This is a genomic window from Massilia eburnea (assembly GCF_050709955.1).
Lineage (GTDB): Bacteria > Pseudomonadota > Gammaproteobacteria > Burkholderiales > Burkholderiaceae_D > Rugamonas > Rugamonas eburnea_A.
The window spans coordinates 110265-153567 of the sequence record NZ_JBNZFX010000029.1 but is presented as its reverse complement, the minus strand read 5'-3'; the positions used below and the strand labels follow the sequence as shown (position 1 = coordinate 153567).

Sequence of the window (43303 nt, the reverse complement as noted above, 5' to 3'; positions counted from 1 at the left end):
TGCTGGTAGGACAATATGTCCAATTTCGCGCCTTGTCCAGAGCCCTCAGAATAGAAAGATTCTTGACTTAGGACATTGTTTCTTGCGCATGCCTATATTACTTCTCCTCCTCGCAGCCGTCTGCCTTACAGGCTGCAATACCATCGTTATGAACCCCGCCGGCGATGTTGCCTCGCAACAGGCGCACCTGGTGACCATTTCGACGCTGCTCATGTTGCTGATCATCGTACCGGTGATCGCGCTGACCGTACTGTTCGCCTGGCGTTACCGAAAAGGCAACACCAACGCCAAATATACCCCGGATTGGGACCATTCGACCCAACTCGAACTGGTGATCTGGGGCGCCCCGCTGATGATCATCATCGTGCTCGGCCTGCTGACCTGGATCAGCACCCACCTGCTGGACCCATACCGTCCGCTCAGCCGCATCGACGAAAAACGTCCGCTGGCAGCCGACCACAAGCCGCTGGTCGTGCAAGTCGTGGCCATGGACTGGAAATGGCTGTTCATCTACCCGGAACAGGGCATCGCCACCGTCAACGAACTGGTGACCCCGATCGACACCCCGATCCGCTTCAAGATCACCGCCTCGACCGTGATGAATTCGTTCTACATCCCTGCGCTGGCCGGCCAGATCTACGCCATGCCGGGCATGGACACCACCCTCAACGCGGTGCTGAACAAGCCGGGCACTTATGATGGCTTCTCGGCCAACTACAGCGGCGCGGGCTTCTCGCACATGCGCTTCAAGTACCACGGCATGTCGACCGCCGATTTCGACGCCTGGGTTGCCAAGACCAAGGCCGGCGGCGGCACCCTGAACCGCGCCGACTATATGGCCCTCGAAAAGCCAAGCGAACGCGAACCGGTGCGCCGTTATGGCGCGGTGGAGAACGCGCTGTACACCGCGATCATCAACCGCTGCGTCGAACCTGGTTCGACCTGCGCCAACCAGACCATGGCTGCCGATGCCGCCCGCCTGCGCGCCATCGCCGCCAAGAAAGAAATGGAAGCGCGCATCTGCACCCCAAGCGATACCTACGCTGAAGCCAAGCAGGACGTCGCCCTCGCATCTACTTCTCGCAAGAACTGATTATGGAAAACCAAACCCTCCACCCCTTGCTGGGCCGGCTGAGCTGGGACGCGATCCCGTATCATGAGCCGATCCTTGTCGCCACCTTCGCCATGGTGGTGCTGGGCGGCCTGGCCGTCATGGGCGCCATGACCAAATACCGCCTCTGGGGCCCGCTGTGGCGCGACTGGGTCACCAGTATCGACCACAAGAAAATCGGCATCATGTACATGGTGCTGGGCCTGGTCATGCTGCTGCGCGGCTTTGCCGACGCGCTGATGATGCGCCTGCAGCAAGCCGTCGCTTTCGGCGACAGCGTGGGCTACCTGCCTCCGCACCACTACGACCAGATCTTCACCGCCCACGGCGTGATCATGATCTTCTTCGTCGCGATGCCTTTCGTGACCGGCTTGATGAACTACGTGGTGCCGCTGCAGATCGGTGCGCGCGACGTGGCCTTCCCGTTCCTGAACAACTTCTCGTTCTGGATGACCGCATTCGGCGGCGGCCTGACCATGGTCTCGCTGTTCGTCGGCGAGTATGCGAAAACCGGCTGGCTGGCTTACCCGCCGCTGTCCGGCATCCTGGCCAGCCCTGACGTCGGGGTCGACTACTACATCTGGTCCTTGCAGGTGGCGGGGGTCGGGACATTGCTGTCAGGGGTCAACCTGATCGCGACCATCGTCAAGATGCGCGCGCCAGGCATGAAGCTGATGAAGATGCCGGTCTTCACCTGGACCTCGCTGTGCACCAACGTGCTGATCGTGGTGACCTTCCCTGTGCTGACCGCCGTGCTGGCCATGCTGTCGCTGGACCGTACCTTCGGCACCCACTTCTTCACCAGCGATTTCGGCGGCGATTCCATGCTGTACGTGAACCTGATCTGGATCTGGGGCCACCCTGAGGTGTACATCCTGGTGCTGCCGGTGTTCGGCGTGTTCTCGGAAATCGTGTCGACCTTCTCCGGCAAGCGCCTGTTCGGCTACACCTCGATGGTGTACGCGACCGTGGTGATCACCATCCTGTCCTACCTGGTATGGCTGCACCACTTCTTCACCATGGGCTCCGGCGCCAGCGTGAACTCCTTCTTCGGCATCACGACGATGATCATTTCGATCCCGACCGGCGCCAAGATCTTCAACTGGCTGTTCACCATGTACCGCGGCCGCATCCGCTTTGAACTGCCGATGATGTGGACCATCGCCTTCATGATCACGTTCGTGATCGGTGGCATGACCGGCGTGCTGCTGGCGGTTCCGCCGGCCGACTTCGTGCTGCACAACTCCCTCTTCCTGATCGCTCACTTCCACAACGTGATCATCGGCGGCGTGGTGTTCGGCGTGTTCGCTGCAATCAACTACTGGTTCCCGAAAGCCTTCGGCTACAAGCTGGACGTGTTCTGGGGCAAAGTCTCGTTCTGGTGCTGGGTGGTCGGCTTCTACCTCGCGTTCATGCCGCTGTACGTGCTGGGCCTGATGGGCGTGACCCGCCGCATGAGCCATTTCGACGATCCTTCGCTGCAGATCTGGTTCCAGGTCGCCGCTGTCGGCGCGGTCCTGATCGCCGGCGGTATCGGCTCGATGCTGGTGCAGTTCCATGTGTCCTACCGTCGCCGCGATGCGCTGCGCGACGTGACCGGCGACCCATGGGATGGCCGTACCCTGGAGTGGTCGACTTCGTCCCCTCCTCCGGACTACAACTTCGCGTTCACCCCACGCGTGTACGACAACGACAGCTGGACCGACATGAAGCGCCGCAACTACCTGCGCCCAGTGACCGACTTCGTGGCGATCCACATGCCGAAGAACACGGCTGCAGGCTTCGTCATCGCCGGCCTGAGCGCCGCGACCGGCTTCGCCCTGGTCTGGCAGATGTGGATCTTCGCCGTGCTCGGCCTGGCGGCCACCGTCGGCGCCGCGATCATCCATACCTTTAACTACAAGCGCGATTACTACATTCCGGCCGAAGAAGTCGTTGTGACCGAAGCCGAGCGCACCCGTACCCTGGAGGCAGCCAATGTCTGAACTCGTTCTTGATCCTGTAAAGGCAGGTGCGCACGGCGCGCAAGACGACATGCCGTTCCACGTCCGCGAGCATCATCCGGAGAACGGCACCCTGCTGGGCTTCTGGCTCTACCTGATGAGCGATTGCCTGATCTTCGCCGTCCTGTTCATCGCTTATGCAGTCCTGGGCCGCAACTTCGCGGGCGGCCCGTCCGGCGCCGAGCTGTTCGACCTGCCGCTGGTGGCCCTGAATACCGGTTTCCTGCTGCTGTCGTCGATCACCTACGGCTTCGCCATGCTGGCGTCGCAGCGCAAGAAGCTGGGCACCACCCTGGTCTGGCTGGCTGTCACCGGCCTGTTCGGCCTGGCCTTCCTGGGCCTGGAAATGTACGAATTCGTGCACCTGATCCACGAAGGCGCCGGCCCGCAGCGCAGCGCCTTCCTGACTTCGTTCTTCGCGCTGGTCGGTACCCACGGCCTGCACGTGAGCTTCGGCGTGATCTGGCTGGTGACCCTGATGGTCCAGTTGAACCGCCACGGCCTGACCGAAGCCAACACCCGCCGCCTGATGTGCCTGTCGATGTTCTGGCACTTCCTGGACGTGATCTGGATCGGCGTCTTCACCTTTGTCTACCTGATGGGAGTCCTGCCATGAGCGCACACCACGACCACGAACACGGCCACGGCGCGCACGGCGACGGCCATGACCACGGCAGCCTGAAAAGCTACGCCATCGGTTTCATCCTGTCCGTCATCCTGACCGCGATTCCATTCTGGCTGGTCATGGGCAACGTGATCAAGGACTCGAGCACCACCGCCTTCGTCATCCTCGGCTTTGCCGTAGTGCAGATCGTGGTTCACATGATCTACTTCCTGCACATGAACTCGCGTTCGGAAGGCGGCTGGACCTTGCTGGCACTGATCTTCACCATCGTACTGGTCGCGATCGTACTGATCGGCTCGATCTGGGTCATGTACCACCTGAACCACAATATGATGCCGTCCATGGGCCCGGCCGGCAGTTCCTCCGTGCAGCAGATGCACGACATGCCTTGAGTAAAGCGCGCACCGCCTCCCCGCGGGCGCGCCTTTTCTGGGCCGCCGGGATCTCGCTCGCCTGTGCCGTATTCCTGGCGCTCGGGACCTGGCAGCTGTTTCGCATGCACTGGAAACATCAGCTGATCGCCCGCGTCGACCAGCGGGCGCACGCGGCTGCTGTCGCGGCCCCCTCCGCTTCCGAATGGCCGTCCCTCACGGCCGACAATGCCGAATACCGGCATGTGCAGGTTTCCGGCGTGCTGCTGTCAGATCGCAGCACCCTGGTACAGGCTTCCACCCAGCTCGGCCCCGGCTTCTGGGTCATGACACCGCTGCAGACCGCTTCCGGTGACATCATCCTGGTCAATCGCGGCTACATCGCCGACCGCAAGGCTGATAGCGGCTCCGCTACTACGCCAGCCGAGGTGAGCGGTTTGCTGCGCATGAGCCAACCAGACGGTGACCTGCTGCGCAAGAACGACCCTGCCGGCCAGCGCTGGTATTCGCGCGACGTGCAAGCCATCGCCGCAGCGCACGGCCTGGCGCGGGTCGCCCCTTACTTCATCGATGCCGACGCCAGCCCCGCCCCACAGCCCGGCCAGCCAGTCGGCGGCCTCACCGTGATCGCTTTCCGTGATAATCACCTTGTATACGCTTTGACTTGGTATGCTCTAGCGTTGATGATCATCGGGCGCACATGGCAAATCACTCGGAAAACACGGCGGAACCTGGCGGAATGATGTCCTTGTCCCTTGCGGCAGGCGTCGGCGACACCACCGGCCACAAAAACATGTTGTACCTGATCCGGCTGCGCTGGATCGCGGTACTGGGCCAGATCACGACCATCGCCGGCGTCAGCCTCGGTCTCGGCCTGAACCTGCCGATGCCGCAGATGCTGACGGTGCTGGCCTGCCTGATCGCCTTTAACATCGGCAGCCATTTGCGCTGGCACGAAAACCCGATCGTTACCAATAACGAAATGCTGCTGGCGCTGCTGGTCGATGTGGCCAGCCTGACCGCGCAGCTGCATTTCAGCGGCGGCACCACCAACCCCTTTGCCTTCCTCTACCTGCTGCAGGTGATCCTGTCGGCGGTGCTGCTCGACGCCTGGGCCGCCTGGACCATCGTCGGCATTACCGGCGCTTGCCTGGGCGGCCTGGCCATGTTTTCCAAGCCCCTGCCCCAGCTGCTGGAGAATGAAAGCGCCTTCGCCGGCCTGTACGTGGTGGGCATGCTGCTCTGCTTCCTGCTGAATGCGGGCCTGCTGGTGATCCTGATCAAACGCATCACCGGCAACCTGCGCGACCGCGACGCTCACCTGGCCGACCTGCGCCAGCGTGCGGCCGAAGAAGACCATATCGTGCGTATGGGCCTGCTGGCATCCGGCGCCGCCCACGAACTGGGCACGCCGATGGCGACCATGGCGGTCCTGCTGGGCGACTGGCGCCGCATGCCCGAATTTACCGGGAACGCGATCCTGCAGGAGGAAATCGAGGAAATGCAGACCCAGCTCCAGCGCTGCAAGACCATTGTCACCGGCATCCTGCTGTCGGCGGGCGAGCTGCGCGGCGAATCGTCGGCCAAGACCACCCTGCGCTCCTTCCTCGACGAGATGCTGGATGAATGGCGCAGCAACCGCCCGGTCGTCGCTTTCGAATACGATGACAAGCTGCCCAGCGACCTGCCGGTGGTGTTCGAATCCGCGCTCAAGCAAACGATTTTCAACCTGCTCGACAATGCGCTGGAAGCCTCGCCGCAGTGGGTCAAGCTGGAAGCGTCGGCTGAAGGCGAAGTGCTGAAGCTGGCGGTCAGCGACCGCGGCCCCGGCTTTGCGCCGTCGATGCTGGCGCAATTCGGCAAGCCTTACCAGTCGAGCAAAGGCCGGCCCGGCAGCGGGCTTGGACTGTTCCTGGTCGTAAACGTGCTCCGCACACTGGGTGGCACGGTTGAAGCACGCAATCTGGACAAAGGCGCGCTGGTCGAGCTGCGCCTGCCACTGTCTGCGATTGCACTCGAATAGGAAAAGCACCATGACTACAGAGCGCTTATTGCTGATCGTGGAAGATGATCCCGCGTTCGCGCGCACCCTTTCGCGCTCGTTCGAACGCCGCGGCTACACCGTTGTCCGCGCAAGCAACCTGGAACAAGTGGGCGCGCTCCTGCTGAATCACAGCCCGACCCACGCGGTGGTCGACCTCAAGCTTGAAGGCAGCACTTCCGGCCTGGCCTGCGTGCAGGCCCTGCACACCCATTCGCCCGACATGCTGATCGTGGTGCTGACCGGCTTCGCCAGCATTGTCACTGCCGTCGAAGCGGTCAAGCTTGGCGCCTGCCAGTACCTGGCCAAGCCTTCCAATACGGACGATATCGAAGCCGCCTTCTTGCACGTGGCCGGCGTGGCCGAAGTCGAGCTGACCAACCGCTCGACCTCCATCAAGACGCTGGAGTGGGAGCACATTCACCAGGTGCTGGCGGAAACCGGCTTCAATATCTCGGAAGCAGCCCGCCGCCTGGGCATGCATCGCCGCACGCTGGCGCGCAAGCTCGAAAAACAGCGCGTCAAGTAAGCCATGGGCTTCCGTGACGCCTTGCGCTCTTTCTTCATCGGGGAAAACCTGCATGACGGCCCCTGTGCCCCGGTAACAAGGGTCGATATGATGCGACCGGAGGGGCCGCGACACTACCTGAAAGCGGTGCCGGGCTGCAGCACCGGAGCGAAGCGCCCGCTGGTCGTGGTCCTGCATGGCAGCGGTGCCTCTGCCGAACAAGTCCTGGGGCTGGCCTTCCCTTTTTCGCCACTGTCAGTCTGGCTGGAAATTGCCGAACGGGAGCAAGTGGTGGTCGTGGCGCCCGACGGCATCAAACGCCGCGGGCAACGCGCCTGGAACGACGGTTATGCAGATGTGGCGAGCAATCCCTCATGCAATGACGTGGCCTTCATCGGCGCGATTATCGAACACGCCATTGCCGAAGATGGCGTTGATCCGGACCGGGTCTACGTGATCGGGGTCTCCAAGGGCGGAATGATGACTTATCGGGTTGCCGCAGAACTGGCGCCACGGCTGGCCGCGTTCTCGACGGTATTGGCTGCGATGCCACTGCGCGCGTCCTATGCGGCGCCCAAAATTCCCCTCCCGGCCCTGATCGTCGCCGGCGACAAGGACCCGTTCATCCCCTACGCGGGCGGCAAGTCGTTCGTGACACTGTGGTTCACGGCGCCGGCACTGGCCATTGAGGCCACCGCTGCCGTTTGGCGCCAATTGGCCGGGTTGTCGGGCGCCCCTGCCGTCGACCACCTTCCGCCAACGAAGGACGGCTCAACGCAGGTGATTCGCTATACCTGGGGCGATGACCCGAATGCATTGCAGCTAGTCCTGCTGAAGATCGCCGGCGGCGGCCACGCCGAGCCAAGCCGCAAGAAACGCTATCCGGGACTATTCAGCCACTTCCCTGGGCGGCAAAACGCAGACGTCGAGATAGCGGAAGAGGCCTGGGCCTTTTTCAAGGACAAACGGCGCGCAGGGCACTCACAACGTAGTTTCGAGAGCGATGCGCTCTCCAAGGCGCTGCAATAGCAAGTGCACATGGTAGCCATCCACGAAGCCGTGATGCGCCTGGACGCAGAATGGCACCGTCATCATGTCGCCATCCAGATCGCTGTAACGTCCCCATGCGATTAATGGTATGTCGGCCGACTTATACTCGTAGATCGGGTGCTCGATTGCTCGCATGTCGAGCCACGGCATGCAGGTGGTGTAGACATTGTTTTTCTGCTCGCGCGGTGTCAGGTCGCGGCCGGTATTGATGAATTCGCGCGTCGCGCGCGCTTCAACGCCTGCAGCCAGGCTGCGGGAAATGAACTCGGCGCGATCGGTCGACATCTCGAACCTGGCGTAATTCAGGTTGTTGTCCAGGTTGATTACCGTGTAGCCACCGTAGAAGTCATCGATCTTGATCACCTCCCCCTCGAACTCGCGGTACAGGAAGTTGTCGACATCTTTCACACTCATGTACAGGCAGTACAAGAGAAAATGGAACGGCGGCAGTTGCCGCTCCTTGCAGTAGTGACGGAACTCCGGCAGCCGCGCGACGACACTCAGGTTCAGCAGCGGATTCGCATACTGGCGAAACGACTCGTAACGGTCGCGGCGAAATTCAAATTTATCCATTTTCAATGCTCACTCGGCGAGTCGGTAATCATACGGAGCGCTCATCGGATTGTCCTTAAGATTTGCCAAGCAAATCCGGGTCAGACTTGCGGGTTCAACTTTTCAATTTTGGAGTGCAGTTTGTTCAAGCCCGCCAGGTAGGCTTTGGCGGAAGCCACGACAATGTCAGGGTCGGCGCCGACGCCATTGACGATGCGGCCGGAGTGCGCCAGGCGCATTGTCACCTCGCCTTGCGATTGGGTGCCGGGGCTGATGCCACTGATGGCGAACAGCACCAGCTCGGCGCCGCTTTGCGCCTGGCTCTCGATGGCGTTGACCATGGCGTCGACCGGGCCGTCGCCGGTGCCTTCGGCGCTGTGCTCGACGCCGTCAATCGAAAACACGACGCGCGCAAACGGCAGTTCACCGGTTTCCGAGCGCTGCGCCAACGAGACGAAGCGGAAATGTTCGCCGCCGGATGCGGCCTCTTCGTCGCTCACCAGGGCCATTATGTCTTCGTCGAAAATTTCCGACTTGCGGTCGGCCAGTTCCTTGAAGCGGGCAAATGCGGCATTGACTTCCGCTTCGGAGTCGAGCTCGATGCCAAGCTCCTGCAAGCGCTGCTTGAAGGCGTTGCGGCCGGAGAGCTTGCCCAGCACGATCTTGTTGGCAGTCCAGCCCACGTCCTCGGCGCGCATGATTTCATACGTTTCGCGCGCCTTGAGGATGCCGTCCTGATGGATACCTGAGGCGTGGGCAAAGGCATTGGCGCCGACCACCGCCTTATTCGGCTGCACGGCAAAGCCGGTAATCTGCGACACCATCTTCGATGCAGGCACGATCTGCGTGGTATCGATCGCGCAATCCAGGTTGAAATAGCCGGCGCGCGTGCGCAGCGCCATCACCACCTCTTCCAGGGCGGTATTGCCGGCGCGCTCGCCCAGGCCGTTGATGGTGCATTCGACCTGCCGCGCACCGCCGATCATGACACCGGCCAGCGAGTTCGCCACCGCCAGGCCAAGGTCGTTATGACAGTGCACCGACCATACGGCCTTGTCGGAGTTCGGAATGCGCTCGCGCAGGCGGCGGATGGTCTCGCCGTACAGCTCCGGCACAGCATAGCCCACAGTGTCAGGGAAGTTGATGGTGGTGGCGCCCTCGGCGATCACGTTCTCCAGCACGCGGCACAGGAAATCCTCCTCCGAACGGCTGCCGTCCTCCGGGCTGAACTCGATGTCGTCGGTGAATTTGCTGGCGAAGCGAATCGCCAGCTTGGCCTGCTCCAGTACCTGATCCGGGGTCATGCGCAGCTTCATCTGCATATGCAGCTGCGAGGTGGCAATGAAGGTATGAATGCGCTTGCGCGCCGCGGGCTCCAGCGCCTCCGCGGCGCGGGCCAGGTCGCGGTCATTGGCGCGCGCCAGCGAACACACGATCGGTTCGCGCACGGCGGTGGCGATGGCACGGATGGATTCGAAGTCGCCCTGCGAAGCAGCGGCGAAACCCGCCTCGATCACATCGACCCGCAGCTTTTCAAGCTGGCGGGCGATGCGCACCTTTTCTTCCCGGGTCATGGAGGCGCCCGGCGATTGCTCGCCGTCGCGCAGGGTAGTATCGAAGATGATGAGGCGGTTATTCATGGAATCGCTCCTTCTGAATTGCCGCCCCTGCGGCCTTACGATTCGTCTTCTGGCGAAGTTTTCTCGATCAGTTTGACCGGGTTGCCTTTGACCAGGCGGGTCAGGTAAATCACGTAGCCTGACAGTCCATATGCCACGAACAGCACGAACAGCACTTTCGGCGGATCGATCGAGATCAGGGCGAAGAACATCGCAATCAGGAACACGGCCAGGAATGGCACCGACTTGCGGAAGTTGATGTCCTTGAAGCTGTAGAACGGCACGTTCGACACCATGCTCAGGCCAGCAAATACCGCCAGCACCCAGCCCTGCCAAGGATAGAACACGCCATCCACTTCCAGGTCGGTCAACAGCATGACGAAGCCGGCGATCAGGGAGGCGGCGGCCGGCGATGGCAGGCCCTGGAAGTAGCGTTTGTCGACTACTTCGATATTGGTGTTGAAGCGGGCCAGGCGCAGTGCGGCGCCGGCGCAGTAAACGAAGGCTGCGATCCAGCCCAGCTTACCGAGGCCGCGCAGTGCGAATTCGTAGATCACCAGCGCCGGGGCGGCGCCGAAGGACACCATGTCCGACAGCGAGTCGTACTGGGCGCCAAACTCGCTCTGGGTATTGGTCAGGCGTGCCACGCGGCCATCCAGGCCGTCCAGCAGCATGGCGACGAAAATCGCCCAGGCGGCATGCTCGAAGCGCTGGTTCATGGCCATGACGATGGCGAAGAAGCCGCAGAACAGCGCACCGGTGGTGAAGGCGTTCGGCAGCAGGTAGATGCCGCGCGAACGCGGCTTGTCGAGGCCATCGGCCCCCTTGCGGCGGGCGAAGCGGCTGAACAGCGATTGCTTGCCGGCGGCGTTTTTAGGCCGGCGGCGGGGGAATTTGGCCATACTCTTCCATTTTGTATACTAGGGTGGCCCCTATTATAGAGGACACCCAGTGTGGAAGTGGCAACTTTGGCTTACTTGAACTTGACCTTGCCGACCACGCGCATTTCCAGGGTGGTTTCACCGGGCTCGAAGCTCGGCTCGGCCACGGCCTGGTCCATCTCGGCTTTGGCGGACATGCGGGCCATCATGGGGGCCGGCGCGCCTGCCGGACCGCCGCCGTAGTTGCCGGAGCCTTCATAGTCGATGGTGTCCAGCACCGCATCGGTCACCGGACGGCCCATGGCCGAAGCAATCGAGGCAATGCGCTCGTTCAGGTTCTTGTAGGTGGCGGCGATACGGGCGTCATCCAGCTTGCGGGTTGCCGCTGGGCTCAGGCCAAAGGACAGGCCGTTCAGGGTCAACACTTTCTGTGCAGCGGCCACGGTCTTCGGCAGCACGCCGATATTGGTGGTGGTCATCTGCACGTACTGGCCAACGCGCCATGCGGTCGGCTGACGCACCTTGGCAGTGGCGCCTGGCGGCAGCGGACGGTCTTCAGGATAGACCGGATAGGTGTAGTAGCCCTGGGTTTTCAGTTTGGCTTGCGGGTCTTCCTTCTTCAGGATTTCCAGGCCCTGCTTGATCTTCTGGTTCACGCGCGAGGCGGCAGCCGTCTTGTCTTTGTCCTGCTCTTCGATCGCCAGCACGGCTACGGCCTGGTCGTTCGGGGCAGTGACTTCACCATAGGCAGGCACGATGACGGTGGCGCCCGCGGTCGGGACGGATTGTGCGATGGCGGCCTGGGTACCCAGCACCAGCGCGGCGGCAGCTACAGCTTTCTTGACGGTCATTGTTATTCTCCTTGCGTGGTTACGATGGAACGCACTTTAACTGAATTCAGACTGCAGGTTTGTCGCTGTTTAGTGAGCGTTTGTAACAGCCCTGACATCATAGAGCCATGCGATTATGGCATCATCACACGTCGTCAACTCCATTCATGAACAAGGAAAATGGCAAAGTACCTGATTCCCGCGCTGGCCCTGGCGGCCTCGTTCGGCGCCCACGCAGCGCCAGCCAAACAGCCTGCACAACCAAAACTCGTCCTCGTCATGGCCGTCGATGGCCTGCCGCAAGAGCAAGTGACACGCTACGCCCACCAGTTCGGCCAGGGCGGCTTCCGCCGCCTGCTGGAACAGGGCGCGTGGTTCAGCAATGCACACCAGGCGCACGGCATTACCGTAACCGCTGTCGGACATGCGGCCATCCTGAGTGGCGCCTATCCCTACCAGCACGGCATCATCGGCAATAACTGGGTCAACCCAGCCAACGGCGGCAGCATGTACTGCACTGAAGACGCCAACTACCAATACGTCGGCAACGAGAAGACCGATCCGCACGACGGCACCTCGCCCGCCAACCTGCGCGTCGATACGCTGGGCGACCAACTGCGCTACGCAACCGGCCAGAAATCGAAGGTGATTACCGTCTCCGGCAAGGACCGCGGCGCGATCCTCCTGGGCGGCAAGACCGGTACGGCCTATATGTATATGGAAGAAAGCGGCAACTTCGCCTCCTCCACTTTCTACATGAAGGAGCATCCTCAGTGGGTGCAGAAGTACCAGGCGGGCAAGCCGCAAGAACGTTACTACGGCGTGAAATGGAAGCCGCTGCTGGCCGATTCGGCTTACGCGGGAGATTACGGCGATGCGCCGAGCCTGCAGCTCTCCAGCGAATCGGGCAAGACCGATGCCGCCTATTACAAGCGCCTGAAAGAATCTCCATTCCTCGACGAACTGACCGCAGAATTTGCACAGGCCGCGATCGAGGGCGAGAACCTCGGCAAGAATCCGGCGGGCGTGCCTGACTTGCTGGCTGTGAGCTTCTCAGCGCACGACCTGGCGAACCACGGCTACGGCCCGGAGAGCAAGATCTCGCACGACCACCTGCTGCGCCTGGACCGCATGCTGTCCAACTTCTTCTCGTATATCGACAAACGCATCGGCATGGACAATGTGCTGGTGGTGCTGACCGCCGACCATGGTTTCGCAAATACTCCGGAATTTGCCAATGAAGTCCAGAAGGCTGGCGTCAACCGCATCGACGGCAAAAAGCTGGTGGAAGACCTGAATGCCCACCTATCATCCAGGTTCGGCTTGAACAAAGGCGTTTCCGCCTACTCGATTCCCAACCTGCACCTGGACTACGCCCAGATCGAGAACAAAGGCTTGAAGCGCGAGGAAGTTGAAAATGCCGCGGCACGCTTCCTGTTGTCGCAGCCCGGCTTGGCCGATGTATTCACCCGCACCCAGATGGAGAGCGGTGCAGTCGGCGGCACCCGCATTGCGACCCTGATGCGCAGGGCCTGGAACCGCCAGATTTCCGGCGACCTGATGGTCGTGGCCAAGCCGCACTGGATCTTCGGCTTCCCGACCGGCAAAGGCACCACGCACGGCTCGCCGTATGCCTACGACACCAATGTGCCACTGATCGTGATGGGCAAGCCGTGGGTGAAAACCGGCCACTACGGCCAGTACGCCGAAGTAGTCGACATCGCCCCCACCCTCGCCTACCTGCTCAACGTACGCCCCCCAGCCGGCGCCGAAGGCCGCGTCCTCACCGAAGCGCTGAAGTAAGGCAAATGTCCACTTTGGGGTCAGGAACCAAAGTGGACATTTCCCCTCGTATAATGCAGCTCCGATCTTATTCCGGAGCACACTATGCCGATTTACCGCATTGCCATCGTTTCTGCTGTCCTGGCACTGACCACCGCCTGCTCGATCAACCGCCCGGTCGCCGACGATTACGACACTTACCTGGGGAACAACGTCAAGACCAGCAACCTGCCCAACGCCAGGATTGCAGACAAATACTATCTCCCGCCCGCCACCCAAGCCCACCACTACGAATTCAAAAGCGTGATGGGTGGCTATGCCAATACCTGGGTTGTCGAATTCGGCAAGGTGCTCGATGCCACGATGCGATCCTCGGATGTCGTGGCAGCGCTGGGAAGCGTCAGCAAGGCCGGCAACGACAAATCGGGTGCCGGAAACACCTTGGTGTTCGAGCTGCAGCGATACTCATTCGAAGACCACGGTGCGCATATCGAGCTGGCGATCAGCATCCGCAATGCCCAGGGCGAAGTATTCAAGAAGGTCTATGAGGCCGACGGGCGCACGCAAGGCGGCAAGATGTTCTGGGGCGGAGCGTTCGCGATGAAGAACGCAGTCCAGCAATCGACCAAGCTGGCGATGGACGATATCCTGGCCCGCTTCATTCGCGACGCCGCCGGCACTGGCCTCGCATCGGCAGCAAAGTAAAAAAAACGGCCCCGAGGGGCCGTTGAAGTTTGCTTCTAGGGACAATCAGTTCTTGGACTGGTCGACCAGTTTGTTTTTGGCGATCCAAGGCATCATCGCGCGCAGCTTGGCGCCGACTTCTTCGATCTGGTGCTCGGAAGTCAGGCGGCGGCGCGAGATCAGGGTCGGTGCGCCGGCCTTGTTCTCCAGGATGAAGCTCTTGGCGTATTCACCAGTCTGGATGTCTTTCAGGCACTGGCGCATCGCTTCCTTGGTGGCGGATGTCACCACTTTCGGGCCAGTCACGTACTCGCCGTACTCCGCGTTGTTGGAGATCGAGTAGTTCATGTTGGCGATGCCGCCTTCGTAGATCAGGTCCACGATCAGCTTCAGTTCGTGCAGGCACTCGAAGTAAGCCATCTCCGGAGCGTAACCTGCTTCCACCAAGGTTTCGAAACCGGCTTTGATCAGTTCAACGGCACCGCCGCACAGGACCGCTTGTTCGCCGAACAGGTCGGTTTCGGTCTCTTCACGGAAGTTGGTTTCGATGATGCCGGCCTTGCCGCCACCGTTGGCCGACGCGTACGACAGGGCGATATCACGGGCGGAGCCGGATTTATCCTGGTAGACGGCGATCAGGTGCGGCACGCCGCCACCCTGGCGGTAGGTGCCGCGCACGGTGTGGCCTGGCGCCTTGGGAGCGATCATGATCACGTCCAGGTCAGCGCGCGGCACAACCTGGCCGTAGTGCACATTGAAGCCGTGGGCGAAGGCCAGCACGCCGCCTTGCTTGATGTTCGGTTCGACGTTTTCTTTATACACCTGGGCGATGTTCTCGTCCGGCAGCAGGATCATCACAACGTCGGCGTTCTTCACCGCTTCGTTCACTTCCGCCACTTTCAGGCCAGCCGCTTCGACCTTGTTCCAGGAGGCGCCGCCCTTGCGCAGGCCAACGGTCACGTTCACGCCGGATTCGGTCAGGTTCTGCGCATGCGCGTGGCCTTGCGAGCCGTAGCCGATGATGGCAACGTTCTTGCCTTTGATGAGGGAGAGGTCAGCGTCTTTGTCGTAGAAAACTTTCATGGTCATTCCTTGGGTGTGAATTCGTTTGAATTGCGGTTCAATTATTTAAACTTTGAGGATGCGCTCGCCGCGGCCAATGCCGGAGCCGCCAGTACGGACGGTCTCCAGGATCGAGGCACGGTCAATCGCATCGATGAAGGCGTCCAGCTTGCTCTTGGCGCCCGTCAGCTCAATGGTGTAGGTCTTTTCGGTCACGTCGATGATGCGGCCGCGGAAGATGTCGGCGGTGCGTTTCATCTCTTCGCGCTCCTTGCCGACCGCACGCACCTTGATCAGCATCAGTTCGCGCTCGATGTGCTGGCCTTCGGTCAGGTCCACCACCTTCACCACCTCAATCAGGCGGTTCAGGTGCTTGGTGATCTGTTCGATGATGTCATCGGACCCGGTGGTCACGATGGTCATACGCGACAGGGTCGCATCTTCGGTCGGCGCAACGGTCAGCGTTTCGATGTTGTAGCCGCGGGCGGAGAACAGGCCCACCACGCGGGACAGCGCACCCGCTTCGTTTTCGAGCAGTACAGAAATAATATGGCGCATGATTACAGGTCCTCCGAGCCAAGCAGCATTTCGGAGAGGCCTTTGCCGGCTTTCACCATCGGCCACACGTTTTCACTCTGGTCGGTAATGAAGTTCATGAAGACCAGGCGGTCTTTCATGCCAAAGGCTTCCTTCAAAGCGCCTTCGACATCGCCCGGTTTTTCAATGCGCATGCCGACGTGGCCATAAGCTTCGGCCAGCTTTTCGAAGTCCGGCAGCGAATCCATATAGGACTCGGAATAGCGCGAACCGTAGTCGATCTGCTGCCACTGGCGAACCATGCCCAGGAAGCGGTTGTTCAACAGGATGATCTTCGGTGTCAGGCGGTACTGTTTGCAGGTCGCCAGTTCCTGGATGTTCATCTGGATCGAGCCTTCGCCGGTAATGCAGGCGACGGTCGCATCCGGATTGGCCATCTGCACGCCCATGGCATACGGCAGGCCGACACCCATGGTGCCCAGGCCGCCGGAATTGATCCAGCGGCGCGGCTTGTCGAAACGGTAGTACTGCGCGGCCCACATCTGGTGCTGGCCCACGTCGGACGTGATGAAGGCGTCGCCCTTGGTGATGTCGTACAGCGACTCCACCACTTGCTGCGGCTTGATGACCAGGTCGGAAGTGGCATACTTTAGGCAATCGCGGCCACGCCATTCGTTGATCTGCTTCCACCAATCCTTCAGCGCGGCCGCATTTGGACGCTGCTCGGTCGCTTCCAGCTGCGACAGCAGTTCGACCAGCACGTCCTTCACATTGCCGACGATAGGAATGTCCACTTTCACGCGCTTCGAGATCGAGGATGGGTCGATATCGATGTGGATGATCTTGCGCGGGTTCTGGCTGAAGTGCTTCGGATTGCCGATCACACGGTCGTCAAAGCGCGCGCCGATCGCAATCAGCACGTCGCAGTTCTGCATCGCGAGGTTGGCTTCGTATGTGCCGTGCATGCCGGGCATGCCGACGAAGCACGGATCGGATGCGCGCGAACCGCCAAGGCCCATCAGGGTATTGGTGACCGGGAAGCCGAGCTTCTCAACCAGTTTGTTCAGCTCATTCGATGCATGCGCCAGGATCACGCCGCCGCCGGTGTAGATCATTGGCCGCTCGGCCGACAGCAGCAGCTGCAGCGCCTTGCGGATCTGGCCGGCGTGGCCTTTGTCTACCGGGCGGTAGGAGCGCATCTCGATCTCTTTCGGATACGAGTACACGTGCTTGTGCATCGAGATGTCTTTTGGAATATCGACCAGCACCGGGCCTGGACGGCCGGTCTTGGCGATATAGAAGGCTTTCTTGACGGTTTCCGCCAGGTCCTTCACATCCTTCACCAGGAAGTTGTGCTTGACCACCGGACGGGTAATGCCCACGGTATCGCATTCCTGGAACGCATCCTGGCCAATCGCGTGGCTCGGCACCTGGCCGGAAATCACCACCATCGGAACGGAGTCCATGTATGCGGTGGACAGGCCGGTCACCGCATTGGTGACGCCAGGTCCGGAAGTAACCAGCGCCACGCCGACTTTGTTCGAGCTGCGCGAATACGCATCGGCGGCATGGATAGCGGCCTGCTCATGGCGAACGAGGATGTGCTGGAATTTGTCCTGCTTGAAGATGGCGTCGTAGATATAAAGGACGGCGCCGCCGGGATATCCGAAAACATGTTCTACGCCTTCCTCAGCGAGGCAGCGGACAAGGATTTCGGCGCCCGTGATGGGAGCTTCGGTATTCATGAAACATTCCTTTCAAGGTCCATAGGAGATTGATCGGATGCTCTTGCCTAGCGAAGTGGGCGACACCGTGCACGACTCTCAGCTTCCCTTCTTTCTGCGGTCACACTGACCCTTCCCCCATGCGTAGCTGGAGTACAAGCCGATGCTAAACGCAACTCGTTTGGCCGGAGTTTTGCAGCGGTTTCTGGCCTACCTCTCGCGCTTGTGGCACGGGTTAGAGCAAACTGCTGACAATAGAAAGCTGGCTTTTCAGGACGGCTTTGTGTGCCTGTGCCGAAGAACCGGAGAGCCTTGTGGTGTACAAAGCGTCCTTAACGTTACCGCGCTGCACCATATTGGTCAAGCTTATTCTGCTTTTTTTGTTAAAATGCCGGATTGTTCAGACAAGCGATAAAGCGCAGCCCTCTTCCCGACGCATGGCCACAGACAAAGAATTATCGAATTTCCTCGAAAGTGTCGAGCGCCGCGCCTTCAAACAGGCGGTCTATGCCGTCCGAAAGGACGAGTCCGCCCTGGACATTGTGCAGGACGCAATGATCAAGCTGGCCGAAAAATACGGCGATAAACCGGCCGCAGAATTGCCGGCGTTGTTCCAGCGCATCCTGCAAACCACCATACTTGATTATTTCCGTCGCGAAAAAGTCCGTAATACCTGGGTAAGTCTTTTCTCGGGCCTTGGCCCCAGCCAGGAAGAGCATGAGGACTTTGATATACTGGAATCCTACGAGGCTGAACAGGGTTCCCAGGCGGCCGAGTCGAGTGCGGATCAGGTAGAACGGGCACAGATCTTGCAAATAATTGAAGAAGAAGTGCAAAAACTGCCTACGCGTCAACGAGAAGCGTTCCTCATGCGTTACTGGCAGGACATGGACGTAGCAGAAACTGCCGAAGCGATGGGATGTTCCGAAGGGAGCGTAAAGACGCATTGCTCACGAGCAACACACACTCTCGCTGTATCGCTCAAAGCCAAGGGAATTAAGTTATGAACACCGAAGACACAAACTTTGCATACGGCGTGCGGCGCGCGCTCAATGAAAAGCTGGACGACCTGCCTGCCTCGACAACTGATCGCCTGGCCGCAGCCCGCATGGCTGCGATGAAGCGCAAGAAGGGCGACGCACCGGCCCGCGTGCGCGTGACCCGTACCGCACCGGCTGTGGCTGGCGGCGCCAGGGGCTTCTTTGCCAACCCGTTTGCCTGGTTCAACCGCGTCAGCGTGGCCCTGCCATTGCTGCTGCTGATGGGCGGCATGGTCGGCGTGTACCAGTACGAACAACAGCAATCGATCGTGGAACTGGCAGAAATGGACGCCGCAGTGCTGTCCGATGAGCTGCCGCTGTCTGCTTACCTTGACCAGGGCTTTGGCGCCTACCTCGAGACTCGCGAGCAATAAAGTATGGCGCGTGCAAGTGGCAGGACAAAATGGGTTGCTGGAGCAATCGCACTAGCGGGTGTGGGGATCGCTGCCATTGTATGGCTGGTGAGCCGCCCTGCTTCGCCTCCAGCGCCGGTACCTTCGACTGCCACCTCCGCTGCAGCGCCTGCCAAGCCAGTCGGTGAAAAGCCCCACTGGTCCGACCTGAAACCAGCCCAGCAACAAGCTTTGGCGCCGCTCGAGGCGACTTGGGAAGAACTGGGCCCGGTACGCAAGCAAAAATGGATCTCCATCGGCAATCGCCTGGCCAAGATGAAGCCGGACGAAAAAGCGCGTGTGCAGGAACGCATGCGCGAATGGGTGGCGTTGTCGCCTGCCGAGCGCAAGGCGGTGCGCGAGAACTTTGCCCGCGCCCAGAAGAAAGCAACGCCGCCGGGCCAGCGTGCCGCCGAGTGGGAGCAATACCAGCAGTTGCCGGACGAAGCCAAGAAGGCCTTGGCCGAAGCAGGCGCCGCCAAGAATAACCAGGTTGTGAAGACGCCTAGCCTGGCGCAGTCCACCGTGAAAACTCCGGCCCCGGTCAAGGCGCAAGGCCATGGCCTGGTGCGGGCACCGGGCACCGTACCACCCGGCACCGTGCCGCCAGCGCCGATCGGCTTGCCGCAGGGCTCGCCGGCCATAGTGCCGCCGGGCAGCGCCCAGGGTGTGGGCAACGCCAATTCCGCCACTGCCGGTGCAAGCGCCGCCCCAGCTGCTGCGCCGGGAGCCGCCGCAGCGGCCACTCCGGCTGCCGCGCCAGCCACCAGCCCAGCGGTGCCGGCGGCGGAAGCGACTGCGCCGGCCTCCGTTCCCCCTGCCGCGCTGAGCGCGCCACCAGCGGTTTCTAATGCAAGCAAATAACGCTGTTCCGACCATCAAGCGTCGCCTGATCGCGATGGTCTATGAAATCCTGCTGGCGCTCGCTGCCCTGTTCCTGCCTTTCCTGGTGTTCGAGATCGCAACCAAGGCCAGCCACACCGCACTGGTCGAACATATGCGCCAGTTCCTGGCCTTCCTGATCCTGGGTGCCTATTTCATCCACCAATGGACCCGCAAAGGCCAGACCCTGGCCATGCAAACCTGGCGCATCAAGCTGGTGCAGCCGGGCCAAACGTACTTGCCGATCCGCACCGCCGCCTTGCGCTACCTGTTGTGCTGGCTGTGGATCCTGCCCGGCATCACCGTCGCCTACGCGGCCGACCTCAGCAATAAGCACAAGCTGTACGCCTTGCTGGCCAGCGTTCTGCTGTGGTCGCTGACCGCCTTCCTCGACAAGGACCGCCAGTTCCTGCACGACCGCATCGCCGGCACCCGCCTGGTGCAATTGCCGAAACCGGAGAAAAAAGGCGCCAAGGCCGCCTGAGCACTCGCTATACTGGACTTGGACAAGGGAGGCAACCATGGACAAGGACAGCAGCTTCACTGGCTCAATTCCAGAAACCTACGAGCGCGCCATGGTGCCGCTCCTCTTCACCCCTTATGCCATCGACATGGCGCGCCGCATTGCACAGCGGCGCCCTTCGCGCATACTGGAAGTGGCGGCCGGCACCGGCGCAGTGACCCGCCACCTGCTACAGGAAATCCCCGCCGCACAAATCGTCGCCAGCGACCTCAATCCCGCCATGCTGGAACAGGCGCGCAAAGCCGTTGTTTCGCCGCACGTTGAATGGCAACAAGCGGACGGGCAAGCGCTGCCCTTCCCCGACGCCAGCTTCGACGCGGTGGCATGCCAGTTCGGCGTGATGTTCTTTCCCGACAAGGTGCGCGGTTTCAGCGAAGCCCGCCGTGTGCTGAAGCCTGGCGGTCTCTATTGCTTCAATGTGTGGGATGGCATCAGCCATAACGATTTTTCCGCCACCATCAACCATGCTTTGGCCAAGGTTTTCCCGGACGATCCGCCGCGCTTCCTGGCGCGCGTGCCGTATGGTTGGCACGACGTCGACGTGATCCTCGAAGAACTGAAACGCGGCGGCTGGAGCGGAAACATCACGCATGAAGTGGTAACGGCGACCAGCCGCGCGCAGTCCGCAACTTCCACTGCTATTGCGCTGTGCCAGGGTTCTCCGTTACGGGCGGACATAGAAGCGCGCGATCCGGCGCGCCTGCAGGAAGCGACCGATGCGGCGATCGCCGCGCTGACCGAGAAATTCGGCAGCGGCGCCATTGAAGGCAAGATGCAGGCGCTCGTGTTTACTTGCGAGGCGTGAACTCGTAGACCCGGGCGCCCTCGCCCACATCCTCGTCGTCGCCCAGCGCAAACTCGCCGCGCTCGAAAGCAGCGACGACGTCCATCGCCTGGCCCAGTTCATCTTGCGGCACCATGACGCGCGCGCCGCCAATGGCCGGCGCCAGCAGGAAGGCCGCCTGCACGTGCTGGTCGTCCATCACCGTCGCATTCAGGCCCGCCGCACGCAGGCAGCCGCACAGGATGAAGGCATCCGCCGGAATCAGGCAGCGGCGAACGAGGCAGAAATCATTGTCCATAACGCCATCATAGCTTGAATGGTGAGTTGGGATCGTCTTTGCATTCCAGGTAGCGGCGGCGGCCCTCCCGCACCAGCTTCTGGATGCCATGGCTGCAGGTCTTATCGAGTTCCGGCAGCGGATAACGCCTCAGCACCCTTCCTTCGGCATCCAGGTCAAATCCGGTGCCGCCCACCAGGCGCAAGTCATAGCAATCGGGATGCGTGCAGTACATTTCGCAGTCGATGCAGGCGTTGGCCTCTTCGCCGTCGTGGAAGGCAATGCAATGATCATACACAGCCGGTACCAGGATCGTGAAAGAACTCGACTGGAAGTAGCCGCATTTGCCGCTTTGATCCGCATAACGGGCCACGCCCTTTGGGGCGTAGGGATAGTCGAAGTCGCTGGTGTGGTAGATGCCCGGCACGACGACCCGGCCACGCCGGTCCAGGGCCGCCACTTCGCGCGGCCAGGAGTCGATGACAATGACTGCCTTGCCGGATTTTTCAAAGGCGAGCTTACGCAGGTACTGCGGCTTGAGTTGGCGCACACCGGCCCGCTCCGTAAAGCAGGTGGCCGACCAGACATCCTCGCCACCCCGCGACGGGCATCCGGGGCCCGCGGCCATGGCGCCAAAGGGCTGCAGTACCAACAGGAACAAGAGCAGGCAGGCGCGCATCAAATATCTCCGGCAAGTAAAGGATGTTGGGCGGTGAAAGCCGCCAGGTGCTCAAGCAAGGCGCGCACGCGGGCCGGCAAGTAGCGCTGCTGCGACCAGACGGCGTAGACGCTACGCTCACGCGACGTCCAGCCGGGCAGCAGCCGCACCAGCGCGCCAGACTCCAGGCTGGCGTGGCATTGCAGCTCCGGCGCCAGGACGATGCCGAGCCCCGCCTCCGCCATCATCACCGCCAGCCGTACTTCGTTAACGCGCACGCGCGGATCGGGGTGCAGCACGAAGTGGGCTCCCGTGCTGGGGTCTTGCACGTGCCATTCGCGCAAGGGCAGCGTTGCGATCGTGGAATGCCCTTCCAGTTCCGTCACATTGCGCGGAGTACCGTTGCGGGCCAGGTAGGCCGGCGATGCCGCCAACACCAGCCGCACGTCGCCAAGCTTGCGCTGCGTGAGCGTGGAATCGGCCATCGCGCCGATGCGGATTGCCAGATCGGCGCCGCTGCCGACCAGGTCCTGCACCTCGTTGGACAGTTCCAGTTCGAGCTGCACGCGGGGATATTGCTCAAGGAAGCTGGCCCAGGCCGGCGCCAGGATTTCGCTGGCAAAATTTACCGGTGCCAGGACGCGGATCGTGCCTTCGATGGCGCCCAGCGTGGCGTCCAGGCGCAAGGTAGCCTGGCGCAGCGCCTGCACCAGGGGACGGCATTGTTCGTAGTATTGGGTTCCCTCGGCTGTCAGCATGGTGCGGCGCGCGCTACGGTGCAAAAGGCGGTAGCCCAGCCCGGATTCCAGCTTCTGCAAGCGGCGCGTGACGGTGGCGGTTGGCAGCCCTTCCTTCTCGGCGGCAGCGTTCAAGCTGCCGGCTTCGACGATGGCGATGAAGAGGGCAAGGTCATCAAGCATGATTCCATTTTTGGAATTAGAGATTGAAATTTCGTCTCTAGTGTACTCCAACGGAATTGACTACGCTTGAGCCATTCGACAAATTGCTGGAGAAAACCATGACTGACCTGCGTACCCGGTTGACTTTTGCGGCCCTGATGTCGCTCCTGATGACGGTGATCATGAGCGGCTGGATCACCTGGCTGAATATCGGCTTCCATCCAGAATATGCGGCGCGCTGGGGGCATGCTTTCCTCGCCGCCTGGCCCGCCGCCTTCTTCGCCGTGATGACGATCGCACCGATGGTGCAGCGCGTCACCTTGCGCCTCGCTGCCGCCCTACGCTAGAGCCCGTGTCACACTTGGGGTGTGACCCCAAGGTGTGACACGGACTCGGCTGTAAGGGTGGTTCAGAAGCGCTCGTAGCCTTGCAGGTAGCGCCATTCGCCTGGCTGCAGGCCGGACATGGAGATGCGGCCGATGCGTTGGCGCTTGACGGCCGTGGCTTTCAGGCCGACGTCGGCGCATAGCTTGGCGACCAGGGCTGGCTTGGGTGGTTTGATCGCGAAGCGCAGGCGGTGCTCGTTTTGCCAGCTTACTTTGCCAGCTCCTTGATTGAGCAGCGTCAGGCCGTTCTCGCTCATCTCGCCTTCGACGTCGACGATCAACTCTTGTTCGACCGTGGCGCCTTCGTCCACCAGCTTGCGCGCAATGCGGAAGTCTTGCGTGAACACGAACAGGCCGCTGGCTTGCTTGTCGAGCGCCTGGCAGGCGGTCAAATTACGCAGGTGTCGCTTGAGGAAGCGCATGCGCTGTGCGTCTTTGCTGCGCGCTTCGGGCAGCAGGCAGGCCAGCGCGTCGGCGCCGGCTGGTTTGTTCAGCAGGATCGTGACGGGCGCGATGTCGAGCAGGGTTGCGTCTGGCGCTAGCGCGACTTCTTGCCCGGGTTCGACGCGGGCGCCCGGCTCTTCGACCACTTCACCGTCAACCGTGACGTAGGCGCCTTCGATGTAGTTCTCTGCTTCGCGGCGCGAGCATGGGACCATGTCCGCCACGCGCTTGGCGAGGCGGAGAGTGTTGTCTTCGTTGTTCATTATTGCTTGAAGTAGTGGGCGATTACGGCGGCGACGTGTTCGAGGTCGGCGCGCGTTGCGTCCAGGTGGGTCACGAGGCGCAAGGTCGGCGCCATCGAGACGCGGATCCGTTCTGCTGCCAGCGCGGCATTCAGGCCTTCGCAGGCATCGCGCGGCATGGTGACGAACAGGATGTTCGTTTGCGGCACGCTGACTTGCAGTACGCCGATCTTCGCCAGTTCCGAGGCTAGCCAGCTTGCGTTGGCGTGGTCTTCGGCCAGGCGCTGCACATTGTTCTGCAGTGCGTAGAGTCCTGCGGCTGCGATCACGCCGGCCTGGCGCATGCCGCCGCCAAGCATCTTGCGCCAGCGCTTGCCCTGCTCGATCAATTCCTTGCTGCCGCACAGGACCGAGCCGACGGGGGCGCCGAGGCCTTTGCTCAGGCAGACGGAGACGCTGTCGAAGCCTGTCACCGCGTCCTTCAGCGAGATGCCTTGCTTGACCGCGGCGTTGCAGATGCGGGCGCCGTCGAGGTGGGTGGCCAGGCCGCGCGCGCGGGCGAGGCTGGTGGCTTGCGCGACGTATTGCTGCGGCAGGACTTTGCCGCCGATGGTGTTTTCCAGCGCCAGCAGTTTGCTGCGGGCGAAATGGAAGTCGTTCGGCTTGATGGCGGCTTCAATGTCTTGCAGGGCGATGCTGCCGTCGGCCTGGTTGATGATCGGCTGCGGTTGGATGCTGCCCAGGACCGCGGCGCCGCCACCTTCGTATTTGTAGGTGTGCGCTTCCTGGCCGACCAGGTATTCGTCTCCCCTGCCGCAGTGGGCCAGCAGGGCGATCAGGTTGGTTTGCGTACCGCTTGGTGCGAACAGTGCCGCCTGGTAGCCGAAGAGTTCCGCGGCGTAGGCTTGCAAGGCGTTGACAGTCGGGTCGTCGCCGTAGACGTCATCGCCTACCTGTGCGGTGAACATCGCTTCGCGCATTGCGGCGCTGGGGTGGGTGACGGTGTCGCTGCGCAAATCGATCCAGCGCTCGCCGTCAGCCGCGATCAGCGGGCTTGCGACGGCGCCGGCGGGATAGCCGGTGCTCACGGAGCCACCTCGGCATCCGCCGCATCAGGGGCGGCAGTGTAGAAGCGTTGGCCCATTTCATCGAGGCCGATGGTGGACAAGACTTCCTTCAGGCGCTCGGCAGGTTTGCGGCGCGGGAGATTCTTGTACGTGGCGACGATCAGCTCATTTTTCATCGAGTGCTCCCAGCCTACGAGTTCCGTGACGGTGACCTGGTAGCCATGCGACTCCAGCTGCAGGCAGCGTAGCACGTTGGTGATCTGGCTGCCGAATTCACGGGTGTGGATCGGGTGGCGCCACAACTCGGTCAGTACGTTCTTGCCCAGCGAGGAGCCTTTGTTCTTGCGCAGCACGGATGCCACTTCGGCCTGGCAGCACGGCACCAGCACGATGTGCTTGGCCTTTTTCTTCAGCGCGAAGTCGATGGCGTCGTCAGTGGCGGTATTGCATGCGTGCAGTGCGGTGACAATGTCGATCTGCTCCGGCAGCTTGTCGGAGGTGGTCGATTCGGCTACCGACAGCGGCAGGAAACTCATGCCCGGAAAGTCGAACTTACGCGCGAGTTCTTCGGAACGCGCCACCAGTTCTTCGCGGGTTTCGATGCCGTAAATGTGCGAGTCGTCGCCCAGCGCCTTGAAGAACAGGTCGTAGATGATGAAGCCGAGGTAGGACTTCCCCGCCCCGTGGTCGACCAGCGAGACAGCGCCTTTGGCGGAACGGACGTCGTTCAGCAGCGGTTCGATGAACTGGTAAAGATGGTAGACCTGTTTCAGCTTGCGGCGGCTATCCTGATTCAGCTTGCCGTCGCGGGTGAGGATGTGCAGCTCCTGCAGCAGCGCGACCGATTGGCCGGGCTTCACTTCAGGGATGTCGGTGACGGTGGTCGGCAGCGGCGCTGGCGCCGGCTTGGCGCCGCTGGCGGACTTATTGCGCTTCATCGATCCACGCCTGCTGGATGGCTTCCAGTACCTTTTCGCCGCCGCGCTTGTGGTCGTCGTCGAAACCTTCCAGGTCAACGATCCAGTTGTGCAGGTCGACAAAGCGCACGGTGGTCGGGTCGACATCCGGGAACTTGTCGTACAGGGCTTCGGCAATCGCCGTGACATCACTCCATTTCAGCATGGTGCACCTCGGCTCAGTGGCCGCCTTCGCTGGCGTGGTTGATCGTGTACTTCGGAATTTCGATGACCAGGTCTTCTTCCGCCACGATGGACTGGCATGACAGGCGCGAGCAGGCTTCCAGGCCCCAGGCTTTGTCCAGCAGGTCTTCTTCGGTGTCGGTCGCTTCGTTCAGCGAGTTGAAGCCTTCACGCACCAGCACGTGGCAAGTGGTGCAGGCGCAGGACTTCTCGCAGGCGTGTTCGATGTGGATGTCGTTTTCCAGCAGGACGTCGCACACGGACTTCCCTGCTTCGGTTTCGATCACGGCGCCTTCGGGGCACAGCTTGGCATGCGGCAGGATGACGATTTGTGGCACTTCTATTCCTCGGTCAATTAAACAACCTGGTCCAGCGTCTTGCCGGCCAGTGCGCTGCGCACGCTGCGGTCCATGCGGCGCGATGCGAATTCTTCGGTGCCCTGGGCCAGGGCTTCGTAAGCGGCTTTCACCGCGTAGTGGTCGGCTTCGCCGCTGCCGGATTTCACCAGCACGTCCATGGTGGCGGCCATCAGGGCGTTGACGGCGGCGCGCTCTTCGTCGTTCAGCAGCGTGCCGTCTTCGTCCAGCGCGGACTGGGTGGCCAGCATGATGCGTTCGGCTTCCACCTGTTCTTCGCGCAGGGCGCGGGCTTTCATGTCGGCTTCCGCTTCGGTGTGCGATTCGGACAGCATGCGCGCCACGTCGTCGTCACCCAGGCCGTAGGATGGCTTGACGGTGATCGAGGCTTCAACGTTGGAGCGCAGCTCGCGCGCGGAGACCGACAGCAGGCCGTCGGCGTCCACCTGGTAGGTGATGCGGATGCGCGCCGCGCCGGCGGCCATCGGCGGGATGCCGCGCAGCTCGAAGCGGGCCAGCGAGCGGCAGTCGCTCACCAGTTCGCGCTCGCCCTGCAGCACATGCACCGCCAACGCGGTCTGGCCGTCCTTGAAGGTAGTGAACTCCTGCGCGCGGGCGCATGGAATGGTAGAGTTGCGCGGGATGATCTTTTCAACCAGGCCGCCCATCGTTTCAATGCCCAGCGAGAGCGGGATCACGTCCAGCAGCAGCCAGTCGTCGCCTGCGGCGCGGTTACCGGCCAGCAGGTTGGCCTGGATGGCGGCGCCCAGCGCAACCACTTTGTCCGGGTCGATATTGGCGTGCGGGATGGTATGGAAGTATTCGCCCACCGCACGCTGTACGTGCGGCATGCGGGTGGCGCCGCCGACCATGACCACGCCGTCGATATCGTCGGCGTCGAGGCTGGCGTCGCGCAGGGCTTTCTTCACGGCGTTCATGGTCTTGGCAACCAGGTGCTTGGTGATGTCGGCGAAAATTTCAGGGGTGATGCGCTGGTGCACTTCTTCGCCCGAGCGCAGCATGGCATCGATGGTCACTTCGGACTTGGTCGACAGCAGCTCTTTCGCTTCGCGCGCTTTCACCATCAGGGTGGCGGTGTCTTCGTCGGACAGCGGCGCCAGCTTTTCCTGCTCGTGCACCCAGCAGAACAGGCGGTGGTCGAAATCGTCGCCGCCCAGCGCGGAGTCGCCGCCGGTGGCCAGCACTTCGAACACGCCTTTGGACAGCTTGAGGATCGAGATGTCGAAGGTGCCGCCGCCCAGGTCATAGACGGCGAAGATGCCTTCCGATCCATTATCCAGGCCGTAGGCAATGGCAGCAGCAGTCGGTTCGGACAGCAGGCGCAGCACGTTGATGCCGGCCAGTTGCGCGGCATCCTTGGTGGCCTGGCGCTGCGCTTCGTCGAAATACGCCGGCACGGTGATCACGGCGCCGACCAGGTCGTCGCCCAGCGAGTCTTCCGCGCGCTGGCGCAGGGTGGCAAGGATCTGGGCCGACACTTCGACCGGCGACTTCACGCCGGCGACAGTCTTCAGCTGCACCATGCCGGGCGCATCGACGAAATCGTAGGGCAGGTTTTCGGCGTAGGCGATGTCCTTCAGGCCGCGGCCCATGAAGCGCTTGACCGACACGATGGTGTTCTTCGGATCGGTGGTCTGGTGGGCCTGCGCCTTGTAGCCGATGTTGGCATGGCCGTTTGGCAGGTAACGCACCACGGACGGCAGCAGCGGATGGCCGTCTTCGTCGTTCAGCACTTCAGGAATGCTGCTGCGGACGGTCGCTACCAGCGAATTGGTGGTGCCGAGGTCGATCCCCACTGCCAGGCGGTGCTGGTGCGGGGCGGTCGACATGCCCGGTTCGGAAATCTGCAAAAGAGCCATGGTGAAACCTGTATTTTTCTTTTACGCCTCGATGGCGTCGTAAGCGAAGCGCACTTCTTCGCCGAATTTTTCGATGAACATCAGCGCGCGCACACCTTGCGCGACAGCGTGATAGTCACCGGCGTTGCAATGCTGCTCGATCTCAAACAACTGGGCCTTGCGCGCGCTGCGCAACTGGCCGTCCAGCTTGTCCAGCAGGTCGGCATCCTTGTCGGCGCGCGCCTCGGACAGCTCTTCGCGCCACTCCATCTGCTGCATCAGGAATTCCATCGGCATGGCCGTGTTGGATTCCATCTTCAAATCAACGCCATTCAGCTCGCACAGGTATTGCGCGCGCTTCTGCGGATTCTTCAGGGTCTGGTAGGCCTCGTTGGAGCGGGTCGACCATTGCATGGCGACGCGCTTTTCGGCATCGGTGGCGTTGACGAATTTGTCCGGATGGACGCGGCTCTGGACTTCGCGGTAGGCGGTGTCCAGGGCGCCCGTATCGACGGCGAACTGCTGGGGAAGCTGGAAGAGTTCGAAGTGGTTCTGCACGATATCAAATGCGGAAGCTTTCGCCGCAGCCGCATGCATCCTTCTCGTTCGGGTTATTGAACTTGAAGCCTTCGTTCAGGCCTTCGCGCGCAAAATCCAGCTCGGTGCCGTCGATGTACGGCAGGCTTTTCGGGTCAACGAAGACCTTCACGCCGAACGACTCGAAGACGGAATCTTCCGGCGGCACTTCGTCCACGTATTCCAGCTTGTAGGCCAGACCGGAGCAGCCGGTCGTGCGAACGCCAAAGCGCAGGCCAATGCCCTTGCCGCGACGCTCGATGTAGCGGTTGATATGCTTGGCTGCTTTTTCGGTCAGGGTGATTGCCATACTTCCTCCGCGCGCTGATTAGGCGCCGTGTTTTGCCTTGTAGTCGTTCACAGCTGCTTTGATGGCGTCTTCCGCCAGGATGGAGCAGTGGATCTTCACTGGCGGCAGTGCCAGTTCTTCCGCGATCTGGGTGTTCTTGATGGCCAACGCTTCGTCCAGCGACTTGCCCTTCACCCATTCGGTCACCAGCGAGCTGGAGGCGATTGCCGAGCCGCAGCCGTAGGTCTTGAATTTCGCGTCTTCGATCTTGCCGTCCGCGCCGACCTTGATCTGCAGCTTCATCACGTCGCCGCAAGCAGGTGCGCCGACCATGCCGGTACCGACGGTTTCGTCGCCTTTTTCAAAGGAACCGACGTTGCGCGGGTTTTCGTAGTGGTCGAGGACTTTTTCCGAGTATGCCATTTTGATGCTCCTGTAATCTTAAGAATTCTGCTTGGCGCTTAGTGCGCTGCCCACTGGATGGTGGAGAGGTCCACACCGTCCTTGTACATTTCCCACAGCGGGGACAGTTCGCGCAGCTTGCCCACTTTGCCTTTCAGCAGTTCGACGGCGAAGTCGACGTCTTTCTCGGTGGTGAAGCGGCCGATGGTGAAACGGATCGAGCTGTGCGCCAGTTCATCGCTGCGGCCCAGGGCGCGCAGCACGTACGATGGTTCCAGCGAAGCCGAGGTGCAGGCGGAACCGGACGACACGGCCAGGTCTTTCACGGCCATGATCAGGGACTCGCCTTCCACGAAGTTGAAGCTTACGTTCAGGTTGTGCGGCACACGGTGATCCATGTCGCCGTTGACGTAGGTTTCTTCGATTTCCTGCAGGCCCGTCGCCAGGCGGTCGCGCAGTGCGCGGATGCGGGCGATTTCGGAATCCATTTCTTCCTTGGCCAGGCGGAACGCTTCGCCCATCGCCACGATCTGGTGGGTTGGCAGGGTGCCGGAGCGCAGGCCGCGCTCATGGCCACCGCCGTGCATCTGTGCTTCGATGCGCACGCGCGGCTTGCGGCAGACGTACAGGGCGCCAACGCCTTTCGGGCCGTAGGTCTTGTGCGCGGTGAAGGTCATCAGGTCGACCTTCAGGTCTTGCAGGTCGATCGCCACCTTGCCGGTCGCTTGCGCGGCGTCGCAGTGGAAGATGATGCCTTTCTTGCGGCAGAAAGCGGCGATTTCCTTGATCGGCTGGATCACGCCGATTTCGTTGTTGACCATCATGACCGAGATCAGGATGGTATCCGGACGCACAGCGGCTTCCAGCTGTTCGATGGTGATCAGGCCATTGTCCTGGGTGTCCAGGTAGGTGGCGTCGAAGCCCTGGCGCTCCAGTTCACGCACGGTGTCCAGCACGGATTTGTGCTCGGTTTTCACGGTGATGATGTGCTTGCCCTTGGACTTGTAGAAATTGGCCGCGCCTTTCAGGGCGAGGTTGTTCGATTCCGTGGCGCCGGAGGTCCAGATGATTTCGCGCGGGTCGGCATTGACCAGGGCGGCCACGTGGCCGCGCGCTTCTTCCACCGCTGCTTCCGCGGTCCAGCCATACATGTGGCTGCGGGATGCCGGGTTGCCGAACTGTTCGCGCAGGTAAGGGATCATCTTGTCCGCAACGCGTGGATCGATCGGCGTGGTGGCCGAGTAGTCCATGTAAATCGGGAAGTGCGGCGCGGTCTTGAATTCTACCGGTGCTACCTGGGCGACGTTCTTTTCGGGGGCATTCATCTATTTACTCCAATTCGGTTAACCGAGGGCTGCTTGGTTGCTGTTGCGGTGCACATGGACTGGCTGCTCCGCAGCGGCTTTGGCTTTTTGCTGGTCCACCAGGTCCTGCAGCGACACGGAATCCAGGTAATCGACCATCTTTTCGTTCAGGGTGGCCCACAGTTCGTGGGTCATGCAGCGGGCGCCATTCGCGTGGTCCGCGCCGTGGCAGTTCTCCTTGCCGCCGCACTGGGTTGCATCGAGCGGTTCGTCGACAGCGATAATGATGTCGGCGACGGTCACCTTGTCTGCCTTGCGGGCCAGGCTGTAGCCGCCGCCAGGGCCGCGGATCGACTCCACGATTTCGTGGCGGCGCAGCTTGCCGAACAATTGTTCGAGATAAGACAGGGAAATCGACTGGCGCTGGCTGATTCCGGAGAGCGTCACCGGACCCTTGCCCTGGCGCATAGCCAGGTCAATCATCGCAGTCACTGCAAAACGGCCTTTGGTAGTCAGACGCATCACAACCTCGGTTCAACTCAGTTAAAATATCGTTCTGTTCTCGCACATCAAAACCTGATTACTTGAACGATTTAGTCAAGTATAACAGAGTTGCGCAGACCTTGCCGGACGCGCCCCCCAGTGTCCGAGGGGGCAATTCGCGCCGACGCAGGCCGCCAATCAGCGCTTCAGCAATCCCATCGGGCCGAACAGCGCCTGCATTTCCTTATTGGCAATAAACGACAGGTTGTAGGGGTGCTCCGCCACGATTTGCGGCAGCGCCTGCACGCTAGGCAGTTTGTTGAGCTGCTCGGCGATCTTTCCCCATAGAATCAATTTCGGTTGCTGGATGGCCAGGGCCTGCATCACCGTGTCGAAGAATGGCAGCCAGGCCTTGGCATCTTTCACAGGAGCAACGTGTGAGCGAAACACCAGCGAGGCATTCAGCAGCAGGAAGCCATGGCCGTGCAGGCGTTCCTGCATCTCGGCCAGGGTCTGGATGGCGGCGCCGGATTTGGCGCGGGTCGAGCAGGCAGCCAGTGCTTCGCCGGCGGTATTCGACTCGTCAAGCTGGCCGTCGGCAACCAGCAGCATTTTCATGAAGTTACGCAGCGACGTGGCCTTGTTGACCGGCTTGGACAGGCCGCCGCCCGCTTCTTCCGACCACAGGCCCTGCACGGCGCCGTCCATGAAGCACACGCCCGTGGCGCTTTCGGCACGCGGATACGGGCCCTCGCCCACCAGCACATAGCGTACCTGGCCGAGCGGCTGCTGGAAGGCGGCAAACAAGCGCAGTTCGGTCGGCAGGTAGCTGTCGGCCGCCAGTTCAGGCAGGTAGGCCGGGTTGGCCGCCGCCATCGCCTGCAGGCCGCGTTCCAGCACCGGGCGCCACGAAGGGTGGGCGCGCTCGAGCGCTTGCAGGATGGGGCGGGGAATCGTCATGTCGGCTGTCGGCGATGGGCAAAGGCGAGATTGTATCGCCGCCAGCCAGCGCGGTCTACGGCTGGCGCGGCAGCGCGGCTTCGCCCGGCGCTGTCTATTCCGCCAGCGAGTCGGAATTCTTCAGCTTGACATTGGCCGCGCGCAGCTTGCGATACAGGAAGAGCACCGCAAGCAAGGCGGCCGCGGCCAGCGCTGCGGCGACCGACCAGGCCAGCCGCAGCTTCGACTGGTTGCGCAACTCTTTGGAGTTTTCATCTTTCTGGCGCAGCAGCTCTTCGTCTTCGCGCTCTTTTTTCTGGAGCTGGGACTGGGCGGTGCTGGCGTCCAGCGCCTTGCGCCTGGCCCTGGCATAGACCTGCAGGGCAAGCTCTTTCAGGCCGACGTACTCCAGCGCCCGCGCATATTCGGACAGCGCGTCGGCATCCATCATCTCGATGTTGACCGCCTCGATCGCCTCGCGCCCCGCATCCAGCTGGCCCAGGTAGATCAGGGCAATCCCCTCGTTGAACTGCGAAATCTCCGCCATTTCGGTGTTGCCGGTCGCCAGGGCCGCCTTTTTGGATTCCTGGCTGAGCGACAACGCCTCCTTGTAATCCTGGCTTTTCAGGCTCATATCGGCCAGCGTGACCTGCAGTTCGGGCACATCTTCGTCCATGCGATGCTTCTGGAGCCATGCCACCACGTCATTCAGGGCATCCCGGGCGCGCGCAACCTGGCCCGCGCTTTCGGCGATTTCCCACTCGGCGTAACGGGCGCGGATCAGCGGGCCGTCGAGCGGAATCAGCTCGGCCTTGGCCTTCAATACGTCGATCGACTTGAGCGCTTCCTGGCTGCCGCCGGCCAGGCCATTCAATGCGTACACCCTGGCGCGCAAGGCCATGAACTGGGCGAGGGGCTGGCCCGACTTGTCCGCCAGCGCCACGGCGCGGTCAATATAGTCGAGCCCCTTGCGGCCATTGCCCTGCCGGATTTCATCCTGGCCGACGGTCAGCAGCACTTTGGCCTGGAGCGCATAGTCGCTGGTCTGTTCGGCCAGCTGGCGCGCCATCTCCAGGTTTTTGCTGGCGGCATCCCTATCGTCCAGTGCGGAAAACAGGTAGGACCGGTCCAGCAAGCTGTTGGCGATGATTGTTTCATCATCCAGCAGACGGCCGATGCGCTCCTGCTCTGCCACCGCCTGCAGCGAGGTGGCGCGGTCCGAGCTACGGGTAACCTTGCTGAGTACCGAGTAATAGGTAGCCTGGTCGCGCTGCGGCCACTGCCCGACTTGCGCTTTCAGTTTCTGCAATTCGGCCAGGGTGCTGCTGCTGGCCAGATAGGAAAACTCGCGCAATTGCCCCAGGCGGGCCGACACATCCTGGCCCCAGGCCGGCGCCTGGAACAGCATAGCAGCCAGGAGTGGCATGCCGAGCATGCGCGAAATATTGCAAAACATACAGCTTTCGATTTGATAGTAAGTAAAGATATTTTACTGCCCAGCAAACAAATCGTGGGCATTCAGGATGGCGAAAGCGATTTCCGGGTGGCGATCCAGGCATTTCCGTATCGCCGCGGGTACCGCCTGGCGCGTCTTGCGGCACAGGCCCGGCCGATCGCCCAGCGCAATCTGAAAGCCGCGCACGGTGCGCACTTCGTTCGGGCCGGGGGCGATGTGCACCGAGACGCCAAGCTGCTCTTGCAGCCGCTGGCCGATGCGCATCAGCTCAGCATAGGTGGAAATCGCCTCGATGCGCTCGAGCAAGCGCTTCTCTTCCTCCTGCGTCAGGCGCAGCACGCGCATGTCGGCTTGCGCGTCCTGCAACAGCGACTCGCGCTGGCAGTCGCAGGCGCCCGGCGGGCACTCCTTGCGGATAGGGAAAGGCGGCATCGTCATCACCCCAGTATCGGTTGCTTGCAACCTGCTGTCAAACGCAGCCGGGGACGCTGTTGCAGCGGACACTTGTGTGCGCCGTTCAAGTTTCGTACAGTGCAGAATAACTAAAAATTACAGCCAGAGAACCGTGTGACAAACAAACCGGAAGGCCTGCAGTTCCTAGCTTCCCCAGGCGCCTTAGGCCAGCAGATTGCGGCCTTCGACTGGTCTTCCACGCCGCTCGGACCGCTCGAAGCCTGGCCGCAAAGCCTGCGCACGACCGTCAACCTGATGCTCAACTCGAGCCACCCGATCTGGATCGGCTGGGGCCCGCACGCCACCTTTCTCTACAACGATGCCTATATCGATGTGCTGGGCGCGGCCAAGCACCCGTGGGCGCTGGGCCGGCCGGCGCAGGAAGTCTGGGCCGAGATCTGGCACTTCTGCGGCCCGCTGGCCGACAAGGTGTTCCAGCGCGCCGAGCCCAGTTATGTCGATGCGGTGCAGCTGTTCATGAACCGCGGCGACTGGGTCGAGGAAGTCTGGTATTCGTTCTCGTACAGCCCGATCTTCAACGAAGCCGGCGCAGTGGGCGGCCTGTTCTGCCCGTCCACCGACACCACCGACACGCGCCTGAACGCGCGCCGCCTGGCCGCGCTGTCGACCCTGTCGGCCAGCGCCCTGCGCGAACAGGACGTGGCCAGCGCCTGCGCCACCGCCATGCACACCATCGCCGAGAACCCGGCGGACATCCCTTTCGCCCTGCTGCTCAAGCGCGCCGGCGACACCCTGCGCCTGCAGCAAACCGCGCACGTGGCCGAGCAGGCTTGCGAGCTTGCGCTGTGGCCGGTCAGCCAGGTGCTGGCAGGCGGCGAGCCGGTGACGCTGGCCACCGCCGGCGTGCCGGGCCTGCCGCGCGGCCTGGCCGGGCAAGAAGTGCGGGCCGCACTGGCCCTGCCGATCACCGACGGCGTGCTGGTGCTGGGCATCAGCCCGGCGCGCCAGCTCGATGCCGAATACCGCACCTTCTGCGAGCTGGTGGCCGGCCAATTGTCGGCCGCGGTGCAGAACGCCAGCGCCGCGGCCGAGCAGCGCCAGCGCGCCGAAGCACTGGCCGAACTGGACCGCGCCAAGACCGCATTCTTCAGCAACGTGAGCCACGAATTCCGCACGCCGCTGACGCTGCTGCTCGGTCCCATCGAAGAGGCCTTGAACGACAGCGCCAGCCGCCTGCCGGCGGTGCATCACGAGCGCCTGCGGCTGGCGCAGCGCAACGCCCTGCGCCTGCAAAAACTGGTCAACACCCTGCTCGATTTCTCACGCGTACAGGCCGGCCGCATGCACGCCAGCTATGCCCGGGTCGACCTGGCCGCCCTTACCCGCGACCTGGCCAGCGGTTTCCGCTCCGTGCTCGAGAGCGCGGGCCTGACCCTGGCAGTCGACTGCGAAGAGATCGAAACCGGCGCCTGGGTCGATATCGCACTGTTCGAGAAAATCGTTCTGAACCTGCTGTCCAACGCCTTCAAGTTCACTTTTGAGGGCGGCATCACAGTCAGGTTGCGGCAGCAGGGCCAGTCGGCCGTGCTGTCGGTCAGCGACACCGGCGTCGGCATATCGGGCCAGCAGCAGCAACGCATCTTCGAGCGTTTTCGCCGCGTCGAAGGCGCGCGCTCGCGCACCCACGAGGGTTCCGGCATCGGCCTGGCGCTGGTGCGCGACCTGGTGGAACTGCTGCACGGGCGCATCGAGCTGGAAAGCACGCCGGGTGCGGGCAGCACCTTCTCCATCACGCTGCCGCTCGGCCACAGCCACCTGCGCGACGACCAATTGAGCGACCACGCTGATGCCGACACCAGCGAGATACGCGAAGCGTTCCGCCTGGAAGCGCAGCGCTGGCTGCCGGAACAGGACAGCGAGGAACCCTTCCTCGACCTGAGCGGCGACGACAGCGTGCTGACGCTGGGCGCGCGCGTGCTGGTGGTGGACGACAACGCCGACATGCGCGACTACCTGGCACGCCTGCTGCGCCAGCGCTGGCACGTCGGCACCGCCGCCAACGGCCGCGAAGCGCTGCAGGCCATGGGCCGCGAGCTGCCGGACCTGGTGGTGTCCGACGTGATGATGCCGGAGCTCGATGGCTTTGGCCTGATCGCCGCCATGCGCGCCGAGCCGGCCCTGCACGACGTGCCGGTGCTGCTGCTGTCGGCCCGCGCCGGCGAAGAAGCGCGCATCGAAGGCGTCAATGCCGGCGCCGACGACTATCTGGTCAAGCCCTTCTCCGCCCGCGAACTTTTGACGCGCGTCGACTCGCAACTGATGCGGGCGCGCATCCGCCAGGCCGAACGCGCCCATATGGCGCGCATGGCCAGCACCTTCCAGCAGGCGCCGGCCGCGATCGCCATCGTGCGCGGCCCCGACCTGTGCTTTGAGCTGGCCAACGACCGCTTTGTGGAACTGAGCTGGCAGCGCGCGCTGATCGGCTTGCCGATGCGGCGCGCCTTCCCCGAGCTGGAGGGCCAGGGCATGCTGGAGGAAATGGAACTGGCGCTGGCGAGCGGCCAGCCGGTCACCGGCAAGGCGCGCCGCGTCATGCTGAAGCGCGACGGCGGCTTGCAGGAGTGCTATTTCGATTACGTGCACCAGCCGGTGCGCAACGCGCGCAGTGAAGTGGACCGTGTCGCCATCGTGGCTTTCGAGGTGACGGAACTGGTGCGCGCGCGGCGCGATGCCGAACTGGCCAACCGCACCAAGGACGATTTCCTGGCCATGGTGGGGCACGAGCTGCGCAACCCGCTGTCGCCGATCCTGATCGCGCTGGAGCTGATGCGGCTGAAGGGCCTTGGCGGGCTGGCGCGCGAACATGCCGCCATCGAGCGCCAGGCGCACCACCTGGTGCGCCTGGTGGACGACCTGCTGGACGTGGCGCGCATCGCCCAGGGCAAGATCGCGCTGCGGCTGGAGCGTGTCGAGCTGGCCAAGCTGCTGGCGCAGGCGCTGGAAACCGTCAGCGGCCTGCTGGAGGAACGCCAGCAGACCCTGGAGCTGGAGGTGCCGGCGCAGGGACTGGCAATCGATGCCGACCCGATGCGCTTTGTGCAGGTAATGGTCAACCTGCTGACCAATGCGGCCAAGTATTCCAACCTGGGCGGCCATATCCTGGTGCAGGCGACAGCCGCCCAGGGCCGGGTCGTGATCAAGGTACGCGATACCGGCATCGGCATCGGCGCCGACATGCTGCCGCACCTGTTCGACAAATTCGTGCAGGCGCCGCAATCGCTGGACCGCTCGCGCGGCGGCCTGGGACTGGGCCTGGCGATCGCCCGCAGCCTGGTGCAGCTGCATGGCGGCGAAATCGAGGCGCACAGCGCCGGGGTTGACGCCGGCAGCGAATTCACCATCCGCCTGCCGCAGGCCAGCGCGCCGGCAAGCGCGCCCGCGCTGGGCGCCGCGCCGGGTCACCTGGCGAGCGTCACGCCGCGCCGCGTGCTGCTGGTGGACGATAACCAGGACGTACTGCAAGGCTTGCGCGCTTTGCTGGAAGTCGGCGGCCATGAAGTGCAGGCGGTGGGCGACCCTGCCAGCGCGCTGCGCGCCAGCGCCAGCTTCGTGCCCGACCTGGCCATCCTCGACATCGGCCTGCCCGGCATGGACGGCTATGAGCTGGCGGCCGAATTGCGGCGCCGGCCCGGTTTTGACAATACGCGGCTGGTGGCCTTGTCCGGCTATGGCCAGCCGGCGGACCAGGCGCGGGCGCGGGCCGCCGGTTTCGCCATCCATCTTGTCAAGCCGATCACGCCGGCCCAGCTTTACTCGCTGCTGGCCGATTAAATCCGCCGCCAGCGTTGCAAAACTGCCACGATAGTTTCTTTCAGGGAAATTAAGTTACACGCCAGCGTGCTACACTCGTTTCCCCTATGCGCCCCCGCCTCTACCGACAAACATTGCTGCGCCTGGCCGCCGTCGTATGGCTTGCCAGCGCCTGCAGCCACGCGCTGGCAGACGAGCGGCGCGTGCTGGTGCTGTACTCGCTTGGCGCCGATTCCTCCTCGGCCTGGCAAAGGCTGGTACACAAGGGCCTGTACGACGAACTGGAACGCAGCAGCCAGGGCGCCACGCCGGCCATTTTCGAGGAGCGCTTCGACGCCAACCGCGTCGGCGAAGACAAATCGCAGGAAGGCATGGCGCCCTACCTCGCCACCAAGTACGCCGGCCTCAAATTCGACGCCATCGTGACCGAGAATTTCGTCGCGGCGCACTTCCTGGCCAGCCATCCGGAATTGTTTGCCGGCGTGCCGCGCCACTACGTCAATCATGGGCGCGACCAGTGGCAGCCGCGCGATGGCATGGGCTATGAGGTGAGCTCCGATTTCGGGCGGGCGATCGGGGTGATTCCGCTGGTGGCGCCGAATGTGCGGCATATCGCCATCGTCGGCGACAAGACTGCGCGCTGCCAGCTCTGGCTGGACCGCATCCGCAACGTGGCGCCGCGCTTCCCCGGCATCCGTTTTGAGATCTGGGACGATGGCGACGTGGATGAATTGCGCCGGCGTGCCGCGCGCCTGGAGCGCGGCAGCGCGATCTTCATGCTGACATCGCTGCGCGGCGAAGGCAGCGCGCGCATCCAGCCGCGCGAACTGGCGCTGCAGATTTCGGCCGCGACCAAAGCGCCGCTGTTTACCCATTCCGAATCGCTGGTGATGCCTGGCGTGGTGGGCGGCTATGTCGTCAGCGCAGAAGCGGTGGGCCGCATGATGGCGCGCCTGCTGCTCGGCCAGCCGGCCATGACCAGCCAGGTGCAGGGCTATTACTTCGATTACCCGACCGCGCGCCAGGCCGGCTTGCGCAATATTCCGCAGGACGCTGTGATATTGAATCGCCCGCACAATGTGTGGCAGTTGTACCGCTGGCAGATCGTCACGGCCGGCGCGCTGATCGTCTTCGAGGGCATGCTGATTAGCGCGCTGGTGCTGTCGCTGCGCTCGCGGCGCCGGGCCACGTCCGAACTGGCGGCCGAGCGCAGCAACCTGGAGGAGCGCATCCTGCAACGCACGCTGGAACTGCTGCAGGCCAATCGCAAGCTGGAACAGCTGGCCAGTACCGACCCGCTGACCGGCATCGCCAACCGGCGCAAGATGACGGAGCAGATCGCCCAGGAACTGGAACGCGCGCGGCGCTTCCATCATCCATTGTCGCTGCTGATGGTCGACATCGACCACTTCAAGCGCATCAACGACACCTACGGCCACGAGGTAGGCGACCAGGCGATCGTCCAGACCGCGACCCTGCTGACGGCCAACCTGCGTGCGGTCGATCTGGTAGCGCGCTTCGGCGGCGAGGAATTCGTGCTGCTGATGCCGGAGACGCATATCGCAGTGGCCATGCATGCGGCGGAGCGCCTGCGTGAACAGGCGGCAGGCTTGCGGCTGCGCACTGAGTGCGGGGCCGAGGTGGAGCTGACGATCAGTATCGGCGTAGCGCAGGCCAATGCGCATGGCACGCCGGATACGCCCTCCTCCTTGCTGGTGCGCTCCGACAAGGCGCTGTACCGTGCCAAGAAGGAAGGACGCAACCGCGTCGTGCAGTTCTGATTACTCCGCGTCCGGCTGCGCGGAAGGATGGGCAGCCTTGAACGCCGGCAGGTCCGCGCAATTTGCTGCGATGCGCGCCACATTCGGATAGGGCGCCAGGTCGATATTGAAGCGCTGCGCGTTGTACACCTGCGGCACCAGGCAGCAATCGGCAATGGTCGGCGTATCGCCATAGCAGAAACGTCCGACGTCGCCGTCGCGCTCCAGGTGGGCTTCGAACGCCTGCATGCCCTCGCCCATCCAGTGGTAGTACCAATCCATCTTCTGCTCTTCGCTCAGGCCCATCGGACCCTTGATGTGCTTGAGCACGCGCAGGTTCATCAGCGGATGGGTATCGCAAGCGACGGTCTGCGCCAGCGCTCGCACGCGGGCGCGTCCCACGGCGTCTTGCGGCAGCAGCGGCACCATCGGGTGCACCTCTTCCAGGTATTCCATGATGGCCAGCGACTGGGTCAGCACGATGCCGTTGTCCTCCAGCGCCGGCACCAGGCCGGCCGGATTCACATCGCGATACGCCGGCGCCAGCTGCTCGCCGCCGTCACGCAGCAAATGCACCGGCAGCGCTTCATACGCCAGGCCTTTCAGGTTCAGCGCAATGCGGACGCGGTAGGCGGCCGAGCTGCGGAAGTAGGTATAGAGCTTCATTCACGTTCCCCGTAATTGCGCACGGTCTGGTCGATCGCGCCGAAGATGGACTTGCCCTGCGCGTCGTGCATCTCGATGCGCACGGTGTCGCCGAACTGCAGGAAGCCGGTCTGCGGCTTGCCGCTCTCGATGGTTTCGTACATGCGCACTTCGGCCAGGCAGCAATAGCCCACGCCGCCGTTGGCGATGCTGGAGCCGTGCAGGTTGCCCTGCTTGTTCGACACGGTGCCGGAGCCGATGATGGTGCCGGCGCACAGTTCGCGCGTCTTGGCGGCGTGCGCAACGAGCTGGGCAAAGTTGAAGGTCATGTCTTCGCCGGCATTCGGCTTGCCGAACGGCTGGCGGTTGATCTGCACCAGCAGCGGCAGGTGCAGCTTGTTGTCCTGCCATGCCTTGCCCAGTTCTTCCGGCGTCACGGCCACCGGCGAGAAGGCGCTGGCAGGCTTGGAGTTGAAGAAGCCGAAGCCCTTTGCCAGTTCGTTCGGGATCAGGTTGCGCAGCGAAACGTCATTGACCAGCATGACCAGGCGGATTGCCTGGGCCGCATCGACGTCGCTGGCGCCCATCTTCACGTCGCCGGTGATGACGGCCACTTCCGCCTCCAGGTCGATGCCCCAGGCTTCGTCCAGCGCGAACACCGGGTCGCGCGGGCCGACGAAGCTGTCGGAGCCGCCCTGGTACATCAGCGGGTCGCTGTAGAACGATGCCGGCACCTCCGCATTGCGGGCCTTGCGCACCAGCTCCACGTGGTTGATGTAGGCGGAGCCGTCGGCCCACTGGTAGGCGCGCGGCAGCGGCGAGTGGCACAGGCTTTCCTCGAAAGCCTGTGCGCCGGATGCGCTGCCCTGGTTCAGCAGGGCGTAGATCTGTTTGAGCTGCGGCGCGGCGACGTCCCAGTTGTCCAGCGCATGCTGCATGGTGGCGGCGATGTTAGGTACCGGCTGGCAGGATTTCAGGTCGCGGCTCACGACCACCAGGCGGCCGTCGCGGCTGCCGTCTTTCAGGGAGGCTAATTTCATGTGATTCCTTCGCTTTGAATCTTTATTATTCTTGCGCTGCGTGCATCCAGGCTGCGTGCTTGGGCGCCTTTTTCGTTTTAGACCATTCTTCCAGCATTTCCCATTTCACTTCGTCGAGCTTTTGCATCATTTCGGGGGTGCCGATATTGGCCGCCAGTTCCAGGCGGTGACCGTTGGGGTCGAAGAAGTAGATCGACTTGAAGATGGTGTGGTTGACCGGGCCCAGCACCTCGATGCCGGCAGCGACCAGGCGCTCCTTGGCGGCCAGCAGCTCGTCCATCGAGGCCACTTCCAGCGCCAGGTGCTGCACCCAGGCCGGGGTATTTTCGTCGCGCCCCATCTCTTTTTGGGTCGGCAGCTCGAAGAAGGCCAGGATGTTGCCCTGTCCTGCATCCAGGAATACGTGCATGTAAGGGTCGGGGGCCTTGGTTGACGGCACTTCATCCTCCGCGATGGCCAGCACGAAGTTCATATTCAGGTGCTTGACGTACCACTCGACGGTTTCCTTGGCGTCTTTGCAGCGGTAGGCAACGTGGTGGATTTGCTTGATTTTCATGGCAGGGCTCCTTTGTATTCCGCCATTAAACACTTGTTTCAGCTATCATACAAACGGTATTTTCACGTCCATTTATTAGTTTTTCTGATGAGTCCAACCGTTCGCCAGATGCGTGCCCTGGTCACTGTCGCCCGCACCGGCAGCTTCACTGCCGCCGCCGACCTGCTGCATGTCACCCAGTCCGCCCTGTCCGGCCAGATCAAGGAACTGGAGCAGCTGCTGGGCGTGAAAGTGGTTGAGCGCAATACGCGGCGCGTGCAGCTGTCGGAGGTCGGGCGCGAGCTCTATCCGCTGTTCGACAAGATGCTGCAGGACCTGGATGGCGCGATGGCCGATATCGCCAGCCGCAAGGCTTTGAAGAAGGGCATGGTGCGGGTCGCCGCGCCGCAGATGATGGCTTGTACCTTGCTGCCCCAGGTGATCGGGGCCTTCCGCGCCTCGTACCCCGACGTGCAGGTGCAACTGGTCGACTGCCCGGTCGACAATGTGGCGGCGCGTGTGGTGAGCGGCGAAGTGGATGTCGGCATCGGCCCGGAACGCGACGTGACAAGCGAAGTCGATGCGCAGCTGCTGTTCGAGATGCCGTTCGTGGTGGTCTTTCCGCCCGCCCACCCGCTGGCTGCGCGGCGCACCGTCGCCTGGGCGGAAGTCAACCAGCATCCCTTCATTGCCTTGCAGGGCCAGTTCACCGAACGGTTGCTGCGCGACATGACCACGCTGGCGCCGTATAACGAAGTGACCTTCATGACGACCGCGCTGGCCATGGTGGCGGAAGGACTCGGCATCACCGCTTGCCTGCCGTATGCGGCACCGATGGTGCGCCGCTACGGGCTGGAAATGCGCCCGCTGGTGGAGCCGGAACTCAAGCGCAAATTCTTCATTTACACCAAGACCTCCCGTACGCCCTCCCCCGCTGCGGAACGCTTCATCAGCATGCTTGGCGAGTATTCCCTATAATTTGCCGCATGTCGCATAATACGATTGAAGCCAACCAGGCTATGGACAAATTCGACGGCCACCACCAGGTGTGGCTGTTCGGCTATGGCTCGCTGATTTACAAGGCGGATTTTCCTTTCATCGAGCGCCGGCCGGCGCATATCTTCGGCTGGTCGCGCCGCTTCTGGCAAGGCTCGCACGATCATCGCGGCACGCCGCAGGCGCCGGGGCGGGTCGCGACCTTGGTTCCTGCCGAGAAAGCGGTTTGCCACGGCATGGCTTACCTCGTCACGCCGGAAGAATTCGCGCACCTCGACCACCGCGAAAAAAACGGCTACCTGCGCGTGGCGATCGAGATCCACTTC

Annotated in this window: 47 protein-coding genes (1 of these 47 running past the window's edge); 20 read left to right on the top strand and 27 right to left on the bottom strand. The window is 62.5% G+C overall.

Annotation, left to right across the window (positions count from 1 at the left end; translation table 11 throughout):
• Window positions 1-148: 148 nt before the first annotated feature.
• The 8 genes from cyoA to ACQ4MM_RS15645 are packed head-to-tail and all read left to right on the top strand — an operon-like array spanning window position 149 to window position 7688.
• Window positions 149-1093 carry a ubiquinol oxidase subunit II gene (cyoA, locus tag ACQ4MM_RS15680; protein WP_431478206.1) on the top strand — a complete coding sequence of 315 codons (945 nt, stop codon included), beginning with the start codon at window positions 149-151 and terminating at the stop codon, window positions 1091-1093.
• A 2-nt stretch (window positions 1094-1095) separates the two neighbouring features.
• Window positions 1096-3096, top strand: a complete 2001-nt coding sequence (cyoB, locus tag ACQ4MM_RS15675) for a cytochrome o ubiquinol oxidase subunit I (protein ID WP_431478205.1) — start codon at window positions 1096-1098, stop codon at window positions 3094-3096.
• A 49-nt stretch (window positions 3097-3145) separates the two neighbouring features.
• A complete protein-coding gene (gene cyoC / locus ACQ4MM_RS15670) occupies window positions 3146-3730 on the top strand; it encodes a cytochrome o ubiquinol oxidase subunit III (protein WP_431478212.1) in 585 nt (194 codons plus the stop codon).
• Entirely contained in the window at window positions 3727-4131 is a 405-nt protein-coding gene (gene cyoD, locus ACQ4MM_RS15665) for a cytochrome o ubiquinol oxidase subunit IV (protein ID WP_431478204.1), read from the top strand. The genes cyoC and cyoD overlap by 4 nt, the downstream gene beginning before the upstream one ends.
• On the top strand, window positions 4128-4853 hold the full coding sequence (locus ACQ4MM_RS15660; RefSeq protein ID WP_431478203.1) for an SURF1 family protein: 726 nt from the start codon (window positions 4128-4130) through the stop codon (window positions 4851-4853). Before cyoD ends, ACQ4MM_RS15660 begins: the two co-directional genes overlap by 4 nt.
• The gene (locus ACQ4MM_RS15655) at window positions 4850-6133 is read left to right on the top strand and encodes an ATP-binding protein (RefSeq protein ID WP_431478202.1); all 1284 of its coding nucleotides are present in this window, start codon (window positions 4850-4852) and stop codon (window positions 6131-6133) included. The genes ACQ4MM_RS15660 and ACQ4MM_RS15655 overlap by 4 nt, the downstream gene beginning before the upstream one ends.
• Before the next feature lie 10 nt (window positions 6134-6143).
• Window positions 6144-6680 carry a response regulator transcription factor gene (locus ACQ4MM_RS15650; RefSeq protein ID WP_431478201.1) on the top strand — a complete coding sequence of 179 codons (537 nt, stop codon included), beginning with the start codon at window positions 6144-6146 and terminating at the stop codon, window positions 6678-6680.
• 3 nt (window positions 6681-6683) lie between these two features.
• Window positions 6684-7688, top strand: a complete 1005-nt coding sequence (locus tag ACQ4MM_RS15645; protein WP_431478200.1) for an alpha/beta hydrolase family esterase — start codon at window positions 6684-6686, stop codon at window positions 7686-7688.
• Here ACQ4MM_RS15645 and ACQ4MM_RS15640 read toward each other — a convergent pair.
• The 4 genes from ACQ4MM_RS15640 to ACQ4MM_RS15625 all read right to left on the bottom strand — a co-directional run bounded on the left by ACQ4MM_RS15640 (window position 7641) and on the right by ACQ4MM_RS15625 (window position 11612).
• Window positions 7641-8282 (bottom strand): CatA-like O-acetyltransferase, encoded by a 642-nt coding sequence (locus ACQ4MM_RS15640; RefSeq protein WP_431478199.1) that lies wholly within the window; start codon window positions 8280-8282, stop codon window positions 7641-7643. The genes ACQ4MM_RS15645 and ACQ4MM_RS15640 overlap by 48 nt on opposite strands.
• An 80-nt stretch (window positions 8283-8362) precedes the next feature.
• Complete coding sequence (locus tag ACQ4MM_RS15635) at window positions 8363-9901, bottom strand: 2-isopropylmalate synthase (protein ID WP_431478198.1); 1539 nt, start codon at window positions 9899-9901, stop codon at window positions 8363-8365.
• A gap of 35 nt (window positions 9902-9936) precedes the next feature.
• A complete protein-coding gene (gene pssA, locus ACQ4MM_RS15630) occupies window positions 9937-10782 on the bottom strand; it encodes a CDP-diacylglycerol--serine O-phosphatidyltransferase (RefSeq protein WP_431478197.1) in 846 nt (281 codons plus the stop codon).
• A gap of 71 nt (window positions 10783-10853) precedes the next feature.
• Window positions 10854-11612, bottom strand: a complete 759-nt coding sequence (locus ACQ4MM_RS15625; RefSeq protein ID WP_431478196.1) for an SIMPL domain-containing protein — start codon at window positions 11610-11612, stop codon at window positions 10854-10856.
• A gap of 159 nt (window positions 11613-11771) precedes the next feature.
• Between ACQ4MM_RS15625 and ACQ4MM_RS15620 the strand changes: the two genes are divergently transcribed.
• Window positions 11772-13394 (top strand): alkaline phosphatase family protein, encoded by a 1623-nt coding sequence (locus ACQ4MM_RS15620; protein WP_431478195.1) that lies wholly within the window; start codon window positions 11772-11774, stop codon window positions 13392-13394.
• Between the two features lie 84 nt (window positions 13395-13478).
• Window positions 13479-14078: a hypothetical protein gene (locus ACQ4MM_RS15615; protein ID WP_431478194.1), complete on the top strand. Its 600-nt coding sequence runs from the start codon at window positions 13479-13481 to the stop codon at window positions 14076-14078.
• 45 nt (window positions 14079-14123) lie between these two features.
• Here the strand turns inward: ACQ4MM_RS15615 and ilvC are convergent, their stop codons facing one another.
• From ilvC to ACQ4MM_RS15600, 3 genes are read right to left on the bottom strand one after another with little or no spacing between them, the layout of a single operon-like run.
• Window positions 14124-15140: a ketol-acid reductoisomerase gene (ilvC, locus tag ACQ4MM_RS15610; RefSeq protein ID WP_055936393.1), complete on the bottom strand. Its 1017-nt coding sequence runs from the start codon at window positions 15138-15140 to the stop codon at window positions 14124-14126.
• Between the two features lie 45 nt (window positions 15141-15185).
• Window positions 15186-15677 (bottom strand): acetolactate synthase small subunit, encoded by a 492-nt coding sequence (gene ilvN, locus ACQ4MM_RS15605; protein WP_028104341.1) that lies wholly within the window; start codon window positions 15675-15677, stop codon window positions 15186-15188.
• Between the two features lie 2 nt (window positions 15678-15679).
• Window positions 15680-17401: an acetolactate synthase 3 catalytic subunit gene (locus ACQ4MM_RS15600; RefSeq protein WP_431478193.1), complete on the bottom strand. Its 1722-nt coding sequence runs from the start codon at window positions 17399-17401 to the stop codon at window positions 15680-15682.
• 296 nt (window positions 17402-17697) lie between these two features.
• On the opposite strand from ACQ4MM_RS15600, the gene ACQ4MM_RS15595 reads away from it, so the two are divergent.
• The 5 genes from ACQ4MM_RS15595 to ACQ4MM_RS15575 all read left to right on the top strand — a co-directional run bounded on the left by ACQ4MM_RS15595 (window position 17698) and on the right by ACQ4MM_RS15575 (window position 21022).
• Window positions 17698-18387 carry an RNA polymerase sigma factor gene (locus ACQ4MM_RS15595; RefSeq protein ID WP_431478192.1) on the top strand — a complete coding sequence of 230 codons (690 nt, stop codon included), beginning with the start codon at window positions 17698-17700 and terminating at the stop codon, window positions 18385-18387.
• The gene (locus ACQ4MM_RS15590) at window positions 18384-18794 is read left to right on the top strand and encodes a DUF3619 family protein (protein ID WP_431478191.1); all 411 of its coding nucleotides are present in this window, start codon (window positions 18384-18386) and stop codon (window positions 18792-18794) included. Before ACQ4MM_RS15595 ends, ACQ4MM_RS15590 begins: the two co-directional genes overlap by 4 nt.
• Before the next feature lie 87 nt (window positions 18795-18881).
• On the top strand, window positions 18882-19676 hold the full coding sequence (locus tag ACQ4MM_RS15585) for a DUF3106 domain-containing protein (protein ID WP_431478190.1): 795 nt from the start codon (window positions 18882-18884) through the stop codon (window positions 19674-19676).
• Entirely contained in the window at window positions 19663-20178 is a 516-nt protein-coding gene (locus ACQ4MM_RS15580; RefSeq protein WP_431478189.1) for an RDD family protein, read from the top strand. The genes ACQ4MM_RS15585 and ACQ4MM_RS15580 overlap by 14 nt, the downstream gene beginning before the upstream one ends.
• Window positions 20179-20215: 37 nt before the next feature.
• The gene (locus tag ACQ4MM_RS15575; RefSeq protein WP_431478188.1) at window positions 20216-21022 is read left to right on the top strand and encodes a class I SAM-dependent methyltransferase; all 807 of its coding nucleotides are present in this window, start codon (window positions 20216-20218) and stop codon (window positions 21020-21022) included.
• On the opposite strand, the gene ACQ4MM_RS15570 is transcribed toward ACQ4MM_RS15575, so the two are convergent.
• From ACQ4MM_RS15570 to ACQ4MM_RS15560, 3 genes are read right to left on the bottom strand one after another with little or no spacing between them, the layout of a single operon-like run.
• On the bottom strand, window positions 21006-21299 hold the full coding sequence (locus ACQ4MM_RS15570) for a hypothetical protein (protein ID WP_431478187.1): 294 nt from the start codon (window positions 21297-21299) through the stop codon (window positions 21006-21008). The two genes, ACQ4MM_RS15575 and ACQ4MM_RS15570, sit on opposite strands and share 17 nt — an antisense overlap.
• A gap of 7 nt (window positions 21300-21306) precedes the next feature.
• Window positions 21307-21957: a hypothetical protein gene (locus ACQ4MM_RS15565; protein ID WP_431478186.1), complete on the bottom strand. Its 651-nt coding sequence runs from the start codon at window positions 21955-21957 to the stop codon at window positions 21307-21309.
• Complete coding sequence (locus ACQ4MM_RS15560) at window positions 21957-22856, bottom strand: LysR family transcriptional regulator (protein WP_431478185.1); 900 nt, start codon at window positions 22854-22856, stop codon at window positions 21957-21959. The genes ACQ4MM_RS15565 and ACQ4MM_RS15560 overlap by 1 nt, the downstream gene beginning before the upstream one ends.
• A 98-nt stretch (window positions 22857-22954) precedes the next feature.
• Between ACQ4MM_RS15560 and ACQ4MM_RS15555 the strand changes: the two genes are divergently transcribed.
• Complete coding sequence (locus ACQ4MM_RS15555; protein ID WP_431478184.1) at window positions 22955-23182, top strand: DUF2798 domain-containing protein; 228 nt, start codon at window positions 22955-22957, stop codon at window positions 23180-23182.
• 62 nt (window positions 23183-23244) lie between these two features.
• On the opposite strand, the gene ACQ4MM_RS15550 is transcribed toward ACQ4MM_RS15555, so the two are convergent.
• The 14 genes from ACQ4MM_RS15550 to ACQ4MM_RS15485 all read right to left on the bottom strand — a co-directional run bounded on the left by ACQ4MM_RS15550 (window position 23245) and on the right by ACQ4MM_RS15485 (window position 34215).
• Entirely contained in the window at window positions 23245-23928 is a 684-nt protein-coding gene (locus ACQ4MM_RS15550; protein WP_431478183.1) for an RNA pseudouridine synthase, read from the bottom strand.
• Window positions 23928-24887 carry a low-specificity L-threonine aldolase gene (ltaE, locus tag ACQ4MM_RS15545; RefSeq protein ID WP_431478211.1) on the bottom strand — a complete coding sequence of 320 codons (960 nt, stop codon included), beginning with the start codon at window positions 24885-24887 and terminating at the stop codon, window positions 23928-23930. The genes ACQ4MM_RS15550 and ltaE overlap by 1 nt, the downstream gene beginning before the upstream one ends.
• A gap of 104 nt (window positions 24888-24991) precedes the next feature.
• Complete coding sequence (locus tag ACQ4MM_RS15540; protein WP_431478182.1) at window positions 24992-25912, bottom strand: class I SAM-dependent methyltransferase; 921 nt, start codon at window positions 25910-25912, stop codon at window positions 24992-24994.
• Window positions 25899-26093: a Fe-S cluster assembly protein IscX gene (iscX, locus tag ACQ4MM_RS15535; RefSeq protein WP_431478210.1), complete on the bottom strand. Its 195-nt coding sequence runs from the start codon at window positions 26091-26093 to the stop codon at window positions 25899-25901. Before iscX ends, ACQ4MM_RS15540 begins: the two co-directional genes overlap by 14 nt.
• Before the next feature lie 16 nt (window positions 26094-26109).
• The gene (fdx, locus tag ACQ4MM_RS15530; protein WP_055935517.1) at window positions 26110-26451 is read right to left on the bottom strand and encodes an ISC system 2Fe-2S type ferredoxin; all 342 of its coding nucleotides are present in this window, start codon (window positions 26449-26451) and stop codon (window positions 26110-26112) included.
• A gap of 17 nt (window positions 26452-26468) precedes the next feature.
• A complete protein-coding gene (gene hscA / locus ACQ4MM_RS15525; RefSeq protein ID WP_431478181.1) occupies window positions 26469-28349 on the bottom strand; it encodes a Fe-S protein assembly chaperone HscA in 1881 nt (626 codons plus the stop codon).
• 21 nt (window positions 28350-28370) lie between these two features.
• The gene (hscB, locus tag ACQ4MM_RS15520; RefSeq protein WP_431478180.1) at window positions 28371-28886 is read right to left on the bottom strand and encodes a Fe-S protein assembly co-chaperone HscB; all 516 of its coding nucleotides are present in this window, start codon (window positions 28884-28886) and stop codon (window positions 28371-28373) included.
• Between the two features lie 4 nt (window positions 28887-28890).
• Complete coding sequence (gene iscA, locus ACQ4MM_RS15515; protein ID WP_431478179.1) at window positions 28891-29214, bottom strand: iron-sulfur cluster assembly protein IscA; 324 nt, start codon at window positions 29212-29214, stop codon at window positions 28891-28893.
• An 18-nt stretch (window positions 29215-29232) separates the two neighbouring features.
• The gene (gene iscU / locus ACQ4MM_RS15510) at window positions 29233-29616 is read right to left on the bottom strand and encodes a Fe-S cluster assembly scaffold IscU (protein WP_028104361.1); all 384 of its coding nucleotides are present in this window, start codon (window positions 29614-29616) and stop codon (window positions 29233-29235) included.
• A gap of 38 nt (window positions 29617-29654) precedes the next feature.
• Window positions 29655-30920, bottom strand: coding sequence for an IscS subfamily cysteine desulfurase (locus tag ACQ4MM_RS15505; protein ID WP_431478178.1), 1266 nt, complete (start codon window positions 30918-30920; stop codon window positions 29655-29657).
• Window positions 30921-30938: 18 nt separating this feature from the next.
• A complete protein-coding gene (gene iscR, locus ACQ4MM_RS15500) occupies window positions 30939-31421 on the bottom strand; it encodes a Fe-S cluster assembly transcriptional regulator IscR (protein WP_057259448.1) in 483 nt (160 codons plus the stop codon).
• 159 nt (window positions 31422-31580) lie between these two features.
• On the bottom strand, window positions 31581-32342 hold the full coding sequence (locus ACQ4MM_RS15495) for a uracil-DNA glycosylase (protein WP_431478177.1): 762 nt from the start codon (window positions 32340-32342) through the stop codon (window positions 31581-31583).
• Between the two features lie 94 nt (window positions 32343-32436).
• Window positions 32437-33777 (bottom strand): hypothetical protein, encoded by a 1341-nt coding sequence (locus ACQ4MM_RS15490; protein ID WP_431478176.1) that lies wholly within the window; start codon window positions 33775-33777, stop codon window positions 32437-32439.
• Window positions 33778-33810: 33 nt separating this feature from the next.
• Entirely contained in the window at window positions 33811-34215 is a 405-nt protein-coding gene (locus ACQ4MM_RS15485) for a hypothetical protein (protein ID WP_431478175.1), read from the bottom strand.
• Between the two features lie 129 nt (window positions 34216-34344).
• Between ACQ4MM_RS15485 and ACQ4MM_RS15480 the strand changes: the two genes are divergently transcribed.
• Window positions 34345-38022, top strand: coding sequence for an ATP-binding protein (locus tag ACQ4MM_RS15480; RefSeq protein WP_431478174.1), 3678 nt, complete (start codon window positions 34345-34347; stop codon window positions 38020-38022).
• 86 nt (window positions 38023-38108) lie between these two features.
• The gene (locus ACQ4MM_RS15475) at window positions 38109-39782 is read left to right on the top strand and encodes a diguanylate cyclase (RefSeq protein WP_431478173.1); all 1674 of its coding nucleotides are present in this window, start codon (window positions 38109-38111) and stop codon (window positions 39780-39782) included.
• Here ACQ4MM_RS15475 and maiA read toward each other — a convergent pair whose 3' ends face one another.
• Genes maiA through ACQ4MM_RS15460 form a run of 3 tightly spaced genes read right to left on the bottom strand, consistent with a single transcriptional unit; the run spans window position 39783 to window position 42002 of the window.
• Window positions 39783-40427 (bottom strand): maleylacetoacetate isomerase, encoded by a 645-nt coding sequence (gene maiA / locus ACQ4MM_RS15470; protein WP_431478172.1) that lies wholly within the window; start codon window positions 40425-40427, stop codon window positions 39783-39785.
• Window positions 40424-41446, bottom strand: a complete 1023-nt coding sequence (locus ACQ4MM_RS15465; RefSeq protein ID WP_431478171.1) for a fumarylacetoacetate hydrolase family protein — start codon at window positions 41444-41446, stop codon at window positions 40424-40426. Before ACQ4MM_RS15465 ends, maiA begins: the two co-directional genes overlap by 4 nt.
• A 25-nt stretch (window positions 41447-41471) precedes the next feature.
• The gene (locus ACQ4MM_RS15460; protein WP_431478170.1) at window positions 41472-42002 is read right to left on the bottom strand and encodes a VOC family protein; all 531 of its coding nucleotides are present in this window, start codon (window positions 42000-42002) and stop codon (window positions 41472-41474) included.
• Between the two features lie 87 nt (window positions 42003-42089).
• On the opposite strand from ACQ4MM_RS15460, the gene ACQ4MM_RS15455 reads away from it, so the two are divergent.
• Together ACQ4MM_RS15455 and ACQ4MM_RS15450 are read left to right on the top strand one after the other, a co-directional pair.
• Window positions 42090-42959 (top strand): LysR family transcriptional regulator, encoded by an 870-nt coding sequence (locus ACQ4MM_RS15455; protein ID WP_431478169.1) that lies wholly within the window; start codon window positions 42090-42092, stop codon window positions 42957-42959.
• 8 nt (window positions 42960-42967) lie between these two features.
• Window positions 42968-43303 carry the 5' portion of a gamma-glutamylcyclotransferase gene (locus ACQ4MM_RS15450; RefSeq protein WP_431478168.1) on the top strand. It continues 243 nt past the right edge of the window, so only the first 336 of its 579 coding nucleotides appear in the window; its start codon is at window positions 42968-42970; its stop codon lies beyond the right edge, outside the window.

What these genes read in the sequence shown, in the direction of transcription:
- ACQ4MM_RS15575 (WP_431478188.1), top strand. Translation starts at nt 20,216, where the DNA reads ATGGACAAGGACAGCAGCTTCACTGGCTCAATTCCAGAAACCTACGAG.
- ACQ4MM_RS15540 (WP_431478182.1), bottom strand. Translation starts at nt 25,912, where the DNA reads ATGAAGCGCAATAAGTCCGCCAGCGGCGCCAAGCCGGCGCCAGCGCCG.
- cyoB (WP_431478205.1), top strand. Translation starts at nt 1,096, where the DNA reads ATGGAAAACCAAACCCTCCACCCCTTGCTGGGCCGGCTGAGCTGGGAC.
- ACQ4MM_RS15635 (WP_431478198.1), bottom strand. Translation starts at nt 9,901, where the DNA reads ATGAATAACCGCCTCATCATCTTCGATACTACCCTGCGCGACGGCGAG.
- ACQ4MM_RS15655 (WP_431478202.1), top strand. Translation starts at nt 4,850, where the DNA reads ATGATGTCCTTGTCCCTTGCGGCAGGCGTCGGCGACACCACCGGCCAC.
- cyoC (WP_431478212.1), top strand. Translation starts at nt 3,146, where the DNA reads ATGCCGTTCCACGTCCGCGAGCATCATCCGGAGAACGGCACCCTGCTG.
- ACQ4MM_RS15565 (WP_431478186.1), bottom strand. Translation starts at nt 21,957, where the DNA reads ATGCGCGCCTGCCTGCTCTTGTTCCTGTTGGTACTGCAGCCCTTTGGC.
- ACQ4MM_RS15550 (WP_431478183.1), bottom strand. Translation starts at nt 23,928, where the DNA reads ATGAACAACGAAGACAACACTCTCCGCCTCGCCAAGCGCGTGGCGGAC.
- ACQ4MM_RS15620 (WP_431478195.1), top strand. Translation starts at nt 11,772, where the DNA reads ATGGCAAAGTACCTGATTCCCGCGCTGGCCCTGGCGGCCTCGTTCGGC.
- ACQ4MM_RS15615 (WP_431478194.1), top strand. Translation starts at nt 13,479, where the DNA reads ATGCCGATTTACCGCATTGCCATCGTTTCTGCTGTCCTGGCACTGACC.
- ACQ4MM_RS15625 (WP_431478196.1), bottom strand. Translation starts at nt 11,612, where the DNA reads ATGACCGTCAAGAAAGCTGTAGCTGCCGCCGCGCTGGTGCTGGGTACC.
- cyoA (WP_431478206.1), top strand. Translation starts at nt 149, where the DNA reads ATGAACCCCGCCGGCGATGTTGCCTCGCAACAGGCGCACCTGGTGACC.
- ACQ4MM_RS15455 (WP_431478169.1), top strand. Translation starts at nt 42,090, where the DNA reads ATGAGTCCAACCGTTCGCCAGATGCGTGCCCTGGTCACTGTCGCCCGC.
- pssA (WP_431478197.1), bottom strand. Translation starts at nt 10,782, where the DNA reads ATGGCCAAATTCCCCCGCCGCCGGCCTAAAAACGCCGCCGGCAAGCAA.
- hscA (WP_431478181.1), bottom strand. Translation starts at nt 28,349, where the DNA reads ATGGCTCTTTTGCAGATTTCCGAACCGGGCATGTCGACCGCCCCGCAC.
- ACQ4MM_RS15650 (WP_431478201.1), top strand. Translation starts at nt 6,144, where the DNA reads ATGACTACAGAGCGCTTATTGCTGATCGTGGAAGATGATCCCGCGTTC.
- ACQ4MM_RS15590 (WP_431478191.1), top strand. Translation starts at nt 18,384, where the DNA reads ATGAACACCGAAGACACAAACTTTGCATACGGCGTGCGGCGCGCGCTC.
- maiA (WP_431478172.1), bottom strand. Translation starts at nt 40,427, where the DNA reads ATGAAGCTCTATACCTACTTCCGCAGCTCGGCCGCCTACCGCGTCCGC.
- ACQ4MM_RS15485 (WP_431478175.1), bottom strand. Translation starts at nt 34,215, where the DNA reads ATGACGATGCCGCCTTTCCCTATCCGCAAGGAGTGCCCGCCGGGCGCC.
- ACQ4MM_RS15460 (WP_431478170.1), bottom strand. Translation starts at nt 42,002, where the DNA reads ATGAAAATCAAGCAAATCCACCACGTTGCCTACCGCTGCAAAGACGCC.
- ACQ4MM_RS15555 (WP_431478184.1), top strand. Translation starts at nt 22,955, where the DNA reads ATGACTGACCTGCGTACCCGGTTGACTTTTGCGGCCCTGATGTCGCTC.
- ACQ4MM_RS15600 (WP_431478193.1), bottom strand. Translation starts at nt 17,401, where the DNA reads ATGAATACCGAAGCTCCCATCACGGGCGCCGAAATCCTTGTCCGCTGC.
- iscA (WP_431478179.1), bottom strand. Translation starts at nt 29,214, where the DNA reads ATGGCAATCACCCTGACCGAAAAAGCAGCCAAGCATATCAACCGCTAC.
- iscU (WP_028104361.1), bottom strand. Translation starts at nt 29,616, where the DNA reads ATGGCATACTCGGAAAAAGTCCTCGACCACTACGAAAACCCGCGCAAC.
- ACQ4MM_RS15560 (WP_431478185.1), bottom strand. Translation starts at nt 22,856, where the DNA reads ATGCTTGATGACCTTGCCCTCTTCATCGCCATCGTCGAAGCCGGCAGC.
- ltaE (WP_431478211.1), bottom strand. Translation starts at nt 24,887, where the DNA reads ATGCGCGAAGCGATGTTCACCGCACAGGTAGGCGATGACGTCTACGGC.
- ACQ4MM_RS15570 (WP_431478187.1), bottom strand. Translation starts at nt 21,299, where the DNA reads ATGGACAATGATTTCTGCCTCGTTCGCCGCTGCCTGATTCCGGCGGAT.
- ACQ4MM_RS15580 (WP_431478189.1), top strand. Translation starts at nt 19,663, where the DNA reads ATGCAAGCAAATAACGCTGTTCCGACCATCAAGCGTCGCCTGATCGCG.
- ilvN (WP_028104341.1), bottom strand. Translation starts at nt 15,677, where the DNA reads ATGCGCCATATTATTTCTGTACTGCTCGAAAACGAAGCGGGTGCGCTG.
- ACQ4MM_RS15465 (WP_431478171.1), bottom strand. Translation starts at nt 41,446, where the DNA reads ATGAAATTAGCCTCCCTGAAAGACGGCAGCCGCGACGGCCGCCTGGTG.
- cyoD (WP_431478204.1), top strand. Translation starts at nt 3,727, where the DNA reads ATGAGCGCACACCACGACCACGAACACGGCCACGGCGCGCACGGCGAC.
- ACQ4MM_RS15505 (WP_431478178.1), bottom strand. Translation starts at nt 30,920, where the DNA reads ATGAATGCCCCCGAAAAGAACGTCGCCCAGGTAGCACCGGTAGAATTC.
- ACQ4MM_RS15495 (WP_431478177.1), bottom strand. Translation starts at nt 32,342, where the DNA reads ATGACGATTCCCCGCCCCATCCTGCAAGCGCTCGAGCGCGCCCACCCT.
- iscR (WP_057259448.1), bottom strand. Translation starts at nt 31,421, where the DNA reads ATGCGTCTGACTACCAAAGGCCGTTTTGCAGTGACTGCGATGATTGAC.
- ACQ4MM_RS15490 (WP_431478176.1), bottom strand. Translation starts at nt 33,777, where the DNA reads ATGTTTTGCAATATTTCGCGCATGCTCGGCATGCCACTCCTGGCTGCT.
- ACQ4MM_RS15475 (WP_431478173.1), top strand. Translation starts at nt 38,109, where the DNA reads ATGCGCCCCCGCCTCTACCGACAAACATTGCTGCGCCTGGCCGCCGTC.
- ACQ4MM_RS15645 (WP_431478200.1), top strand. Translation starts at nt 6,684, where the DNA reads ATGGGCTTCCGTGACGCCTTGCGCTCTTTCTTCATCGGGGAAAACCTG.
- ACQ4MM_RS15640 (WP_431478199.1), bottom strand. Translation starts at nt 8,282, where the DNA reads ATGGATAAATTTGAATTTCGCCGCGACCGTTACGAGTCGTTTCGCCAG.
- ilvC (WP_055936393.1), bottom strand. Translation starts at nt 15,140, where the DNA reads ATGAAAGTTTTCTACGACAAAGACGCTGACCTCTCCCTCATCAAAGGC.